Origin of the sequence: Mesorhizobium sp. M0166 (genome assembly GCF_040322255.1) — a bacterium.
In the GTDB taxonomy this organism is placed as follows: Bacteria; Pseudomonadota; Alphaproteobacteria; order Rhizobiales; family Rhizobiaceae; genus Mesorhizobium.
Map to the genome: position 1 here is coordinate 1 of NZ_JAMYTD010000023.1, position 57671 is coordinate 57671.

Genomic DNA, 57671 nt, shown 5'->3' on the forward strand with positions numbered 1-57671 from the left:
TAGACAGCGTCGCCCAGAACGTAAGCGCACGGGACGCCGGCATCGAGCGCCGCCTCGACCATGGCGCGCGCCATCTTGGGCTTGGCGCAAACTCGACCGTCTTCGGGATCGACGCCCTGGCACATCGCGCCCGATCCTTTGTCCAGCTCTCCGGCAGATAAAGGCGGCGATCGACCAGCGCTTGGCGGTAGCGGCTCGCGTAAGAGACGGGCGAGCGCCAAATCCTCGAACAGGCGCGGCACGCGCACATGGAGCACGGAAAGGTCGAGCCGTGCCGCTTGCCGGCCGAAGGCGCAGGCCGGCCACGACTTGCCGGTTCCGATCTGGCCGGTGACGATCAGGTTCTGATGCGCTTACAGCCATTCACCCTGGGCGAGCGCCATGTTGCCCCGCCGGTCGAACCCGCGCGGCTTTACATGTGGCGGCCGGCCGACAGGTTTTCCTACTGCTGGCAGCAACCAAACCTTACCAATGTCCCCCAGCTCGCCGATCGTCCCTTCGCCTGCGATGTTGGCATAGGTGGTGCCAAGGATAAGTTCGGCGGCGATGTTGTCCGTCAAGAAATGCAAGAATGTCGAGTTCCGGCGTCACTGTATCGGAATACGAAATACCGGAGCCGGCCACGTAATTGACGTAGCCAGGATCCTCGGTGATGACCCCCAACGTAAGCAGGCGGATCTGCGAGGGGATTAACGTTTTGTCAGTCACGACCGACTGTCTCCTGCTCGAATCTTTGGCCGCCGTTCCTTCCACGGCCTGGCTTCCTCAAGATCGCGTGCGACGCGAACTAAAGTAGACTCATCTCCAAAGCGGCCGACGATTTGAATGCCGATCGGCAACCCTTGGCTACTTTCGCCCAAGGGCAAGGATACCGCAGGTTGACCAGTGGTATTGAAAATGGGAAGGAAACCGCCCTTGTAGCTACGGCCCACCCACTCTTCCAAGGAGAGTGTTGTATCGGTAAGAGCCCAAGTGCCGCCATGCGGATGGGGCACGATCGAGTAAGTGGGAGTCAACAGAATGTCGAAGGCATCGATCGCCTTCCCCACCTGCAGCTTCATTTGCTTCCTGGCCTCTTCAAGCTCCCGGGACATCGACAGAACACGTTCACAATCGGCCAATAAACGCTTTCCACGTTCGTAATATTTCAGATTGATCGGCTCCAAGGTATCCGGGCCAATAGTGCGGCCCATGGCCCGCGCTTCAGCTTCGCGCGAACTCGCGCCTAGATCGTGGGCGAGGAGATCCATTCTGATGAACTCATCGAAGTCAAACGGTGGCTTGATCTCAGTCACTTGGTGACCCATCTCCTCCAGAAGTGAGGCGGTCGAATCCACCACTTCCAGGATCTCCGGCTCCACGGGGATCCAGCCCCACGTAGTCCTCGCGACCCCCACCCGAAGGGCGCCTGTGCGCTGCGAAAGCTCTTCAAGGTATGGGCGCGCTGGCTGGACAATAATGAACTCGTCGCCTGGCTGGGGACCGGAAAGCGCATCCAACGCCGCGGCCATATCTCGCACTGTTCGACAGTGTACGAAGTTTCGGGTGACCGAGGTGTCGCGATTATCGCCGGAAATGCGCCCCCGGGAGGGGAGGAGCCCTACATGACCGCCCCAAGCCGCCGGCCCGCGTATTGACCCGGCCCCGTCGGTGCCATGTGCAATTGGAGTGATACCGGCAGCGACTGCCGCGGCGGCCCCCCCGGATGAACCCCCTGCCGAGCGATCCAAATTCCATGGATTGCGGGTGATGCCATGGAGAAAGCTTACGGCCTCTCCGCCTGCGCCAAACTCCGGTACTGCCGTTCTTCCGACAGTCCGAAGGCCCGCATTGCGGGCGAGATCAAAAAAGACGCTCTGGGCTGGAGCGCGATAACCTTTGAAAAGGCGGCTGCCGCGTTCTTGGAGACGGCCGGCTTCGGTAGGCCCGAGATCTTTGCGAAGGAACGGCACGCCTTGAAAAAAACCTATATCCGCGCCTGGAACAGTTTCAGCGTCCTCGTAGAACTCGAGAACCGCGTTGACACGAGGGTTTACATCATCGTGAGCTTTGCGGGCTAAGCGTATCAGTTCACCTGAAGTCACTTGCCGGGTCTTCAAAAGGGACGCCAGCCCTGTAGCGTCATATTGTGCATATTCACTTAGGTTCATCCCGGCACCCTTCACCATTAGGACATGAGTAGCACATGGGTTTTAGGCCGAGACTTGCTGGCCCTTAAAGAGGGAAAAAATGATGGGGCGCTATAAGCTCAATTTATCTAAGTTGGTGCTCAGCGCCATTGTCCAGCTGCTCGGCGTGACCCGCATAGAATATAAAACAGGCTGCCGCATCGCTTATCATATTCAACGCGACATCGCGCGTGGCTACAGCCTGCGAACGTGGGAAATAGTTTCCGTGCAGCCGCAGTGAATCCTCCAACCTGCCGGGACTGACAAGATTGATGCGCCCGTCACGGCCAAGCTCGATCGCTGCTAGCGCGGACGAACCGCTCGAAGTCGCCATTGAGCAAAGCCAAGCATACGCCCTTGCGGGGATCCTCATTGACTTGTCCCATGAGCTTGCTGCGAACGGCGATATCGAATAGCTCTGTGGTGATCTGATCGAGCGCCGCAAAGTCCACCACTCCCGCCGTGCAGATGAGGGCGTCGAAATCACCGACTGGCTCGAAAAGCAGCACAGAGGCGGATTTGACCGATGAACTACGACCCGAGGATTGTCTGGTTGTTTTCCATGGTGCTCGGCGCAGCCGTCTCATCTGGGCGCGCTTCGTTATGCATCAGAATTTGCCCCATGCTGCGTTGCCACGTCGCCGCGTTCGAAGCGATTGGGGGTTACGCGCGAGATCTTTGCGATCTATGAAGACCGCGGTCATCGGCGAAGGCGAGACAGGGGTATTGCCTGTAACGCGCACTTGTTGATCTCGCGCGTCACTACAAGCTTTCGCCCAGGGCATGACGTACCCCTCGGGCCAAGACGAAGGGCAACGTCGAGAGACCGTTTCGCTATATTCGGGAAGACTTCTTCCTGGCACGCTCGTCCCGCAACCTCGATGACCTCAACGCTCAACTGCGGCACTGGTTGGACCGGATCGGCAATCCGCGCACGCATGCCACCACAGTGTTCTTCCCCGTGAATGCGAAAGCTCCGGTGTTGCCAGGCAAACGACAAGCTCAATCGTGCGTCGTTGGCAATGCCCCCATCATAGAGAGTGCGCATAACCTCTAGTCCGCCAAGCACCGTCGAAGCGACCGCCCGTTGCAACTGTGTCAAGATGGCTTTCCACCCGCAGGAAGACCGGGCCGTATTCCAAGGCGGCGAAAAAAAGATTGCCGACAAGATCGCCCCACAGAGCAGCCTATTTCCGTTGCCCACTTACCGACAACGTCCCGCGCCTCACTCAAGCGTCAACCCAAGCCGTTGGCACCCTCCGCCAGGCAGGCTCCTATCTTCGCCGTGGCCCTGATCGATTGGCACCGTCGGTCTCCGTTGATGCTCAGATTCCTTGTCGGGTGGTAGAAGCCATTGTCGGCGTGTCGTAGTCAATCATTCCTGCCATTTTACCTTCGAAAGCGTGGAGACACTTCTCTCGTTATTCAGTATGAATAGGGCACGACTCAGTCCTCTCAGGATCGTTGAGTCACGAGTTATTCCGCTTCCGTGTCTCTGACGACCGCATCTTCGACCTCGAGCTTCGTATCGAACCTGATTACCGGTTCCATAGCCACGAAGACCGTATCCGGGAGATGGCACCTGATTTCGTGGCCGCCGGGCAAGTTCTTTATTGGCGGCACCTCGCGTTCGCAGAGATTTCCTGGCACCAGATTCTTGTAGCAACAGCGCGTCTGGAATGGACAGCCGGTCGGTGGGTCCATCGCCGAGGGTATGTCGGTTTCAAGCACGATGTGCTTCCTCACTACCCTGGTGTCGGGGATCGGGATCGCAGAGAGCAGCGCCTCCGTATAGGGATGGTAAGGCGGCGCGAATATCTGGTCTGTCGTGCCCTGCTCGACGACATAGCCGAGATACATCACGACCACACGGTCGGCAATGTAGCGCACCACCGACAGGTCGTGGCTGATGAACAGCATCGTCGTCTTGTTCTTTCGCTGAATGTCCATCAGGAGTTCGATGACAGCCGCCTGCACCGACACGTCGAGCGCCGAGACCGGCTCGTCGGCCACCACGACCTTTGCTTTGCCGGCGAAAGCGCGCGCGACGCCAATGCGCTGCTTCTGTCCGCCCGAGAGTTGGCGCGGCATGCGTTTCTCGAAGGCGCGCGGCAGCTTCACTAGATCGAGCAGTTCCAGCATACGCTGGCGTCGATCGGCGGCGGTCTTGCCGACGTCGAACTTTTCCAGTGTGCGAATTATCTGAGAACCCACCGAGTAACTCGGATTAAGCGTGTCGAATGGGTTCTGGAACACCATCTGGATTGATGCGATGGTCTCGACATCACGCTTTTCGATCGGCGTATGGCAGATCTGTCGTGCGCCGAGCGTCGCGCCGCCTTTGGTCGCGGTCTCAAGGCCGAGCAAGATCTTGGCGAGCGTGGATTTTCCGCAGCCGGACTCGCCCACGATAGCCACCGTCTCTCCCTCGCGGGCCACGAATGAGATGGTCTCGTTGGCCTTGACGACACGGCGCTCCCTCGAGCCGAACACCTCGCTGCCGCCAACCTTGTAGTATTTCTTGAGATGTTGAATTTTCAGCACCGGCGCGCCGGGCTCGACCTTCTCGTTGACCTTCTTGGCGCCGGGTGGCAGCGCCTCCCAGTCGATCTGGTTGAAACGAACGCAGCGCGAGAAATGTCCCTCATGGCCGTCGACCGGGATCATCGGGATTTCCGCGGCGTTGCAGACGCCCTCGACGAAATGGTGGCAGCGCGGCCCGAAATTACAGCCCTTCGGCCGCTCATGCGGCAGCGGCAACTGGCCGGGGATGGAGATCAGCGGCCGCGAATTCTTATCTGCGCCGGGCAGCGGGATCGAGCGGAACAGCCCTTGCGTGTAAGGATGGCGCATCCGGTCGAAGACGTCCTTGATCTTGCCGATCTCCACCGCCTCGCCCGAATACATCACCGTGATGCGCTCGCAGGTCTCTAGGATCAGGCCGAGATTGTGAGACACAAAGATCATAGTCGTGCCGAACTCCTTTCGAAGTCCCTTGACCAAATCGACGATGCCGGCCTCGATCGTGACATCGAGCGCGGTGGTGGGCTCGTCCAGCAACAGGAGCGCGGGTTTCGACAGCAGAGCCATTGCGATCACGATGCGTTGCTGCTGCCCGCCCGAAAGTTGATGCGGATAGGAATTCATCATCCGCGGCGGATCCGGTAGGCGTACCGACTTCAGCATCGCCAGCGACCGCTCGTAAGCCTCCTTCTCCGATACCTTCTCATGGGTGATTGGCACTTCCATAAGCTGCTGGCCGATTTTCATAGCTGGATTAAGCGACGCCATCGGCTCCTGGTAGATCATCGCGATCTTGTTGCCGCGGATGGCGCGCAGTTCCTCGTCGGACAGTTCTCCCATGTCCTTGCCCTGGAACTTGATCTTTCCGCCGACGATCTTTCCGATGTTGGAGAGGTCGCGCATGATGCCGAGCGACACAGTCGACTTGCCACAACCGCTCTCGCCAACGATGCCCATCGCCTCCCCCCGCAACACTGTGCAGAAAAAGCCCATCACCGCAGGAATTTCGCCGCCCTTGGTGAAGAAGGAGATTGACAGGTTTTCGATGTCGAGGACGGGCTGGGCGTCTGCGACCTTGGTGGCATTTGCTATGTCGGTCATAGTCGGGCTCTCAATCCTTCAACGATTGTTCGCGAAGGGCGTCGGCTAGGAGATTGAGGCCTAGGACAAAGCTCATCAACGCAATGGTCGGCGGCAGCGCGGGGTGGATGAAGGAACGCAGCAGGCGCGACGCGTCCTTGATCGCGGTTCCCCAGTCGGGACTTTCGGGCGGAACCCCTAACCCGAAATAGCCCAGTGCTCCGAGCAGAATCGTGGTGTAGCCAATGCGTAGGCAACCGTCGACCGTCAGCGGGCCACGGGCGTTTGGCAGGATTTCCCAGATCATGATGTACCATGGGCTCTCACCGCGAGTCTGGGCGGCCGCTATGTAATCGCGCGTCTTGATATCCATCACGACCCCGCGCACGATGCGAAACACGCCGGGCGCGGAGCCGAGTACTACCGCCACGAAAATGTTGAGTTCGCCTGCATCGATATGAACGACGCCGAGCGGATCGGCGTCGAACACCAGGCCGGCGTAGATCCAGCCACCGATCAGTATCGTCAGTCCAATCAGCGCGTAGTACCGGTCGGTGCGGTGCTTGAAGCGCGTGTGGAACAGTGTCAGGAAAAAGATGATAGGCAATAGAAAGAAAAAGGCCGCAAGCGATCGCGGGATCGAGACTCCGAGTCCGGTCGCTTCGCTGAACCAGTTATCGAAGGACAGCTCGCGGATTCCTGGCGTTACCAACAGGTAGAACAATAGGATGACGGGGAAAGCTAACAACAGATTGGCGAGGAAGGACAGGACCGAATCTATTCTACCCCCGTAGTAGCCCGCCGGCAGGCCAAGTCCGATGCCCACGGCCAGGGCGAAGGCGGTGGCGAACGGCGCGATCACCATCACAACGCCGCTGCCGTAGACCATGCGGCTGAACACGTCCCGCGCGAGGAAGTCGCCTCCGAAGTAATATATACCGCTGCCCTCGGGCGCAACCGTACCCGGCAATGCGTGCTTCATGACCGCCAGCTGGCTCAGGGGATCGAACGGCGCGATAATGGGCGCGAAGGCGGCGGTGAACAGCCAGAACATACAGATGACGACGCCGGCGATTCCAGTGCCGGTCTTGAGCACATCCCCATAGAGCCCAAGCTTGTTGCGGAAACCGAAGCTGAGCGTGAGGTAGATCGCCATTGCGATCCAGACCGGCCAGAACCGGCCGACAACGCCCAGGACCATCTCGAACCACCCGATGGTCTCGAATTGCATCCTGGCCCCCTACTGCACGCGAATTCGCGGATTGAGATAGGCATAGCCGATATCCGAGATGAGCTGCGTAATCAGCACGACGACCACGGATATCAGCGAGCAGCCTAGCAGCAGGTCGATGTCGTTATTGCTCGCCGCCTGGTTCAACAAGAAACCGAAACCCTGGTAACGGAACATTGTCTCGACCACCACCACCCCGGTGAGCAGCCACGGGAACTGCAGCATAACTATCGTAAAGGGCACGATCAGAGCGTTGCGCAGCGCATGCCTGGTAACCACCCTATAGAAGGACAGACCCTTCAGTCGAGCAGTGCGGATGTATTGCTGCGTCATCACTTCAACCATTGAGGCGCGCGTCATGCGAGCGATGTAGCCGATATCGCCAATGGCCATCGTCATCACAGGCAGGGCGAAGTTGTGGAAGGTAAGGCCCTGCGCCGTCGCCGATGCTGCCGAGCCGTTCAACCATCCGAGCCCGGAGGCGAAAATGATGGTGAGGATGACCCCAGAAACGTATTCAGGCGTTGCTGTCGTCACGATCGAGACCACAGAAAGCGTCCTGTCCATCCGCGTCCCGTCACGCATACCGGCAAGGATGCCGATGAGGAGAGAGGTCGGCACCACGGTCAACAATACCCAGAACATTAGCTTACCGGTGGCTGCCAGCCCCGGGAGGATTTTTGTGGCAACTGTCGTCTTGAACATGCTCGAACAGCCGAGGTCGCCCTGCAGTACGCCGCCGTAGTATGGCTCGGCAGTTCCACCGCAATAACTGAAGCGCGGGATCGGCTCACCAGTCACGGCATCCACGCTGGGCTGCTTCCGCAAGACGCCCAGCCACTGGCCGTAGCGGACTAAGAAATTTTGGTGGTATCCGTTCCGCGTCAACCAGCTCTCGATATGTTCGTCTGACGAGCGCACGTCGAGCTCGCTGAGAGCCATCCTGCGTAGGTTTGGCTCCAGATTCACCATGTAAAAGACAATTATCGTCAAGCACAGCATGGTTAAAATCATGACACCGAGCCGACGAAACAGAAAACTCAGCATGGCATCCTGTCCAAAACGTGCATCACGCCATGATTTGCAGATTGCGTGGGAGTCGCGCGGTTCATGACGAGCTCAGTGGACGGGCGCGCTTGATATTCGCTGACGGCGAGCGGCCGTCGGCTGTTCGGCCAAGGCTTTGCATCTCGTGCAGGGGTTCTCTCGTACGACGCCCCAAAAAGAGCAGAAGGGTTTCGTCATCTCGATTAAAACCCTCTATATCCACTCACAGGTCGCGATGCTCAGCCAGCTCGGTCGAGCCAAACCTTACCGAGGTCTATATCGAACGTCGGGTGCATGGCGTAACCCCTGACGTGCTTTGCCGAATGGCTAAACAGGGTAAGCCAATAAGGCTGAATTATGATGCCGGAATCCTGCAGAAGCGTTTCGATGTCTTGCATGAGAGCCTTGCGCTTCTCTGTATCCGGCACCATCAACGCAGCGTCCAGTTTCTTATCGAATTCCGGGTTTGACCACGATGACTCGTTCCATGCAGCGCCACTTCGATAAGCGAGCGCCAGCACCTGGACGCCGAGCGGCCGCATGTTCCAGTTCGTGGCTGAAAGCGGGTATTTCATCCAATCGTTGTAAAAAGTGTTACCGGGCAGAACTGTCCGCTTCACTTTGAAGCCTGCCTCGCGCCACTGCGCGGCAATCGTATCGGCCGAATCCTTCAGCCAATCCACGTCGGGACCAATAATCTCGTGCTCGAAGTCCATCTGACCGGCTTCGGCCATCAGGCGCTTGGCAGCCTCAACATCTCGTTTCTTTTCGGCAACCGGGTAATACTCGGGATGTATTGGTGCCACGTGGTAGTTCGCAGCAACGGTTCCGTAGCCAGTGTAGGCGATCTGCAGCACAGCACTATTGTCGACTGCCAATTGTAATGCATTGCGCACCCGTTGGTCATCGTAGGGCTTGTTTGTGACCTTTGTGCGACACACGAGCGTTGTCGCTGTCTTCGCCTCGCTTTTCACCAACCCGAGTTCGTCATATGTAGCGATATCATTTGCGGACGTCGAAGTGTTCGCATCTATTTCGCCTGACTCGAAGGCGCTCAGAACAACGGACGCATCACTGCCATAGTCAATGAATTGGACTTCGTCCAAGTATGCTTCACCGCCCCACCAGCTTCCGTCTGTCCGACGCTTTACCACAGCCTTTTGGTTTACGTCCCATGACACCAGTTCAAATGGCCCCGTGCCAACGGGATGACCAACGATATTCGAGCCCTTCTTTTCGAAGTCCCGGTGAACGATCAACGCGGGATAATCGGCAAACCCAGCGATGATTGTGATATCGGATTTCGGCAGCGTAAGTTTAACCGTGTAGTCGTCAACTTTTGTGATGGCGCCGTCCAGCGCTTTGCCTGTCTTATCATCAATGAGCGTTGCCGTGCGCGCCGCCATCGAGTTTCCAGGCACGTCCCTTTCGCACCAGCGTAGCAGGTTGAACATCACGTCATCTGCCGTGAAGTTGTCGCCGTTGTTCCACCTGACACCCTTCCGCACGTGCAAGAGATACTGTGTGGCGTCGTCATTCGTGTCCCAACTTTCGAGAAGCCAGGGTTCGAAAGTATATTCACGGGTGTATTTGACCAAAGGATCCAGGAACTGACGGGATATATTACCTGTTGTTGGATCGTGCGCTAGTCGAGGATCACTCGGCGGGGTGACTGCCATGGAAATTCGCAACGCTCCGCCTTTTTTTCCTGCTTCTTCGGAATGTGCTGACGGCAAAACATCCAGCATCGAGTACGCTACGGCTGTGGACGCACCGAAGATCGATGCAAGCGCCAGGAACTCGCGCCGGTCCATCCCGCCCTTTTTTGTCTCTTTGGCGAGATTGTCGAATAGCTTAGGCATAGGCTTACCCTGCCTGTTGAAGAATCCCATCTGAACCTCCCAAAGACTATGGTTGATTTGCCGACCGAACCTAGCCCATCACCCTTCATGGCTCCCGTTGGCGACGATGCCATCCCTTGGTGGCAGCGAAAGGGCTAGGTGAAAACTATACTGGGGTTGCGGGGCATCGGAAGTGGGAAAAAAAATGGGACAGGTATAAGTGCAGCTTATGTCGATGATCTGGCTTCGCTGGAAACCTACCCGCTGCAGCGCAGCTTGCCAGCCTGCCTACCATAGGGGCGTTGAAAATTGAAAAAGTCGCTCGCCGGAAGCCCGTGAGCGTGATTCATTTGCATGGAAGAGATTCGAAGGCGAGGTGTGCGCGGCGGGACGATCGGAGTGGCGAGCGTGTTCAGCTGTGTTGATCTGGAGGCGCGGGTTCGACGCGATCATCCCCGCTTCGGTCGATCCGGACGATCGTGGACGAGGCGCTGGTGGCGCTGGAGCGTGGGCCGCAGTTCCCTCAATGGCTTGTGGGCCTGCGGCGAGGTTGCATGCACCGGATTGCACGGCGCCAACCGGCTCGCCAGCAACTCGCTCACGGAAGCGGTGGTAACAGCCGCCTGCGTAGCCGAAAGTGTCGGCGGCGCCAAAGCGAGACGCTGCGCGAGGCCGCGGCGGCGCTGCTGTCGATCGCCGCTGACAGCGAGGCTGCATCCGATCCGGCTGTGGTCGCACTGATGATCGCCATTTGCGCCCTGCGGCGCGAAGAGAGCCGTGGTTCACATTACCCGTCCGATTTCCCCAGGCGCAAGGAAAACGCCCGACCCTCACGGCTGACACTGCACACGGCCGTGCAGGCCGCGGTCGCGCTCGGCTGGCGAGCCCCGACAAGGGAGCAACTGATATGAAACCATTTCCCCTCGGTCGGCATCGAGCCGATCGTGCGGACTGCCCTCTCGAAGCCGGATGATGCCCGAGCGCGTGGGAGGCGATCGGGCAGCACGAGGGGTCTGGCCGCGGAGGCACGAATGTGGTGCCGGCCGCAGTCCGGCGATGCGGATTTGGGCAGAGGCGGCGACCTGACGAGCGATGCGGCCCTATTGCACGGCCACGTTGGTGCTCAGGGCGCGGCAGCCGGGCGTCGTCGCCGGGCTCGATCCGGTCGCGTTCGCCTCCCTGCTCGTGGACCCGGCAATCGACATGTACATCCGGCGCCCGGACGGCAGCGAAGTCGCGCCGGGCGAAACCATCGCGAAGGTGTGCGGTCCGCGCGCGACGCCGTGGGTGCCGCGGCGGCGCGCTCATCAAGGATAACCACATCCCGATCGCCGGCGAGTTCCGTATGGCGATCGAGCGGGCGCCCGCCGCCGCGGGCCACATGGTGAAGATCGGTCGATACCCTGGAGAAGCTTGAGATCGCGCTCGCGGTGGGGTCGACGCAGTCCTGCTGGACAACATGTCCGTCGAACAACTGAGCGAGGCGGTGGCCATGGTCGGCGGGCGCGCCATCACCGAGGCCTCCGGCCGCGTGACCCCGAAAATGCCTCCGGAAATTGCCGCGACCGGAGTCGACCCATCTCGGTCGGCTGGCTGACACACCGCGCGCCAATCCTCGACATCGGACATGTCGGCCGACGCCAACATCTGCACGAACTCGAACTGATGCAGAGGATAGGACGGGAACTAAACTTGTTCTGGAGGACAGGGATGCGGAGATCGTCGCCGGCAAGCTGCATGGCATCCACGTGACCAAGGCAAATCTGTACTATCACGGCTTGATCACGCTCGATCCCGAGCGTTGCGAGGGGCGAGCGGTCAGGCAACTTTCCAAGCTTCAGGTTCCTGATGCATCAGCTCTTCGGTCTCGAAGCACCTGCGCGTCCCACAACGTCAGCGCGTCAGCCGGTCCACGTGCTACAGCGCCAGCCGGTGATCATCGGCGTCGAGCAGCGGGCCGAAAGGGCCGTCGAGCGTGTAGGCATGAGTGGCGACTTCAGTGCATTCGACTGCCCTCGATGCGGCTCAGATGGCACGCGAGCGCGTTGGAGAAGAAAGGGCCGTGCCCGAGCCTGTCATAGCAGGGTTCACGTCGACTTTGTCGAAAGCAAAGGCGAGTGGGCACACACTGGAAATCAAGAAGCACGCGAGGCGCAGGACGAGAGCGCAATTCGATGGAAGGCAAAACGCCAGTGACCATTGGCGCTGTGGGGCTTTGTGGCAAACTCGCAAGGTTGACGAATTAGGTCATCGGATGCGGTATTCAGGCCGCAAGGATTTCGATGACCGCCCGGTATCCGAGATCGATGCGAAGCCTATAATCCAACCGAGCATCGCCACGCTTGACGCCGGCATTGTGTATCGAGAAAAATCTTTTGCTCGTTACCCCAGATGCGGTTTATCCCACAGGCGTAGAGGTGTCCCAATGCCTCCCTGCTTCGCGTTTGCATAGATCTCATAACCCCAGCTGATGTCGAAGACGGCCATGCCGCAGGCGATAAAGACGACCCGATCGGCAGGGCTCTGCCGTCCCGGCTTCTCCTTGTTCACGACATCGCCAAGACCGATTGAATCCTTCAGGGTTGGCAACTTGCCGGCATCGATCAACCGATAAAACGGCCCGCCAATAACGACGCTATAGTATCCATCCTTGTTGCGGGAAGCGATGGCGTCCTCGACATAGGCCTCGTGCAACGACGTGTGGTCATAAACGATTCGAGCGTTGGTCCAAAAGCTTTCATCGGAGTGTACCGGCCCGGATATCAGGATCGTGGAACCCTCTTTGATCCATTCATCCTTGAAATGAAGCGGTTTAAGGCGCGAGGCCGCGACGGTGATCACGTCAACGTCGCGGAAACCTGCTTCGGCATCGTCCACGCCCACCGCTTCGATCCCGTATTCCTTGCTGATCCAGGCGGCGAGGTCCTTAGCCTTGTCAAGGAAGAGGTCGAAACAGACAGCCCTCTCGATTGAGCGCAGCTGGGTCATGATGGCCGTAAAACAGGCCTTGTTGATCGGCCCACAGCCGATCACCGAAATGCTCTTGGCATCTTTGTTTGCCAAGTGCCTGGCGGCCACAGCCGGCACCGCGCCTGTTCTCGCCGCGCTTAGCAGATTGGCCGACATCAGCACGAGCGGCGCGCCCGTATCCTTGTCGTTCAGCATCATGGTCAGGATTGAACGTGGCAAACCTTTCTCGGCATTGGCGTGATTGGAGCCGTACCACTTGTTGCCACAGACGTCGAAACGGCCGCCCAGATAGCCGGGCATGGCGGCAAATCGGCGGTCAGGCCCGGCCACCGGCATGTTTGGGAATTTCGCTTCCTTGGGAAAAACGATGTTCATGCCGTGATTGTTGTGGTTAGCGCCCCCCATCAGGTAGTCTCCCTTGCCGAGGAGGCTGAAAGTCTCTTCACAGACGTCCACGCAGCGAGCGGCATCCAACACACCAGCCTCAATCGTGTCAGGCTCGGAGAGAAAGAGGAAGTCGATCTTAGGGTACATCGAAGAGGCTCCTTTCGAGCGATCAAAATTTGACCAGTTTCGAGATGTCATAGAGGCGGCAGCCTGGGCTCGCCGCATTGGCACGCATTAGAAAGTTCAGTTTTTCGATTCGCTCGCCGGACCGTGGCGCGCCGTTCTTCTGCAACGGCACCTGAAGTCCCACGGAGAAATCCATGACCACATCGTCAACCACGCCGCCGGAGCGTCCGGAGGGCACGGCTAGCATGTTATGGTCTGCGGCAAAGCGATACGCGTCGAGCGCCTCGGTGATGGTGCCGACCTGGTTCGGCTTCAAGATGAAGCCGTCGACTGCCTTGAGGTCGTAGGCGCGTTTGAGGAAGTCGATGTTCGTGACGGTCAGATCGTCGCCCAGAACAAGCGTCCGACCGAGCGCCCGGACCGCCTTCTGGTAACCTTCCCAATCGTTCTCGTCGAGCAGATCCTCGATGAAGACAAAATTGAATTTTTTGCTGAGGTTCTTGGCATACCCGATTAGCTCGCCCGCAGTGACCCGCTTGCCCTTCAACAAGTATGTTCCGGTCGTTTTGTCGAACATCTCGCTCGATGCGCAGTCGAGCGCGAAAGCGATCTTGCCGGTGTAGCCGCAAGCGTCGATTGCGCGCTGCATAAGAGCCAAAATTACCTCCGGGTCATCGGAAGGTGCGGCATAACCACAGGAAGATGCAACCTGCGGCTTGTGGCCGAGGTACTCGGTAAGGACATGCGCAAGCTTCTGAAAGACGGCAACCGCCATCTCGATCGCGAAATCGACGCTATCCGTGCCGTATGGCACGATCAGGAACTCATTGAACGATTGAGTCAGGTGCTCGTAGTGCCCGCCGTTGATGACGTTGAAGCAAGGGACCGGCACGGTACGGACATTTCCGCCCGCGATGTGCGTATAAAGCGGGATCTTCAGCGAAGCCGCTGCCGCGCGGAATGTCGCAATCGAAACCGAGTAGATCGTGTTGCCGCCAAGGATCTTCTTCTCAGGCGTGCCGTCGAGCGCGATCATTTTATTGTCGATCGCACGCTGGTCAAAAATGTTCATGCCCTTTAAGGCCGGGCCGATGACCTCGACAGCGGTGCCCACAGCCTTATGGACGCTCAAGCCGTTATAGGTGGTCGGATCGCCGTCGCGCAGTGCATACGCCTCGTGCATCCCGACGGAGGTGCCGGTTGGGGCGGCGCCTCGGCCAATTGCGCCGCTCTCCGTGCGGACTTCGACCTCGATGGCGGGCCGACATTTGCAGTCGATGATCTGCTGCGCCCGGACTGAGACGATCCTATCCTGCATCCCGGCACCTACCCGTCTATTCCGGGCACATAGACGATATTCAGGTCGCACAGGTTCGTGCCCGTATTACCGGTGAACACAACATCGCCGATGGCATCGAGCGCCTCGAAGCAGCTGTGCTCGCGCAGAGCGCGAAATAGGCTGATCCCCTTGTTTGAGGCGGACTGGAAGCTGCTGCTGTCGGTAATGCCGCCCGCCACCTTGGTGGTGCCGTCGGTGCCTTCAGTGTCGACGGAAAGCAGGCATGCGCCTGGCGCCTTGGCAGCGGCGATTGCGAAGCTTGCGGCCATCTCTTGGCCCGGACCACCATGGCCCCTGATCACGCTGTTGTCGGAGATCAAGGTGGTCACCTCCCCCGAACTCAGCAGCACGCAAGGCGGTTTGATCGGATTGCCGTAAGTCTGGATTTCACGCGCCATCGAAGCAAAGAAGGTCCCGGCATCGCGGCTTTCCCCTTCCAGGAAGGATGACACGATCAGAGCCGGTATGCCTATCTCATCACAGATCTGCTTGGCGTAGATGCAGCTGTCCGGCAGCGTGTTGAGCAGGAAATACGTATTGTGAGGAAAGGATTTTGGCGTTTCGCCCTCGGGGCCTGCGTTCATCAGATAGTCGACTATTGATCGCGGCAGACGCTCACCGAGGTCGCGATTGATGATCGTGGCGCGCGCATCGTCGAGCGTTGTTGGGTCCGGCCCGATCGGCGTGCTCTTGTATGCGGCGTATGGCGTGCCGATATTGCCAGTGGCGGGTGAGCCAACAGCGTCCGAGATGCCGAACCCGATCAGCTCGGCCCCGACATCCTGGATGCGTTTCGCGAGCATCCCGCCATTCATTGCCGAGATATGACGACGCACGGCATTGATCTCGTAGATGCCCGCGCCGGATTTCAGCAGTACATCCGTGGCATCGATCTCGTCCTGCAGAGAAATACCCTCAATCGGGCAAGACATGAGCGCGGAGCTGCCGCCGCTGATGACGACGATGAACAGGTCCTCCGGCCCTGACTTCTGGACAAGATCGATCATCATCTTCGAGGCCCGGTAGCCCTCCTCGTTCGGCAGAGGATGGCCGCCAACAAAGACCTTGGTCTTGCGGAACGCGTCGGTTTCCTCGGCGACCTTCACGATCGCCAAGCCCTCCGTCAGGTAGTCCCCAAGGATCTCATCCACCGCCATCGCCATGTGGTTGCAGGCCTTGCCGGCGCCGAAGAGATAGACGTTACGCTTCTTCAACAGATCCCAGCTTCTCGTCCCGATATGGAGGAGAGAGCCCTCCATGCGCCCGATGCTTTTGATCCTTCGATAGCTATCGAGCCGCGCCAATGTTAGATCCGCAATCTCAAGCACGAGCTTGCGCGATGCCGCATCACCATGTGAGAGGATTTGTTCCGGGTTTCTGATCTTGATCATTTTTGGACGCAACTCGGCTCTCCCGTCGTCGAAAGACAACGAGCAGTTTGGCTTGATCGTTGGTCTAGTTACTTGGCCAGATGATTGCCCTGGCTTGCGCTAGGCGGTGCAATTCAGCCCTCCATCCACGTAGATCTCTGAGCCCGTGATGTAGGCCGAGTCATCACTTGCAAGGAAAAGCGCGGCTTGCGCGATGTCCCATGCGGTGCCAGTCCGCTTCATCGGAATGCGAGCGGCACGCGTCTTGGCCACGGCGTCGAAATCAATCTCGGCCTCGGACTTTCCGCTAGTCTGGATGGTGGCATCGCGCGCCATTGGGGTGTCGATGATACCCGGAAGGATGGAGTTCGCCCGCACACCCTGAGCGGCGTAAGTCGCGGCCAGGTTTCGTGTGAACGACACCACGGAGCCCTTTGAGGTGTTGTAGGCGATGTATGGCGCGCCCAAATTGCGGAAGCCGGAGATCGACGAGATATTGATGATCGATCCCGCGCCCCGCTTCAGCATTTGCGGTAACGCATGCTTGCAGGGCAGGAAGAACGCCTTCGTATTGATGTTCAGGATGCGATCCCAATCCTCCACCGTGGTGTCGAGGGGGCTGCCTGCCTTGAGGATGCCGACGTTGTTGTGGAGCACGTCGATTCCGCCGAACGCGTCGACGCAGGCCGCAACCATACTTTTCACCGAGCCCTCGTCGGTCACGTTTCCGGCGAAAACTTCCACCCGACCGCCTTCACCACGAATTATTTCCGCGGTCTCCTCGGCGGCAGCCTTGTTCAAGTCGACCGCAAGAACCTTTGCACCCTCGCGAGCAAAAAGCACCGCCGCAGCCTTGCCATTTCCCCAGCCCGGCCCCATCGAGCCGGCGCCGGTAACCAATACGCTCTTGCCTTCAAGACGCCTTGACATAACGATTCTCCCTTAAACGCTGTGGAGGAAGTGGCTCATGCCGCCATCCACGAACAGCAGCTGGCCGTTGACGTAGGAGGACGCTCCCGACAGCAGGAACACGGTGGGTCCGCCCAGTTCAGACGGATCGCCCCAACGTGCTGCTGGCGTGCGGACCTTGATCTTATTCGCGAAGGCCTCGTCCTGGAGGCGCTCCTTGTTGATGTCGGTCACGAAGTATCCGGGTGCGATCGCGTTCACGCGAATGCCATGGGCTCCCAGTTCAGCCGAGGCGGCGCGAGTGAAGCCGACGATGGCTCCTTTCGCCGCAGTGTAGTTGCAAATGCCGGCGCGCGGGCTGGAGAACGCGATCGACGATATGTTGACGACCCTGCCGCGATCGGCGGCGTCCGATTTCTTCATTTCGGCGGCCGCCGCCTTGGTCAGCAGGAACGGGGCGATCATGTGGACCGACATGATCTGTTCATAGGTGTCGGCGGTCTCTTCCCAGATGGTGTTGTGCAACAGCATGCCGGCGTTGTTGACGAGGCCCCAGATGCTGCCATGACGTTCGATGATGGTCGGGACCGCAGCGGCAATTGCCTCGCGGTCAGCCATTTCGAAGGCGAGGTAGTCAGCCTTGAGGCCCCTTCCCTCCAACTCCTGTTTGCGCGCTTTTCCGGCGGCCTCGCTGCGCCCATGAAGCACCACGGTTGCGCCGGCCTCAGCGGCGGCTTGAGCGGCGGCCCAGCCGAGACCGCGCGTCGACCCGGTGATCAGAATGACCTTTCCGTCAAGGGAGAATGGGTTCTTCATCGAAGTTGTCCTGCTTTGCGATTGGTTTCTCAGATACGGTGCCGAGCTCGCGCCCGATCACGCTCGCATGCGCTCGGCTGCGGCGTCGTAGAAGGGTTTCAGGCTTGCCTTTGCAGGCTGGGCGCGGCCATTGACCTGGATCGCGAACTTGCCGCCGGCGAGAAATTCGGCCGTCACCGGCTCGTCGGCGCCGACGTATCCCATGCCGATCGCCGCCCCCAGATGATGGGCGTAATTTCCAGATGTCAGGTAACCCACCGGCTTGCCGTTCATGAAAATGGGCTCGTTGTGGAAGAGCAGCGGCTCCGAACTTTCCAGAAGGAAGGACACCATCCGCTTTTTGCCGATGCCCGCCGCCTTCTGTTCCAGGAATGCGTCTCGCCCGATGAACGGCACGTTCTTGTTGGGCTTCGCCGTGAATGCCAGGCCGGCGTCGATAAGGTTGTCCTCGTAGACGATGTCGTGGCCCCAGTGACGGAAGCTCTTTTCCAAGCGCAACGCATCCACCGCGTGCATGCCGACCGGGCGCAGTCCAAAGCCTCTGCCGGTTTCCAGGAGAGCGTCGAGGAACGTCAATGCGTCCGCCGCAGGAACATAGATCTCCCAGCCGAGCTCGCCGACATAGGAGATACGCTGCGCCCACAGCCGAACGCCTCCTGCGTTCATCCAACGCCCGGTGCCGAAGGCGAAATTTTCGTTCGAAAGATCTTCATCGGTGAGTGACTGCAAGACGGCCCTCGCATTCGGCCCCTGCAGCGCGATGACGCCGAATGCGTCCGTCACGTCTTCAATTTTGACGTCGCTACCGGCTTCGACATGGCTTAGCAGCCAAGACCAGTCCTTCACATGGCTGACGCACGCGGTCGTAATCATGAACTCGTCGTTATTGAGTTTTACGACTGTCAGATCGGCTTCAATGCCGCCGCGCTCGTTCAGCCACTGGGTGTAGACGAGCTTCCCGGCCGGCATGGCGACGTCGGCGCAGCATAGGCGCTGGAGCAGGTGTTCGGCATCGGAGCCCGTGACCTTGAACTTGGCCAGCGACGTCAGGTCGTAGAAGCCGACGTTCTCACGAACGTTCTTGTGCTCCTCGCCGGCATAGGAAAACCAGTTCTGGCGTCCGTAGCTATATTCATACTCGGGCTTCACGCCCTTCGGGGCGTACCAGTTCGGACGTTCCCAACCCGCAACCTCGCCGTGGACAGCGCCAATCTCGACGAGACGATCGTAGAAAGGCGATTTACGGATGCCGCGGCTGGAACGATACTGGTAGTAGGGCCAGTGCATGGCGTAGGAGCGCTCAAGCGCCTCGGCGACACGGTTCTCGAGATAAGTCTCGTCGCCCTGGAAGGGCATGGCGCGGCGGCAGTCGCTTTCCCAGACGTCCATCGGCGGATAGCCAAGGTCAATCCACTCGGCCATCACCTTGCCGATCCCGCCGGCGCCGCCGATGCCGCGGCTGTTGAAACCGCACGCGACAAAGAAGTTCCTCAAAAGGGGCGCCTCACCCATCAGGTGCTGATTGTCTGTGGTGAAGCTCTCCGGGCCGTTGAAGAAGGTCGAAATGCCGATCTTCTCCAACTCTGGATACCTGATCATGGCCCTTTCGAGATACTTCTCGAAATGGTCGATCTCGTAGGGCAATTCGCCGAAGCTGAAATCGGCGGGCACCTTGGACATCGGCAGCGGGTTAGCATTGTCCTCGAAGAAGCCGATCAGCAGCTTGCCGGCGTCTTCCTTGAAATAGAGGCCGTGGTCCAGATCCCGCATGATGGGCAGCTTGCTGGGCAAACCTGGAACCGGCTCGGTCACCACATAGTAGTGCTCGCAGGCGAACAGCGGCAGCACCACTCCAACCTGCTTGGCCAGGTCACGCGACCACATACCACCTGTCAGAACTACCTTCCTGGCGCGGATCGTGCCTTGGTTGGTCTCAACGCCCGTTACCCTGCCGCCGTCTGTCAGGATCCTGGTGACGGTTACGCCTTCGCGGACGGTAGCGCCATTCATGCGCGCACCCTTGGCCAGCGCCATGGTGACATCGATCGGATTGGTCTGGCCGTCCTTCGGCAAATGGAGGCCACCGATCAGATCGCTGGTGTCGATGCTGGGATAAAGTTCTCCAAGCGTTTTTGGCCCGACGACTTCGACTTCGACTCCAAAGACGCGCGCCATCTCGGCGGTACGGGTCAATTCCTCGAGGCGCGATGATGTCTGTGCGAGCGAGATCGAACCGTTGCGCTTGTATCCGGTAGCCTGACCGGTTTCCGCTTCGAGCTCCTGATAGAGGCGGTGCGAATAGGCGCCGAGCTGGGTCATGTTCTTCGTGGGCCAAAGCGTGCCTACCAGACCTGCCGCATGCCAGGTCGTGCCGCATGTCAGCCGGTCACGCTCCAACAGGAGAACATCGGATACGCCGCGCTTGGCCAAGTGGTACGCGATCGACGCGCCGCCGATGCCGCCGCCGATGATGACTACCTGTGCTTCTTCCGGAAGAGTGGACATCTTACTCTCGTTCAAGGTTTAAGCGCGACATGAACCAACCCGCCAGAATGCTGGACGCTGTGCTTCATCGCGGCTACGATTTGATCGGTATCGAAAGTTTCAGCGCGGAAAGCCGGCAGATCGATCGTGCCCGCAGCGATTAGTGCCAGTACGTCTGCGGCCAACTCGTGAGGGAACCAGAACGAGCCCACCACACTGTTGCTGTTGCGCATCAACAGGCTTGTGTTGAAGGCCGCACGGGCGGTCAGGGCGCCGACAAACGCGACAGTCCCGAAGCGACGCAGCCGTTCTGACAGGGCCACCGATGTCGAGGCGTTTTCGCCTCCGGCGCAGTCGAGGACTAAGTCCAGCGGGGATTGATCATCCGGATCTTCCACCACGATGCGGCTGTCCAGAGCAGCCACCTCCCGAAGAACCGAAGTCCTCCGTCCCACAAGCCGCACTTGGGCCGCTCCGATGGCCAAGGCCACGACAGCAGCGGAGGTGCCGAGCAGGCCCGCGGCACCGTTGATTGCGACGACTCTACCCGGTTGGAAGCCCCCTCGCCTGAAGCCAGCCAAAGCAGTTGCGAACCATCCCAGCCGACACAGAATTTCAGGCGGCGTGCGCACGCCATCGGGAATGGGTGAAAAGCAATGTTCCGGACCGACGAACTCCTCGGCAAAGGTGCCGTTCGGCCATTTGCCGAGATGCCGGCCTGCGGCCGGCGTCAAACCGAAGCAACCGATGAATCCGTGGTCGGCCTCGGATCCCGGACCTTCGATATACATGTCGCAATAAACCGATTGACCGCGACGCAAGGCACAGTCCGGATCGGCTGTTTCCTCGACGATCCCAATCGCGCACTGACCGGGAGTGAAGGGTCGTGGAGGCGTCTGCCAACTGCCTGAGGGCAAATGCTCGAAATAGGGCGGCAAAAACGCAGCCTGTATGCGGACACGAACTGTGCCCGCCGACAACTTTGGGCGTTCGATGTTCTGGGGGACGAACTGTGGGTTCCCCGCGACGACGCGGACCGATTTCATCGTCTTAACTCTCCGGTCCGGGCCGGCGCCGCCAAGTTCATCCAGACGGTCTTCACTTCCGTGTACTGCTCATGGGCCTCCAAGCCATTGTCGCGTCCTCCGAAGCCAGACTGTTTGAAGCCGCCGAACGGCGTCGTGATTTCGCCTTCGGAGTAGCAGTTCACAGAGACGGTGCCCGCGTTGATCCGCCGTGAAAGCTTGTGAGCCTTCCCCAGGTCCGTGGTGTAAAGCGACGCCGTTAACCCATATTCTGTATCGTTGGCCAGCTCGATCGCGTGATCTTCGTCCCGCGCTTCGGTGATGGTCAGCACGGGGCCAAAGATCTCTTCGCGGTAGATGGTCATGTCGGGCGTGACGCGGTCGAACACCGTCGCCTCGATGAAGTATCCGGGCCGATCCAACTGGTTACCGCCGCAGGCGAGTGTCGCACCCTCAGCGCGTCCCTTCTCAAGATACTTCTTGATGTTGTTGCAGTGGTTTGCGCCCACCACTGGGCCGAGCTGGGTGGACGGCTCCAGAGGATCACCTAGTTTCCAGTTCCCGCAAGCGGCGACGATCTTTTCGGCCAATTCGTCCTTGATCGCCCTGTGCACGATCAGACGGCTGTTCGAGGCGCAGTTCTGGCCCATATTGGTCAAAATTGAGAAGGCCTGCTGCTCGGCCACAAAGTCGAGGTTTGGCGCGTCGGCCAACACAACAGCGGGATTCTTTCCGCCCAGCTCCAGCACTATTCGCTTGAGGTTCGAGCGCCGGGAGTAATCAAGGAACATTCGCCCAACTTCGGTGGAACCAGTGAACGAAATGACCCGGACGTCCCGGTGAAGACCGAGCGCCTCTCCGACCTGACCCGATCCGGTCACGACGTTCAAGACACCCGCCGGGAGCCCTGCCTCGACCGCCAACTCCGCCATGCGCAGTGCGGTCAACGTCGTCATCTGGGATGGCTTCAGCACTACGGAGTTCCCGGTGGCCAAGGCCGGACCCAGCTTCCAGCCAGCCATGAGCATGGGGAAGTTCCAAGGCAGCACAAGGCCGACCACACCCAGCGGCTCGCGTACGATCATCCCGAGCGCATTGCTGTCGGTCGACGCGATTCTGGAGAACAGCTTGTCCTGGGCTTCAGCGTGCCAAGCGATCGTGCTGGCCGTGAACGGCACGTCGACCGTGAAACAGTCGGTGATAGGCTTGCCCGAATCCAGGCTTTCCAGTACCGCGAGCTCCTGCAGGTTCTTGTTGATCAGCTCCGCAAAACGAAGCAGCACGGCCTTGCGTTCGGATGGGTGTTTCTGCGACCACACGCCGGACTCGAACGTAGCTTTCGCGACCGCCACAGCGGCATCCACGTCGGATGGGCTGCAGCCCTCGATTTCCGCAAGAACTTCTCCGGTGGCCGGATTGACACTCTTAAATGATCTTCCGGCCGTGGGGTTGCGGTAATCGCCACCGATGAACGGGCGTGAAGGCATCCTTAGCGCAGCAGCGATCGAGAGGGCATCGTTACGAGTAAAACTTGTCATGACAATTCCAATTCTCAGGCAGCGACAGCCGGTTGCAGCCGATAACCCGGGTCTTCCTTGTCGAGTATCGAGACAAGAGCGCGAAAGTGCCCTTCGGAGAATCCCTGGTATTCTCGCCACTGCCGCGCCGTCTTAGCCGCTACTTCATGTGGCAGACGCTTGACTGGATTCCCGGTGGAATGGGCCAGCACGAGGTTCATGCAGGCGCGTTCGAGGTGATAGAGCGTATCGAAGGCATGCGCCACGCTAGGGCCCACAACCATCACGCCGTGCCCGCCAAGGAGCATGACATCCTTGTCATCGAGGAGCTTGGCGACGCGCGCCGGCTCCTCGGAATCCACGAACATTCCGCCGTAGTCTTTATCGTAGGCTACGTTGCCATAGAACCGCGCCGAATTCTGGCAGATCGGCAGAATCTCCGGATCTTCCAGGCAGCTCCAGGCCGTTGCGTAGGGCATGTGGGTGTGCAGAATGCACTGCGCCCCCGGGATGTTCCGATGAAGGTATGAATGCAATTCCCACGCGGTGCGGTCTGGCGAGTCAGGACCTCTCGGCGCCTCATTCGTGGCCGAACTGAGCAGGAGCAAATCCCGCGCCTTGATTTGCGAGAAATGCACCATGTTCGAATTCATGAGAAACCGACCGCCCTCCTCATCGATTACGACCGAGAAATGGTTCGCAGTCGCCTCGTGCAAACCGAGGCGCGCGGCCCAGCGAAACGCTGCCGCAAGGTCATTGCGCAAGCGAACTTCTTGGCTATTCATGATCGGGATTCCAAGTTGACAGTGCGGTGCTGGCTCGTTCGGCTAGGCTGCCCTCGCCAACTGCAAAGGCTTAAGAGCCGCTGTTATTTTTACCTCTTCGTCCGGACCCACCTCGCAAACGGGCGCCCGCACGGTGCCACCGTCAAAGCCCATCTGGCGCGATGCCGCCTTGACGGCCGGGATGTAGTCATTCTGCCAGCAGTAAGCGACGATCGGGAACATAGATTGCCACAGCTTCAGGCCCTCGGCGTGGTTGCCGCTATCGATAAGGTTGAAGAGCTGGACAGCCTCGCGCGGAAAAATATTGGCGCAGCCCCAAATCGTACCTGCCGTACCCAACATGAAGGAGAATGGTGCATTCGGGTCGGCGCCGTTCAGGATATTGCCCCCGCATGCTAACAGCGCCTGTTGCTTGCATAGATCGCCTGAGCTGTCCTTGATGAAGTTGAAATTGTCCAGCTCCAAAAGCCGGGTGTACAGCCTGGGGGTGAGCTCGATTCCGGTGGCGCCGGGAATGTTATAGCCGATCACGTCAATGGAGACTTCCCTGCAGACCGCCTCGTAGAAGGCGAAGATGCCGTCGTCATGCTTGGGGCCTTCGAAGAACGGCGGCAGGATCATCAGCGCATCGACGCCGAGATCCTGGGCGGCCTTGGAGCGACGGATCACTTCCTGCAGATTCAGCGCCGACGTCTGAGCGGTTACCGCAGCGCGGCCGTTGACGCGCTTCACACCGGTTTCGAACAGCTTGTTGCACTCGGCCTCGGTCAGATAGGCATGCTGCCCAGTCCCCGAGCTGAGCACGAATCCCTGCATGCCGGTTTCCAGATACTGGTCAAGCAGTTTATCCCAGCGGGCGAAATCGATAGACCCGTCCTTATGGAAGGGGGTCTGCATCGCAAGGTTGATTCCTCTTAGGTTGGCCATGTCCGTCACTCCTCGATCTATTTTGGCGGCGAGATATACTTTACGCTATGTTGAACTTAAACCTCGTCGCCTGCCTGCTTGAAACGCAACGCTGTTAGAAAGCGAACGCCCAATGCTGTGACAAGTTTTGGATAGGGTCTGCTCGGCACAGCCCTTTTCTGAAGAATGTCGATCACGGGCGAGCTTTGTCCGGCGGCCAACTCCGCGACCGCTTTCCCGAACGCCGCGCCCCTTGCGACGCCCGTTCCGTTGCAGAACGCTGCGCCAAAGACGTTGCTCGTCAACTCACCGAAAACCATCCCGCCGTTCTGAGCGAGAGTCAGCAGGCCGCCCCAACTGGCCTCGAAGCCAATGGAAGAAAGGGCGGGCCAGCGACGATCAAACGCAACCTGTTGCTGGATCCGAGCCCTCATCACGTCCTGCGTCGAAGTTTTGAAATTGGTCGCATAGGCGTACACGTTTCTGAGGAACAGGCGGTTGTCGGCGGTGCGTCGAACTGTCGTCCCAAAGCTGTTGGCTGGTATCAGGCCATATGTGTGCCGGTTGCCGACCTGAGCGAGTTCAGCTGGAGTGAGCTGCCTCGTCATGCTAGCGAACGTGTATAGTGGTATGGCTCGGTTCTCGAAAAACCCGAACCTGGTGAGATAGCCTGCCGTGCAGATAATGACCTTTCCGGCGGCAATCCTGCCGTTGGGCGTTTCGCAGATATGCCTGGAAGTGCCGAACTGTATCGCAGTAATCGGCGTGTTCTCATGAACCATCACGTTGGCGGGTAACTGACGCGTGGCGTTCTTTAGGTATTTGGCCGGCTGTAGGAGAATCGTGCCCGGATGATGGAGCGCTTTGATATAGTGCTTGCTGCCGGTCATTGCTTGCATCTCCGGCTTCTCAACCCAGCTGTAGTTCTGCCCTAACCTGTCGAGCGCGGACGCGAAATTCTGCAGGTCCTTGACCCCAAGATCCGTGGCTGCGGAATGAAATTTCCCTTGAGGGTCCCAGTCGCAATCGACTCCATACTCTTCGACCGCGCTTCGAATATACTCAATTCCCTCTCGGTTGACGAAGAGCTCTTCATTATTGCCTTTGATGTCTTCTAGGAAATCGCGTTTGCGTGGATTGTGCGCTAGGTCGATCACAAAGCCCATGCAGCGACCGGATGCGTTGTTCCCGATGCGTCCGGCATCGACCAGCACCACAGAGGATTGGGAGTTGAGTTCAGCATATCGGCGAGCAGCGTGCAGACCCATCCACCCCGCACCAATCACAAGGCAGTCGCACGAATTTTCGCCTTGCTGCTGCACCATCTCCAGCTCAGGACCCGAAGTAGCATACCAGCCGGAAGTAGTCGGGTCCGGATTCGGGCCCTCTACAACGATCCGTCTGTTCGTGAGATTCTTCGATGAAGTCACAGCGGTCCCGCCTTTCAAGGCGGGTCGTGCTGTGTCGCGCCGAGGTTCCGCCATAAGTTACTACGGGCGAATAGAGCACGCTGTGCAACGCGATCGGTAGACCGAAAAGAAAATGTCTGGTATAGGCATGACTTATGTCAAAGCTCCGTGCATTGGTCCCATCAACGCATTCCCTTTTCGTGTTCGAAGCTGCCGCTCGCAACCTCAGCTTCAAGCGCGCGGCCATGGAGTTGAATGTAACTCAGCCGAGTGTGTCGCTATCCATAAAGACCCTTGAAAAGCACTGCGGAGTTGTGCTTTTCGCGCGAGACAATCGCGGTGTAAGACTGACCGAAGCCGGGTCAGAGCTTTACGACGAAGTGCGGGCTGGCTTCCGCAGAATCGAGCAAGCTTTTGAGAAAATTTCCGATCGAGGAACGAAGTATCTAAGTTTTGCGGCGTCGATGTCGCTTGCCGCGCATTGGTTGGCACCGCAGCTTTATCACTTCCAGCAGGAGCATCCTGATATAAGGATTAAGGTTGTGGCGACGGATCGGGATGTGGAGCCCGACGATGAGATTGACGTAACGGTATGGGTGCGTCGGCGAGATTTCAATCGCAGCAACTCCTGGTTCATATCGAACGAAATTATCTTTCCCGTGTGCTCCCCGACGTACTTGGCTTCACATCCGCAATTGCGCTGCGTCGACGATCTCATTCATCATCAGCTAATCCACTGTTCTGACGCATATCGTAAACGCATGAGTTGGTCTGAATGGATCGATCTGGCGGGGGGAGACCCGAGTCGGGTCCGAACCGACATAGTTTTCAATGATTATCAGCTGGCATTTCAGGCGGCCCTGTCAGGTGAAGGCATAGCGCTCGGCTGGTCCTTCACCAACCAATATCACCTTAAGAACAGAAATCTTATCCGTCCGCTCCCGGATGAAATCAGAACGGATCGGGCTTTTTTCCTTGTCGCGAATGACAGGCTTGGCCAGAGCGAAAAAACGAAAAAGCTCGTTGACTGGGTTTTATCTCAGTCTGAGGAACTCCGACCATAGGTCGGAGCGCTATCTCGTGTGAACGGCCTGCAAATGGCTGGGCGCGAGTCCGTGAATTTCCCTGAAGCACTTGGAGCATGCGACGCTAGTCGGATGTGCGCCGGACGGGCAGTTCCTGGAGGTCGGCGCGCTCGATGTCGATGCGCTTGGAATTGCGGGCGTTCACCCAGCTGACGATCTCCTCGACGAAGATCTGCCGACTGTCTTGCGCTGCCATGCTGGGGCTTTCGAGGCGCTGGGCGGCGCTCCTCGCGAAGCGCTTTACGATCGTATGCAGACGGCTGTGATCGGCGAAGGCGATACCGGCGGCATCGTCTACAACCGTGCCCTCGTCGATCTTGCCCGCCACATGGTTTCCATCCCAAGGCGTGTCGGGCTTACCGCCCGCGCTGTGGTCGCTTCGGCGGGGCTCCCCGCGAGCATCCCAGCAACAGCCTGTCGGCGGCATTTCGCAACCTGAACAAGGAGGCGCGCCAGGAGCGGACGCGCCGTCCATTGCGGCGAACACCGTTGCCTATCGGGGTGGCGGCGCAGCATCTCCTCGAAGATCGCTATCGCTCGAATGCCGGGCGCAGCCCGCTTGCAGCATCGGTACGTATTTCGACACGGCGATATAGGCAAGCAGCCGCTCTGTCGGCAGGTCGATTTCGTTGATGTGCGCCGGCGCCAGTGCTGGACGACGCCGTTCCAGATCCTGGAAGGCATGTTTGGGACGTCACGTCAAGATAACCCGGAACTTCGGCCGCACGACGTCCAGCCGCTCAGCCGATGCTCGCCGATCAGAACCTTTTCCTGCGGCGCGACAATGAAGCTGCGAGCGTCGCGCGGCGTAACAGGCCAGATCGCCGAAATCGCTCGATTCGATCACCAGAGCTGCGTCCTCGGTCGCACGCTTGAGATCGCTGTGCGGGCCTTCGATGGAGCCGTTCTCATGCCAGCTCGAAGCCCAGATGAGATGCCCCATCCACTGCGGCATCAGCGATCGGCTGAGTTCGACGCCATCACGCAGATAGAGCGCCTTCTGCCGGTAAAGCGGGATGCATATGCTTGCTGATTACATCCTGGAGCGCAACAAGGAGGGCGAAAGGGTCTTTGCCGATGAGACTTCCTTGCCCACGCTTGCCCCCGGTTCGGGAATACCACGAAAGCCCGGCTTTGGACCTATCTATGGACGGCCTCCTTTCTGCAAGTGCTCTGTAGCGATCTGACAAGCTTTCGGTTGCTGCTATCTATTCGGTCTTTGGTGCAGCAAATGCTGCTGACCTCGATGAGATACGCGGATCGACACCCAATTACGTTGACGGGCACAGTCGCCCGATAGGCCCAACGGATTCGGTCGATTCCGGTCCCACCGGATTGCCATCACCCTTCAATCGCCCTCGCATTACCTATTTGGCGTAGCGTTTCTTCAAACAGCCACGCGATAGTTCTGACCCGTTGTCATAACCGCCCAGGCCATTCTGGCAGTCTTATTAGCCAGCGCGACCGTGGCGACGTTAAAATGTCGCCGCGCAAACAGACCGGCGACCCATGCCCCTTTCACCCGACCGCTTCGAATGTTGTGAACAGTTGCCCGGGCGCCGTGGATCAGCAGCTTTCGGACGTAGCTGTCGCCACGCTTGCTGATCCCGCCGAACTTCTCCTTTCCGGCTGTAGAGTGTTGCTTTGGCGTCAGATCTGGCCAGGCCGCAAAGTGTCGGCCAGAGGAAAAATAATCGGGATTACCGGCGGTGGCCGACCAACGCTGTGGCTACGAAGGGGCCGATCATAAGAACAGTCATCAGACGGCGGCAGACGTCATCAATTTTAGCCATCGCCACGATCCGATCATTGAACGCCGCGATCTTTTGCTCGGTATCGCGGATCTGATCAACAAGTCCATCGAGCGCTTCACGAGGTGGGTGGTGGAACGCGCTCGTCGGTAGAGACGAGGCTCATCAACTCTCGGGCGCTAGCTGTCCCCTTTGGCCGAACGATGCCAAATTCTGAAAGGTGACCGCGTAGGGCATTTACTGCTGCGGTCCTTTGCCGGATCAGCAAATCGCGAACGCGATGCACCATGAGCATGCTCTGCTGCTCGACTGTCTTTGTGGGAACAAATCGCATTCCCGGCCGCTGGACTGCTTCGCAACAGGCTTCTGCATCAGCAGCATCATGTTTATTTGTCTTCACATAAGGGCGAACGTAGCGGGCCGGCATCAGACGCGGCATGTATCCGAGTTTGGCTAACTCTTGTGCCCAGTAGTGCGCGCCACCACAGGCCTCAAGCCCGACCGTGCAAGGCGGAAGGTTGGCGAAAAAGTTCAAAACCTTGCGAGGCAGCTTGCGGCGGACAACAGCCTGCCCATCTTCAACACCATGCACCTGGAATCAGCTCTTCGAGGTGTCGAGACCAAATGTGATTATTGTCATGACAATTCCTCCTGTTTCTGTCGCACGTCATCGGACGGTCGGTGGAGGCCGCCCATCTCATTATGCGCGATATCAACCGTTCGGCGGCACCAGTCCGCCGATGGTTGCCTATCGCTTTCAAAACAACAGGGGTGCGGATTGCGTCGCGCGCCAGGCATATCAGTGGGATCTCGCTCGGCGCGACGGCTTCGGTCACAGCCATGATCAAACTGTGGAAGTTCGAGGATGAGGTACGCCTCCGGCGAGGGCTTCACCGGATGGGTACAGGATGAGGTCAGTGGCAAGGATGCAGATAGCCGCGCTGCGCTGCGTCACGAAAAGTCCGCGGCCGTCGTCGCGAGCCTCTTCGAGCAGTGGGAAAAGGAACTGGGCAAGGTCTCCTGAAAATCCAAAACTGCCGATGCGATCCGCTACGCGCTCACCCGGCGCGAAACGCTGGAACGCTGTCTCACGAGGTGTAATCTGGAAACCCCTCGCCTACGCCATCAAGGCACTGTCAAACGGACACTTGGTCAGATTTTCGATCCCTCTTTCCGTTATTAGAACCTGTTCTTCGAGCTTCACACCATCACGCCCCCCAACCGCGCCGACATACGCCTCCACGCATAAGGTCATGCCGGGCTCAAGGACGTAGTCGAACGCCCCCGGTACGAAGTCCTCGGGATATGCGATTGCAGGATATTCATCGCAAAGCCCAATGCCGTGAATCATCACGCCATACCGCTGCGCTACAAATTCAGCGGGCAGCCTGTGGCTGCGCTCTGTTAGTTCCGTAAACGACACGCCAGGCTTCAGCATGGCCATGTTTGTCATGATATGTTCGTAGGCAATCGCGTGGAGGCGCCGTTGTTCGTCGCTCGGGCGGCCATCCCCACAAAACCAGGTTCGAGAGATGTCGGCACACATGCCGTAAGGCCCGACCATGTCGGTATCGAACGCAAGCAGATCACCTGAAACGATCCGCCGTGGGCCGGCTTCCTGCATCCAGGGGTTGGTTCGAGGTCCTGACGTCAGGATTCGAGTCTCGATCCACTCGCCGCCGCGAGCAATGTTCTCCGCATGGAGAACCGACCACAGTTCTGTCTCGGCTATTCCGGGCTGCAGCTGGTCGCGCATCTTGGCGACTGCGATCTCGCAAGTAGCTAGCGAGCAGCGCATCGCGTTGATCTCGTCGATACCTTTAATCGCTCGAGCGTGCTCCATGAGCTGCATGCCATTGCAGACCTCGATGCCAACGGCATCCAGTGCGCGTAGCCCTGGAATTTCAATTCTGTCGACAGCTAATCGCCGGTTCCTACCGCCGAAGCGGCGCACAAGCTCGTCCACCTGGTCAGCAAATTGCTCGGCTGCCGCCTCCTCCTCATCGCCTGCCACAAAGTAGAAGAATCCTGCGCCGCCCTCTCGGGTCTCGTTGATCAATGGTAGATAGCTCGACAGGTGGCCGCAGCGGTGAAAATCCCAAAGCACGACATATCCGTCCGCGGAAATGAACGCCGCCCGGGAGGGGTTGTGCATAATCCAGATTTGCATGTTCGAGGAATCGGTTGCATACCGGATGTTGATCGGATCAAAGCACAACACTCCGGCGTAATCCCGCTGACGGAGTTGCTGCACAATCCTGTCGAGCCGGGTCTTTCGCATCCGTTCGAGGTTAGGCGCTGTGAGACCCTGATCGGCCCACTCGGCAAATGCGAGATCAGTTGGCCCGATCTCCACGCGATCATTATCATAGATGCTGCCATCCGGCTTAACAGCACCAGCTCCTTTCGAAGGATCGATTTTGCGCTTGACGAGGGAGAACGATGACATGGCGAAGGATCCGAACTTGTTGGTAGACATTGATTTACGGCAAGATCGGCGCGCAGTTGAAGAGGGAAAAAACACCCATCAGGTATAAGTACAGCTTACTTGATTGCCTTATATATCAGTCGGACTGCGGTTACCTGGACCTCTTCGCCGTCTGGCAGCATGCCCGGAGCACAGCATGTGCTCGGTTTTCAAGTTTCGCGGCATCCTCGCCCGATCAAGTGGCCTGAGACAGGCCACTTGATCGCTTTGTCAGCCGCTATTTCAGGCAGCGTCGGCGAGCCAGGCTTTCCCTAACTCGATGTCGAATGTCGGGTGCATTCCGAAGCCCTTAACGTTCTTCGTGGAATGGCGAAACACCGACAGCCAGTAAGGTTGGATGAGTATACCGGAATCTTGCAAAAGCGTTTCCAAGTCCTTCATGATTGCCTTGCGCTTAACCGGATCTGGCACAGCCAAGGCCGCGTCCAATTTCTCGTCGAACTGCGGGTTGGACCATGACGTCTCGTTCCATGCGGCACCGCTTCGATAAGCAAGTTCCAACACCTGAACTCCCAACGGTCGGTGGTTCCAGTTGGTTGCCGACATCGGGTACTTCGACCAATCGTTGTAGAAGGTGCTGGCGGGCAGAACGGTTCGCTTCACCTTGAAGCCCGCCTCACGGAGCTGTGCGGCAATCGCATCGCCCGTGTCCTTGATCCAGTCGGCATCGGGGCTGATGATGTCGTGCTCAAAATCCATCTGACCGGCTTCGGCCATCAGGCGCTTGGCAGCGCCAACATCACGTTTCTTTTCTGGCAGCGGATAGTACTCCGGATGCAGGGGCGCGACGTGATAGTTTGCCCCAAGAGTACCGAGCCCGTTGTATGCAAGCTGCAGCACCGAATTGTTATCGACCGCGAGTTGCAACGCATTACGCACTCGCTGATCATCGTAGGGTTTATTTGTAACCTTCGTGCGGCATATAACGGTCGTCGCCGTCTTGGCTTCAGACGTCACCAAACCCAACGACTCGTACTCTTTGATTTGCCCGGGATAGGTTTGATAGTTGGCATCGACCTCCCCTGAGTCGAAAGCGCTGGAAAGAGCCGAGGGGTCGGTGCCGTAGTCGATGAAGTGAACTTCGTCCAAGAAGACTTCACCGCCCCACCAACTTCCGTCGGTCCGACGCTTGAAGCTGGCTTGCTGGCCGACGTCCCACGATACCAATTCGAAGGGCCCCGTGCCGACGGAATGGGTCTGTATCTCAGACCCATTCTTCTCAAAATCGCGGTGAACGATCAAACCAGGATAGTCCACGAATCCGGGAATGATTGTTATGTCGGGCTTCGGGAGGGTGAGTTTAACTGTATAATTGTCGACCTTGCCGATCGAGCCTTCCCTCGCATTCCCGGTCTTTTCATCGATAAGCCGCGCCATTCGCCCGGCCATAGAATTTCCCGGCACGTCCTTTTCGCACCAGCGCTGCAGATTGAACACTACGTCATCAGCGGTAAAATCGTCACCGTTTTGCCATTTGACGCCCTTGCGGACATGCAGAACGTATTCCGTCGCGGCGTCATTGACGTCCCAACTCTCCAAGAGAGCCGGCTCGAAGGTGTATTCTTTCGTATATCTGACCAACGGCTCCAAGAACTGGCGAAGGACGTTGCCGAGCTCGGGAGTGTCACTGACGCGAGGATCCTTCGCTCCGTAGACAAGCATTGCTACTCTCAACTTCCCGCCCTTTTTCCCCGCCTCATCTGCGTGTGCCGGCGGCACGGCACAGAGCATCGAATACGCTACTGCTGTCGACGCGCCGAAGATTGAAGCGAGCGCCAGGAACTCACGCCGATCCATTTTCCCCTGTTTTGTCTCTTCAGCTAAACCTTCCAGCGACTTGGGCAGGGCTTTGCCCTTTCTATTGAAGAATTTCATCCGAACCTCCGAGTGACATGGTTGCTTGTTGAACGACCTTGGACCGTCATAGTCGGAACGCGGACTTTTCGGGTCTCAATGACATGGCTCTGCGAGTACAGCGCCGCCGCTACGCACGGACTCCTTAGCGAACCTTAAAGTTTGATGTCATGCTGCTGTAGGCGGAAAAGGATGCGGTCTGGTATAACGAGTCTTTATACCAGCACTTTCAGCCGCTTGGCGTCAGAGACGTCCATCCCGCCATGCTTAGTGGGATGGTCCGCCCCACCACCGCCGCGCTAATATGGCCGGCGCAGCAAAATGGAGGATAAGGGAGCTTCGATCGTAGGCGTGGGCACCAGCGCCTCATGGAAGACGACCTCATCGGCAATCGCTAGGGGCGGCCCCATGCATTGCCCTGAAGCACTTGGAGAAATGCGAAGGCGACTGGAAGCCACACGCAATTGCTACTTCCGTGAGGCTCAAATTCGTCCCGCCTATCAGTCGTCGAGCGTGTTCGAGCCTAATGCGTCTGTAGTGCCTCGATGGCGAAGTTCCAACCTGCTCCAGGAATAGACGTTCGAGTTGTCGCCTGGAAATCTTGCAAAGCATTGCCAGCTTCGTGAGATTGAGCGGGTGCTCAACGTTGTCCTCCATAAGGTGGAGCGCCGCAGCCAGTTTCCTGCTCCTCCCAGCAAACGCGAGACCGGCCGGGCTGGTCTGACGGTCGCAACCAGAGCGGCGGCTTACCGCCGTGGCATAACGGCACACCTCCCGACAGATGCTCGCATTGGTATGCCGGGCGACCAGATCCAGGGCAAGGTCAAATGCGGCGAGTTCACCGGCACATGTGGAAAATTGCCCGTCCGTCACGAACAAGGCATTGCAAACGTTCGATTCCTTGAAGGTTTCCGAGAACGCAGCCAACCGTGACCAGTGGATAGTGCATCGGGTGTCTGCCAGCAGTCCCGCCTTTGCGAGTAGCCAGGTTGCTGTACCCATAGCGGTTATTTTGACGTTCCTGCGAGCAATGTTGCGAAGAAAGTGGTTGACCTGCGGCAATTTACGGGGATCTAGAGAATGGCCTGCAACAATGACCACGTGGTCATATCTTTGACCATCGGTGACGAAATCAGCAGCGTCGGCCGCGGCTGCAACTTGGAGTCCTATCGAACTTGGGACTGACTTGCCATCGAGGCTTATCACTCTCCAGCAAAAGACCTCCCTCCCCGCCAGAGAATTTGCGACACGCAGCGGCTCAATATAAGCCCCGAGCGCCAGATGCGAGAAACCTGGCAGGATTAGAATAGCTAGACTGAGTGGCTCTTGCTGACCGACACTATCGGCGGCGAGAACGCCGGCGTCCACAATTGCAAGGTGGGAGTGCACATTCATTTGGTGTTCAATATTGGTTAGGAGTCAAAGCGTTTACTGCCCGCTGCGAACGTTGTGCTTGCGTTTCATGAAATCCTTGGCGGTCTCGACCGCCACCGCAGCGTCACGGCAATAGGCATCGGCGCCGACGGCCTTGCCGAATTCCTCGTTGAGCGGTGCACCGCCGACCAGCACGACATAGTCGTCGCGAATGCCCTTTTCCTTCATGGTGTCGATGACCACCTTCATGTAGGGCATAGTGGTGGTGAGTAGCGCCGACATGCCGATGATGTCGGGCTTATGTTCCTCAATCGCTGCCATATATTTCTCGACCGCATTGTTGATGCCGAGATCGATGACGTCGAAGCCGGCGCCTTCCATCATCATGCCCACGAGATTCTTGCCGATGTCATGGATGTCCCCTTTGACGGTGCCGATCACCATCTTGCCCTGCTTCGGCGCGCCGGTAGCGATAAGCAGCGGTCGCAAGATGAACATGCCGGCCTTCATGGCGTTGGCTGACAGAAGCACTTCGGGAACGAACAGGATGCCGTCGCGAAAATCCTCGCCGACGATGCGCATGCCTTCAACCAGCGCTTCGGTGAGCACGGCGTAGGGCTGCCAGCCGCGCTCCAGAAGGATGTTGGTGCCTTTCTCGATCTCTTCCTTCAACCCGTCATAAAGGTCGTCGTGCATCTGCTGCACGAGCTCTTCGTCGGAAAGCTCGGAAAGGATGATCTCGTCCTCGGACATTCTCTAGCCTCGCTAAGATAAGCTGTGTTTTATTACCCTGCCGGCACCCGTGCCGCGGGTGCCGGCAGGCATACGCCTGAAAGCTTGGGAGATGGAAATCAGGCGACGAGCCAGATTTTTTTCAGGCTATCTGGTTGATCTGATGCATGCCGTAGTTTTTCACCTTGCTGTTCGCCGCCAGAGGTAAGGCTGGGGAGCGTTTTGAGGCCTGATCGATAACTGGTTCAGCATTCCGGGCTCTTCGGCCAAAGCCTCTGTCGGCGCGGCAGTCCCGATCATGTCATAGGCGAAAAACGGTGAACGCACCGAAGACGCTTGCCAAAATTGCAAACTCGCATCGGTCCACCCGTCCCGCGCGCGCTTCCTCCGCCATCGCCTCGACACGCGATCGGTATTGCTTCTAGGCAGGTGATACCGCCTCGCAAAAGTTCTCATGTGCGTTCCTCAGGCAACCCCCTCCTCCGGACACCTCTCGCTTTCGCCCAGCTCAGGCTAGGCTGGGCGAAATCTCCTGCTGGCGCTTCGCAACGAACGCATCTAATTCTTCGCGGACTGCAGCATCCATCGGCGGCGGTTCATAGCCTTCGATGATCGCCTTTGCCTTTTCGCGGCAGCGCTGGGCCATGTCCCTTGATCCTTTTGCTTTCCACTGCTCGTAGCTCAAGTAATCGAGGAGCTCTGGCGCGATGAACGCGTCCTTGAAGTGCTTAAGAGTGAATGAATCGCCTAGATAGTGCCCCCCCGGCCCGACCCGACGGACCGCTTCCAAGGCCTCATCGAAATAGGCGAACGATATCCCTTGCGCGTATTTCGCAATCAGGAGATTTTGCTCGGCGTCCGCCACGAACTTGGCGAAGCAGCAAACCATACCGGCTTCATCCCACCCACCGGCATGAAGAAGGAGGTTCGACGTTGCCGTAGCACCCGACATGTACGCGATGGCGGATTCGTATCCTGACTGGGCATCGAACGTTTTCGACGAGGACTGCGAGGCGGTGGTTCTCCACGGGATGCCGTATCGCCTCGCTAGTTGGCCAATCACTACGTTCAGGAGTGTTACCTCGGGCATACCCGACATGGGAGCTCCACTCCGCATCGAAACGGACACTGAGTACTGTCCGTAGATCATCTTGGCGCCGGGGGCCGTGAGTTGCGTATAGGCGAGCCCCGCGAGCGCCTCGGCATTTACCTGGGCGGCAGTCGCAGCAACATCCGCCGGTGTGTTAGCGGCCCCCAGGACGAAGGGAGAGAGCAGGACAACTTGGTTGGCCTCAGCATAGACGCGTAACCCTTCGAGCATGGTCGCGTCCCAGACGAGGGGAGAGTTGCCTGATATCTGGCCGATTATGACGGCGTTGGACTTCATGAATTCAGCGCCGTGAGCGATGCGTGCCATGGCGATAGAGTCTTCAGAGCGCTCCTGCCCCGTGGTCAAACCGAAGTACGGCAGATTCGTCTCGACAAGGCTGGAACGGTTGATGTGAAGATGCCGCCATGGAACAGCGATGTCCGTTGGTTCGCACGTAAAGCCGCCGGCCACTTGGAAGCCCGGCAACATCTGCGTTAGCCGATTTACATCCTTGAGGTCTTCCATCGTTGAAGACCGTCTCACGCCGTTGATATCCCGTACGTTGGGTGCACCCTGCATTGTGCCGAACGTCAACGTGTCTGGTGAGATTGTAACTCGCCGGTCGATGTCACGGGATCGCAGCTCGAAGCTGCGAGGTGCCTTGGCAATGAGGCCCATTACCATTTCTGGCTCGAGGTGGACCCGCTGACCCTGGACATCAGCTCCCGCTTCCCGCCACTGGCGTAGCGCGGTTTCATCCCGGAAATCAATTCCAATTTCCCGAAGGATCGCGAGCGATGCCTGATGAACGCGCTCAAGCTGGTCGGGACTGAGTGCCTCAACCGGCTTAATCCCGTAGCGAATGGTCGACAGACGCGGCGTCTTTTCTTCCGCTCGGGAAGCCACGAGCGATGCACGCCCACCGCGGCGCGTTGCAGGGAACTTGATTTGCGACATGATGCAATCCTGCTTTGCCACAGACTCCCCTCGTCGTTCCGACGCAGGCTCAGACTGGGCCTTGATATTCCTTGATAATACTTAATCGAAATCATGGAGAAAATCCGCAAAAGACGCAGTCAGAGATAAGTGACACTTATATCAGGAGACGCTTCGCGCGAATGGGCGAGGCTTGCGGCTGCGGCGATAACCAAAGGGTGTTGCCTGCCTGTTTTGAAGCGGAAGCGCGGGCGTTAAGTCTCGGAAAATATTTTGATTTGCTCGGGCGGCATCTGCACATAGTCACTAAACAACGAGCTAATTAACGGCTGTTCTCCGGGCAAGGTGACGGCGGTGCGTAATGGCGTCAAGCACGGGCCTGCCCCGCAAGCGCAGGCCCATTCTTCTGGCGGGGAAGATGCCGCAGCATCGTTAAGCGCGTCGTGCCCTCGACCAGAGTGCCAATAGCCAAGCCGCCGGGGCCTAGAATGAGATCTCCCTCCCAGAGCCGAAACGGCAGCGCTCTCCTGAGGTCCCGACGCCGGGACGAGGGCTTGGCAAGGTCGTCTGTAGTGCTGTGAATGCTGCGGCAAACCACGCTTCCTAGATTGACCTGTCAGCTCTGGATCTGATGGCATGGTGTGGCGGCCTTCGCGCTGACCACGGACAGAAGCATGATCCTGGCGATGAGATGTCGTTCAGTCGTTCAGTGGGGACTTGACGATCGAAGGCCCATTACAGAAGCACTACTTTGGCAGGTTTTTAGCCGCGGGCGAGTTTTTGTTCCCGAAAGAGAGTGTCCGTATTTCATAGGAGGGTCGGCTTGTGGAGGGCCGACCAATGGATGTGGACTGGCAAGCCGATCTTGAGCACTGACTTCAACCGTTTTTGGCAGGTCTTTCACATCCAGCTTGGCGCCGGATGTGTCCGCTGTACATTGCTGGTCTGATCGGGCCGGGCGACCGTAAGAGCGTACACCGATGGCCGCGCGAGCGGGCGATGTCGGCGACGATGAGCTTCATCATTTTGTCGCGGCATGGGTTTTGGACAGCACTCCGGTTGAGGCCGCCCTGCTGAAGGAGGCAGATCGCCTGGTCGGCGACGAGGCGGGTTTTCTGGTCATCGACGACACAGCGTTATCGAAAAAGGGACAGCATTCCGTCGATGTCGCGCTCAATACGAGGTGGGTCTGTGAGCAGCCCATCAGCAATTGAGGGAGGAACTCGGCCTCGACAACTTCGAAGGCCGATCCTGGACTGGATTACATGGGAATGTCAGGAATCTTGTGCGTGAGGCCGGTTGTCGTCATTGGCTAACGAACCTTTCGCCGAAGACGACGGCGAATTGTGTCCTGGCCGCGAACCATTCGCGCGGGGCGCGTTTCCATTCCTCGGCGGCGTGGTTGAGAATCAGATATAGCAGCTTAATCGCGGCGTCGTCATTGGAAAAGTGACCGCGCGTTCGCACGGCCCGCCGCAGCTTTGTTCGGAGCTTTGCGACCACCGCTTCGGCCGTGACTGTCTCTATCGCTATTATACCGAGAGCCCGTTGCCCTGCACGGACCGCCTGTCATGGCGTCCAGAATGAAGGCTGCATGCCTCGTCCTGACTATGGTGCGAATCGGCTTGCCGCGGGTGGGCGCCGACTCGTGCTCAATCTGCAAAACCGCCCAAATCAATGGCAGGCTGGAACTAACGTCGCTTCAGCGGTTGCGCGATCAAAGCTTGGCTCCACGTCCCCGGCCTCCGAGTCGACGACGGCGGTCTCGATCAGGGTCATTCGACATCTTGTATCGCCTTTGTCGGTTTCCGGACCCAGGATTGTCGTACTAGAGCGGCGGACTTTCATGTGAGTCCATAGCCTGCGGCAGTGAAGTAGTTTCTGCATTCTGTTGGAGAGAAGAGATTGCAGATATCGCCAATGGCCTGCCACAGGGCGTCGATGGTTCTGATGGCCTTTGCGCGCAGATGCGCCTTGAGCTTGGCGAAGGCCATTTCGATCGGGTTGAGGTCTGGGCTGTAGGGCGGCAGGAAGAGCAGCAATAGCCTCTGGCCCGGATGGCTGCTTTGCGACTTTATGCGGTGGGACAAAGGTCTGGGTGCCGGCGGGCATGGCGACGGGTGCCGAACCAGATGATGTGGACACACCGGGCGTGATCATGAGGTGTCATTCCAGAAGGGGTTCGACGGCGCCTGTCCGCACCGCCAGGTGACGAGCGTGACCATCGCCCCTCCGCAGCATGGGCAGCGATGCGTCAACGCCAGGCGCTCGGCGGCGACAGCGGCGCTTTCGGCACTCGGTTCGAGATTGTTCTGCTGCTGGCTGATCAGCAGTCGGCGGCACAGGCCGAGCTTGGGGGCGCGATAACCATTGGCGAGGAAGCCGTAGTGGCGGATGCGGTGGAAGCCGTCGGGCCGCGTATGCAGGAGGAAGCGGCGGATGAACTCATGGGCATCGAGCGCCATGACCTTCGTCCTGGCGCCATGACCATAATCCCGCCAGCGGATCGCGACGCGATCGTCGGCCATGTTGATCAGCCGGGAGTTGGCGGTGGCGACGCGGTGGGTGTAGCGGCCGAGATAGCCAGCACCTGTTGCGGCCCACCTCTAGCCATTTTTTGCCTCGAGCTAACAGCTGACAGCGATGACATTTTTTGGCTCGATCAGCCAGATTGGCACGAGTTTTGATTGCGTTTGGGTGTGAGACGGCGAGAGCGTCCAATGGTGGAACGAAGGAAGGAACGCTACATGTCAGGTCGGCAAGAAAGCAACGGAAGATCCACTACATCGAAAATACGATTAACTTAGTCCGTCTATAATTTTATTCTCAAAGGGAACGAATGGCTATGTCGACTTACAGCGAAAACAATCGTCTATCTATTTTGACGGACGACCTCGCGTGTGCAAGGCAAATTAATGCCCGCAACGTTACAGTGCTCAACACCGGTGGCGATCGGGGGCGCGGCGTATTCGCCGCGCGAGATTTCCTGCCGGGGGAGATTGTTATCATTGGGCTAGTTGACGGAATGGAAAAGATACGCACAACGAACTCGTTTCAATTGGACTGGAATGTCCATGCTCTTTTTCAGAAGCCCGCTGTAATTGTGAACCATTCATGTGACCCAAATTTAGCGATTGTAGCTAATCGCTTCGGAGCCTATGACTTCGTGGCGATTGAGCAGATCTCTTCTGGTGTCGAAGTAACCTGGGACTACGCTACATCTGAATCCGAGTGCATCGGCATATCAGTATGTCTTTGTTCATCGGGAAAATGCCGAGGTTCAGCCGGGGGTTTCTCCGAGTTGCCCCGCGATCATCCGATGGTCATGTCAGGATATTACGCGCCATACCTCAACAAAACCCCGCGCAGCTCCCGATAAAGATATGGTCTCTTCCAAAGTTTGTCAGTTCTTAGAACCTGACTCGAAACTGTGTGAGGTGGAGTTGCGCGGCGGCGGAGCATGAGGCGGATAGAGGCGATGAAGACCCACGCTTCGGCGCTTGCGATAGTCGCCTCGAAATCCTTGGCGAGCCGGCGACAACACCCGAGCCAGGCGAAGGTTCGCTCGATGACCCATCGTCGCGGCAGCACCTCGAAGCCTTTGGCCGTGTCGGAGCGCTTGACGATTCGATGGTCCACGTGCCCAGGTCGGCGAGAGCCTGCGTCAGTTTTTTCTCCGCATTGCCGCCGTCGGCGAAGAGATGGCGCAACCACGGGTAAAGCTGTCGAATGGAGGCGATGACGCCGACTGCCCCATCCCTGTCCTGGATGTCGGCCGTATGCACCGTCAGCCTGACCAGGTGCCCCCTCGGGGTCGGTGATGATATGGCGCTTGCGGCCGACAATCTGTAGGCGGTTGCGTTCCAGGGCGGAAGCGCTCCGTTTCCCTCCCCGCTCATCAAACCGGACGTGCGGAGCTACCGCATCCGGTTTGCGACTGGCGTTGTAGGGCCCACGGGGCGGCGCTCGCTGCCCGCGACGAAGACGCAGCAGGCCAAGTTTCTCGGAGATGTTCTCTCAGGAGACCTGGCTCGTGCCACGTCCTTGCAGCTTGTGCCGTTTGCGCAGGAGGTCGCTGACGGGGTCATAGACATGTCGGTCAACGGCTTCGTAGCCGGCGCTCGGGTGCCGTGGCAGAAGTACGTCGACCGACCGAGCAGAACCCGGTTTAGCTGAGCTCGCACTCCGGCCACGCACCTTTGTTTCCCGGCCTTAGGAGTTCGCTGACTTTTGTCTTGACCCGTTGCACGCTCTTCTTGGACGGGCTTGCGCCTAGATACCACCGGCCACCGCCGGGGAGGTAGTGTGGTCCCAACGAGTAGCCAGGGAGCGCTCCTGTCGGGCATCCTTCACCAAGGTCTTGGCCTCGTTGAGTGTCAGCCCGAGTTTCGTCATCACCGTCCGTGTCCACGCCAGCGCCTCGGCTGCATGACCGCGGCTGAGGATGACGAAGTCATCGGCATAGGAGATGACGTGAGCACGGAACGCTTCGCCGAGTCCGAATGTTTCAGGAAGCAGTTAAATGACCGAGAGCAGCGGGCTTGCGACCCCGCCCTGCGGCGTGCCGCACTTGGCTCGCCTGCCCCCCGCTCATGTGTTGTTTCCCGTCACCGTCACGCTCTTCGACCGGCGCCTTCAGCCACAGCTTGATCAGCCGCAGCACGTGCCGGTCGACAATGCGTCGGCCACCGATTTGAGGAGGTCCGAATGCGGGATCGTGTCGAAGTATTTCGACAAATCGGCGTCTCCCACGTCGGTATGGCTCCGGCAGATCAGCCGGTGCATTTCCTTGACCGCGTCGCGTGCGCTGCGACGTGGTCGGTAGCGATAAGCGCTGTCCTCGAAGTCCGCCTCGAATATCGGTTCCGGCACCAGCTTGGCGGCACTCTGAACCACCCAATCCCGAATGGTCGGGGTGCCAAGCGGGCGTTGGCCGCCGCCTGGCTTCGGGAGCATCACCCGCCGCAAAGGCTGTGGCCGGTAGGTCTTCGAGACAAGTTCCTCGCGCAGGCCTGCCAGCCACTTCCCCACGCCTTCCGCTTCGATCTGTGCGCACGCCAGACCGTTCACGCCCGGCGAGCCCGCATTGGCGCGGGCCAGCGCATGGGCATGGCACAGTATGTCATTGCGGCAGATCTTTTCGTAGAGCACATAGAAGCGGAAAGCGGACTCCGCCTTCGCCTACAATGGAGCTTTCTCTGCTGATCTTATCGGGTGTTTCGAGGCTCATCGCCAATCACCCCCTCCTCACCGACTTCGAAGCACACCAGAAGGCAGGGTCCTCCCCTCCGCCGGAATTAACCGGCCTCAACCGTCGTATGACCCTGTCCGACTCCCGCCCGGTCCACCGCCAGAAGCGATGGCGAAGCCGCGACCTCCGACCGGACGCGGGTCTCCCCCGATTACCCCGTATCTCCAACGTGCCGTGCGCAATACCCGGCAGACCGGATAGGTTCCCGTCGCGCCTGCGGGCTTATGCGATAGTGCGGTGTCTGATCGATCTCGGTCTGCGATCCAGCGAAGTCGTCAAGCTGCAGCTTGATGACAACAATTGTGCCGATTGACGACATCAACTGGGCCGACGGTACGATCAAGCTTGTCTGCACCAAGAGCCGACGCGCGGATGCTCTGCCGCTACCGTCCGAGACGGGAGCGGCGATTGCAGCCTTAGGAGCGGCCCGCGACGTCAAACTGGGCCATATTTGTTCGCCATGTTGCCCCTACAACGAGCCGATCACGACGAAGAGCGTCAGTGCTGGCCGGCTACCGCCGATGTGGATGGACGCGGACCGGTGTCCACATTCTCCGCCACAGCATGGCGAGCCGACTTTTGCGCGCCGGCGCGCCGATGAAGGAGATTGCGGACATCCTGCGGCATCGAAGCCTCGACACGTCCGCCTTTACGCAAAGGTCGATCTGACCAATCTTGCAGCTGTGGCCCTACCCTAGCCGGGGAGCGCGCAATGACCGGCGCGCACCATGCTCTCGCTGGCAAAGGACTATTTGTCCGAACGCCGCACCCTTGGTTTCGCCCTCAGGATGCAGGGCCGTCAAATCACCGCCTTCGCCTTGTTTGCCGACGAGCGCGGTCACAGTGGCCCCCTCACCAACGATATCGTCCTGAACTGGGTGCAAGGCCAGGCCAAACGGGCCAGTCCTTTCTCATAGGCCCGGCGCCTCGAGGCCCTTCGCCCGTTCGCGAGGTATCTTGCCCGGCTCGATCCCGGCACCGAGTTCCCACAGACAGCGACCTTGTGTCGTGCACATCGCCGCCTTGCACCGCACGTCTATTCGGAGCAGGAGATCTGCGACCTTGTGACGCTTCGTGCCTCGCTCCTGGGGGCGGGTTGCGGCCGGCAACCTACGCAACGATCTTTCGGCTGATCGCCGCTACGGGTCTGCGCCGGTCAGAAGCACTTCACCTGCGCTGCAGCGCTGTCAATCTCGATGGAGTATTCCTTACGGTTCGGAACACGAAGTTACGCAAATCTAGGCATGTGCCCATACCCGCCAACGTCGTAGCCAAGCTACGGCGCTATCTGGCGGTTCGCGCGCGGCCTGGTGCACTCACCGATGACTCACCCTGTTGTCGCGAAGCGGAGGATCAATATAGTTTTCCAGAAGCTTCGCACCAACCTTGCTTGGCGCGCGGGGCGGCCATGGCAAGGTGCGTATTCACGACCTGCGCCACACCTTCATTTGCCGCCGTATCCAGCTCTGGTACGGACATGGCGCCGACATCGACAACGCCATGGCGGCGCTCTCGATCTACGTCGGCCACGCCAACTCTCCGATGCTTATTGGTATTTGACCGGCGTCCCTGGAACTCATGGCGGTCACTGGCAAACGGTTCGAGCTGTTCGCTCTACGGTTGGAGGGGGTTATCATGACTGACCCCAAGCTGGCATCGTTCTTCCCCATCCTGCTGCAACGGTTTTTCGTCGAGCATCTGGGCAATGAGCGCATGGTGAGTACAACGTGCCCCCGGTCCAGCATCACGGATCGCCCAAGCACGGCGACGCTCTGCTCTCCGGCCTTTTCCGCTGCCGGCGCTGGGGACGCAAGCTGACGGTCCGCTACACGGGAACCAGATATAACATTCCGCGCTATTGATGTTGGCGGGGTTTGCTCGACAATGGCGAGCCGCGCTGCATACGACGACGCCATCGAGGAAGCTCTTCTGCGGATTGTCGAGCCGGGAGCGATTACCGCGGCCGTCGAGGCCGAAGCACAAGCGGCCAGTCTCCTCGATCAGGTTCGTGGTGCGCTGGTGCGCGATCACGCGAGGCGGTACGCTACAGCGCCGATCGGGCATTCCGGCAGTATGACGCCATCGATCCGCAGAACCGGCTGGTCGCGGCGGAACTGGAGTTGGGTGGAACCGGGCGCTCGCGCGTGTCGGCGAGATAGAGAGCAGGATTGCAGCGCATGATGGCTCGACATTGCAACGGCACTTCTATTGCCAACACACGTCGCCGCGCTCGCCGCCGACCTCAAGGCTGGCTGGTCGGCGCCGACGACCGACGCAAGAAGCGCATATTGCGCACCGTCGTCCATGAGGTGGTCGCCGATATCGATGAAGAAGCCTCAGAGATCGTTCTCTTGATCAGTTGGATTGGCGGCGTCCACACCGAACTGCGCCTGCCGAAGCGGCGGCGAGGACGTAGGGCTGTTCCGGCGGCACCTTTCGCGCGCTACGAGGCGGGCGAGACGGTTTGTGCTGTGGCACGCCGGTATGAACTTTCCCCGCGGTAATTGTTCACCTGGCGTCGGCTGCTCGCCGGCCGAGGGGGGAGGCAGCGATATCGGAATCCAGACTGGGCAAACGTGTTGGTTTCATGTTGAAAACCAGCGATAGCTACGCGGGGGCGGCCCGATTTAGAGCTGGCGCAGGTTGTCGACGTTGAATAAACCATCTCTTGACCTTTGAACTTCAGTTGCTGTCTTCCGAACGAGCGTCTCTCGAGGGACGTCATGATCCCCAAATTGTTGTGTTTCAGGTCGTGTCGAGCAAGCCCCATTCGGGATTAAGCGAGCGCAAGCCTTATTCGGCATGTCGCGTGCCCCGGCGAACAGTATTTCCTCCCGACCAGCCGGCTGCTGATCGATGCGTTGGTCTAACGAACGCGGATACCCCAACCTGAGGCGGAGCAACCCTTGTGCTATTCAATCGGTCCATGACGGCACCGGTTTCCTGCCGATCCTAAATCAGGCGGCCTTCTTCACCCGCTTGCCCAATGTCTCGATAGCTAGCTGAATCGTCGATATGACGAAGTCACGTTCTTCGCCGACGAGCGGCAAACGCGGTGCCCGGGTCCATTCAGGGGCCCCGTAGACCAGGTTCTCGGCGAGCTTGATGTACTGAACCAGCTTGACATGGGTGTCGAGATGAAAGGACGGCGTAAGGATGTGGTAAAGCGCGCGTGCCTCCTCGTACTTGTTTTGGGCGCAGAGATGGAAGAGCTCGACGCATTCTGACGGCCAAACGTTGGCCATGCCCGAAACCCAACCGGTGACGCCAAGCGCGCTGCTTTCGACGATCAGATCGTCAACGCCGCAGAAGACGCCGAAGCGGTCGCCGAGTGCGACATACATATCGGTGACGCGACGAATGTCACCGGTTTCCTCCTTAACGCAGACGATTTCCGGAGTGTCGACGAGTTGCTTGAGAACGTTGACCGTGCAGTCGACGCCGTACGCGATAGGGTTGTTATAGATCATGATCGGCAGCGACGACGCGCTGGCGACACCCTTGTACCACTCGACCGTTTCGCGATCGTCGGTCTTGTAGCCGAGGCTTGGGAACACCATTAAGCCCTGGGCGCCGAAGGATTCGTAGAGCTTGGCGTTGGCCTTCGCATTCTCGAGTGTGATTTCGGCGAGGCCGGAGAGAACCGGAATACGTCCGGCTACCACTTCAACAGCTCCGCGGATAATGTCTCCACGATCCTTCAGCGACATCGAAGCGTTTTCGCCGAGCATCGGGAGCACAATGACACCGGAAACGCCTGCCGTAACGAGGCGGTCAAGGCTGTCGTTCGTCGCCCGCAGATCAACCTCGCCATCCCTTGTGAGCTTTGTCGTCACTGCGGGGAATACACCAGCCCATTTTACCATGGTTCTCCATCCATCTTCGATCTAACTGGATCCAATCTACATGGTGACAAATGACATGTCTACCCTTTGAGGTCGCTCTTTTTTGGGGTACCTTCGTACCAGGCCACCATTCGCACCAGCGAAAAGCCAGCTTTTCAAATTTGGGTTTTGGTATCCAAAATGGACAAGATGTTAGAACAGAAGAAGCAGCGCTCGAAATACCGTCTTCAGAGGCAGAGCCTACCAGAGGCGCTGTCGGAGTCTTTGCGGGAGCGCATTCTCAGTGGCGAGTTCAAAGAGGGCGACCCCCTCATACAAGAGGCGATCGCAGCTGAATACGAGTGCAGCCGAATGCCTGTGCGCGAGGCATTTCGCCAATTGGAAGCAGCCGGGTTGATTGTTTCCAAGATTCACAAGGGTGCGATTGTTTCGACACTGCCATCCGAACAGATCATGGAATTGTTCGAACTTCGGGCAACGCTGGAGTGCGATATTCTGGGCCGCTCTCTAGAGCATCTCTCGGACGAAGAATTGGCTCACTCCACGCAAATTCTGAAGCGACTCGAAGAGGCATATCACAAGCGGGACATTGCCAAGGTAGGCGCTTTGAACTGGGAGTTTCACCGCAGTCTCTATCGGCCCGCGGGACGCATTCAGACACTCGCCATTCTCCAAGGCATCAATGTCCAGATTGATAGATATATCAGGATTCAGCTACTTTTGACTTCGGGCTTCGAAGAAGCAGAGTGCGAACATCGCCAAATTCTGAGCATGTGCACAGAACGCGACCGCAACGTCGTGGAGTTTATGCGAGGGCACATAATCCGGGCTGGTCATAACCTTCTGGAAGCGCTCAACAAGCGCCGAGTGAGCGACACTGCGGTGTAGTCGCACTTCACGGAGGCAAAGAAGCGCCTGCCCCAGGCGCTTTGCTTATTCACATGTGCGATTGCACCGGAGCACGATTTGGCCTCTTCCCGAGACGCTCAGTCAGGCAAACGTGAATCGCGGATCGAGCATGTCGCGCAGGCCGTCACCTATCAAATTGATAGCGAGTACGACGGCCGCGATCACTAGGCTTGGATACAATATCAGATACGGTGCGATCAGGGCAAAGGATCGCCCTTCGGCAACGATATTTCCCCAGCTAGGGTGTTCGGGGGGTACCCCAACGCCGACAAAACTAAGGTAGGCTTCGTATAATATGGCCAACCCACAGATATAGGTGGCCTGCACTGCGATCGGGGCCATCGCGTTCGGCAGAATATACTTGAACAGCACGCGAAGCGGACTAGCGCCGCACGACCGCGCCGCCTCAACAAAAACTTGTTCTTTGAGCGTAAGGGTCAAGCTTCTGACCAGCCTCGCTACGACGGGCACTTCTGGTATTGCCAAGGCGATCACTACCGTCAACATCCCACCACCAAAGATGGTTGCCAAGGCGATGGCGAGCAGGATCCCGGGTATCGCCATCAGACCGTCCATGAACCTCATTAAAATCTTGTCTGATACTTGCCCTGCGCCGGCAATGAGCCCAAAGATCGTTCCGATCGTTGTCGCGAAGAACGCCGTAGCCACGCCAATGGCGAGCGAGACCTGCCCGCCATGAATGACGCGCGCCAAGATGTCGCGCCCAAACATATCGGTCCCCAAAATATGACCGTAGGTAGGCGGCTTCAGTCTCAAGTTCGAGCTCATCTCCAAAGGGTCAACGCTGGTTATTTGAGGAGCCAAATAGGACATTAGCGCGACCAGAAACACGAACAGCGCCGCCACGAGCAATGGCCCAGGAAGTCGTGAGACCTGACGCAAAGAGGAAGAAATCATCATACCTTCCCCACTTTACGTGTATCGAATTCGTGGGTCGATAAGTGGGTAGGATAAGTCCACAACAAGGTTTACCAAGACATAGACACAGGCACTTACCAGTAACACCCCTTGAATAACCGGGACGTCCTCGTGCTGGATGGCCTCAGTAAGCAGTTGCCCCACCCCAGGTATCGCAAACACCGTCTCGGTTATTACCACTCCACCAAGCATTCCTGCGAACGAGGCTCCGACGATGGTGATTACGGGAACCCCAATTAGTTTAAGGCAATGTCGAACGACAATAGTGATTTCGTCGAGGCCTTTCGCGCGCGCAACACGAATAAAATCCTGATCAAGAACCTCGATCGCGCTGGCCCTTGTGATCCGGGAGATAAGCGCTGTCTGCGCGAATCCCAGCATGGTCGCCGGAAGGACGACATGTCTTAGAAGCTCCCAATACCCGCTCTCGAGTCGCGCGAAACCCGCCACCGGCATTGAACCAAAGTAAACACCAAAGGTGAAAATTAGAAGATACCCGATCAGAAACGCAGGTATCGCTGTTCCCACGACACCAACGAGCGAGACCACTCGGTCAGCAATGCCGCCGCGATTTCGTGCTGCCAAGAGGCCAAGAGGCACCGCGATTATTAGAGAGATACAAGTCGCTGCGATCGCAAGGATGATCGTCGGTTCTACTCGCGACATAATCAAAGTCGAGACAGGTTGGCTCGAAAAGATCGAGTCTCCAAGATCGCCTCGAAGCACGTTCTGAAGCCAATGAAAATATTGGACGATCATTGGATCATCCAGGCGAAGTTTTTCACGAATCGCCGCAATCTGGGCGGGCGACGCGTAGTCGCCCGCCAGCACAACCGCCGCATCCCCCGGGCTGAGGTAGGTCAGTCCGAACACCACAATTGTCACAACGCCGACGACCGGGATGGTAGAGAAAATTCGCGTGACGAGGTATCTGATCATCCGAGCTGACCCACCGAAGAAACGAGTTCTAGTTACTCTTTCGCTTTATGTTCCAGAAGAATGGCTCAGGAGCCTCGGAGTCAAAGCCCTCGATATCGGCGCCGAACACTACGGCCTCGTTAGTCTCCCCGGTCAGGATAAACGGCACGTATTCCGATGCTCGCGCCTGGAGCTCACTCGCGATCTTCTTTTTCTGGTTTTCATCGACTGCGCCGATAAACGACGTCCGAAGTTCCTCAATCCTCTCGTCGCACGGCCAACCAAACCATGCCTTGTCGCAGTTTGACGCGAGCATCAGGTGCGTCAGCGGAGAAGATGCCGGCTGGCCCTCCATAATGTTGGGGAATAGGGTCCATCCGCCCTCCGAAACAGGGGCTTTGGAGGTACGGCGCGAGGTCAGGGTCGCCCAGTCCATCGACTGAACGTCGACCTTGGCCCCGATTTTTCTCAATTGCTGCGCTATATACAGGGCTCTTGCGTGGGCTGAAGGCCAGTCAGTCGGATCAAGAATGACAAACGGCGTTCCGTCGTACCCAGCTTCCTCGAATAGCTTCTTTGCTGCATCAAGGTCGGCGGGACCCCGGTGTCCGGTATATACCGTCTCGTCTCCATACCTTCCCTCGCAGGTGAGATAAGCATAGCAGACCCGCCAGAATTGCGCGTCGCCTGCGGAAGCGGCGTTGATTTCTTCCTGGTCGGCGAGGGAGGTGAGCGCTTTACGCAGTTTGACGTTGTTTAACGGGGGAACCACGTGGTTCAGGACGAGCAGGCCTTGGGAGGAAAATCCCTTCGCCACCACTAGTTTCAGGTTGTCCCGGAGAGACAGAGCGTTGTCTAGGGGTGCACCGATCCAAATATCTTGGCTGCCGGTCAGCATCGCAGCCATCGCAGTGTTTGCATCCGGAATATAGGAGAACTCGATATTGTCGAAGGTGGCTTCCTTCTTACCTGAATAGAAGCTCGCAGGATCGTTTCTCGGCTCATAATCCGGGTTTCTTGTGTAGATGCGTTTTTCGCCTGGCTTCCAGGATGAATAGTCGAATTCATATGGACCGGAACCAGTCGTGTCGGTGAGTTGCTCGGTGGGGGGGAGAGAGGCAACTCGCTTTGGCATTATGAAAGCAGGGTTGCCGGTTATGTGAGCAAGAGCCTCAGGGACATCGAACGGCTCACTCAGCTCGATACGAAAGGTCAGGTCGTCCACCGCAACGAAATCCTTGAGACGGGCTGCCAATAGCTTACCGGTCTGATCCTGAGAGACCCAGCGTCTGAGCGACTGAATCACGTCATCGGTCGTCATCGGACTACCGTCTGAGAACTTCAGCCCGTCGCGAAGCGTGATCGAGTAGCTTTTCTTATCGTCGCTTAGATCAACTTTGTCGGCCAGAGCAGGGCGCGGCGCCCCGGTTTCATCGAGCTCGAATAGTTTGTCGTAGATCAAATAGGCATGCACCAACGTGTCTCCCGACGTCGTGACTATCGGATCTACGATTTTTAGGTTGCCGGCTATTACGCGGAGCGTGTCCGCCTGTGCTTCGGCTGTGGAGAAGGCGCCAACAAAGACTGCGGCCAGCAGTGCTTGTTTCGTCGGTCTTTTCGACCTATTTGCATTCAACTTCATCTTCGTTCCCTCTATTGGTTTCAATGCCGAAAGGCTGAGATGCCCAACGGTTGCTCCTTTTCCCATTCCTCGTCCCAGACCATCACTGCGTGACCGGGAGAGACCTCGCGGTACTGGCGCACAGGTGGCACGTAATCTGCAGACCGAACCGGACTCTTGATTTCATCATTAGAGACCTGGCGTCTCTGCAGGCGCCGCGCCGGATCGGCGATCGGCACTGCCGCAAGCAGCCGTTTTGTGTAGGGATGCTGCGGATTTTGGAAAATAGCTTCTCGTGGACCGGTCTCGACGATCTCTCCGAGATACATCACAGCCACACGATGGCTCACCCGCTCGACCACAGCCATGTCGTGCGAGATGAAAAGATATGCGAGCCCCATGCGGGCCTGTAGGTCCAACATCAAATTGATGACCTGCGCCTTAACCGAGACGTCGAGCGCCGAGACAGCTTCGTCTGCAACGATTAGCCTCGGCTCGACCCCGAGCGCACGCGCGATACAGATGCGCTGGCGCTGGCCGCCCGAGAACTCATGCGGAAAGCGCTTGGCCATGTCGGGCGAGAGACCCACGCGCTGCATGAGATCAGCGACCTTGTCTCGCGCTTGGGAGCGGCTCGCCAAATTGTTGATCAGCAGAGGCTCGGCGATCGCGGTGCCGACATTCATACGAGGATTGAGCGATGCGAACGGATCCTGGAAAATCATTTGCATGCGATTGCGCTGCTTGCGCAATTCGTTCTGGCTCAGGCTCAGCAAATCCACTCCGTCAAGCAGCACCGAGCCTGAGAGTGGCTCGGTCAAGCGCATCACAGCGCGGCCCGTCGTTGACTTTCCGCAGCCGGATTCACCGACAAGCGCCAAAGTCTCGCCGCTCGTGACACTGAAGGAGACATTCTCGACCGCAAAAACGCGCCCGCTGACGGAGGAAAACATGCTGGAGCGCATCTCGAAGCGCTTCGTTAAACCGGCGACCTCGAGAACTGGGCGCTCGGCCTGCTTGACAGTGTCCGGCACCTCAGTCGGCACATCGGATACGCCAGTCGTTCGGTCAACAACTGGGAAACGCATTGGGCGCTTATGGCCCCTCATTGAGCCGAGTCTTGGGACGGCAGACAGCAGCGACCGGGTATAGGGGTGATCGGGGTGGTTGAAGATGTCCTCGGTGGGTCCGGTTTCGACCGCCTGGCCGTCATACATGACGACCGTGCGATCGGCTATCTCAGCGAGCACACCCATGTCGTGAGTAATAAAGAGGACGGACATGCCCTCCTCCTGCTGTAACTCCTTGATGAGTTCCAGGATTTGCGCCTGAATCGTCACGTCGAGCGCCGTTGTCGGCTCGTCCGCAATCAGGAGCTTCGGCTTGCAGGCTAAAGCCATCGCGATCATCACGCGTTGGCGCATTCCGCCCGAGAAGCGGTGCGGATATTCGTGGAAGCGTGATTTCGCAGCTGGGATGCGCACCCTTTCCAACAGTCTAACCGCCTCCGCCTCAGCCTCCGGACGTGACATGCCACGATGCAGGATCAGCGCTTCTGCGGTCTGAAAGCCGATAGTCAGAACCGGGTTCAACGACGTCATCGGTTCCTGGAAGATCATCGCGATTTCATTGCCTCGAATGCCGCGCATCTCAGCATCCGAAAGGGTGAGCAGTTCCTTGCCCTTAAGTTTGATCGACCCGTCGACCTTGCTGGAACCGGGTCGGTTGAGCCGCATGATCGAGAGCGCAGTCACGCTCTTGCCGGATCCGGATTCGCCTACGACGGCGACAGTCTCTCTCGCGCCGATCTCGAACGACACGCCATTCACAACGGGATTCCAGCGACCTCCCGCCCGGAAGGAGGTGACCAAATGAGAAACTGAAAGGACGGGAGGAGTCCTCTGCTGTCTAGGCACCGCAACAAGTTTAGGTCCAGGCGTGCGAAGGTCTTCCATCACTCTCCCCAGACTTCTCGGAAGACACGCAGCCAGTTCAATCCCAGTATCTTGCGTACGTCGCCTTCCTCGTACCCGCGGCGAATAAGCCCCTCCGTCATTCCGAGGAACATTTCGGGCGTTTCAATTTCCGGCGGGTTGTAATGGGGTGGGCGTGGGTAGGCGTCCGGGTTCCAAGCCCCCCCCCTGACAGCCTGCTCCCACTGGCTGATCACTGTGTCGAGGTCGGAGAACGGAAGAGTTCCCCACCAGTAATCGAGTCCCAGGCCGACATGGTCGATGCCGATGAGCGCTACGAAATGATCGATATGCGCTATCAGGTCGTCAAGCGACGGGCGCGCCGCGGCGCCGTTGGCCGGCACAACGAACTGCGGGACAGAGGTGATGCCGACAAGCCCCCCTGTGGCCGCTGCTGCCTTCGCTTGGTCGTCCTGGATGTTTCTCTTGCTGGGAAACACGGCGGCAGAGTTGGAATGAGAGAAGACCGCAGGTCTCGTAGTCAGCGACAAGGCATCCATTGTCGTCTTATAGCCGGTATGGGTACAGTCGACGATAACTCTGTTCTCGTTCAGCCTCCGAACAAGAGCCTTACCAAACCTGCTAAGTCCGCCGTCGATCTCTTCTTCGCATCCGTCCCCAACATAGTCTTTCCTGTTGTAGGTCAGTTGCACCATCCGCAAGCCCAGCGCTTGAAAGGCCTCGACCAGATTAAGCTCTGTCTCGAACGGTCCTGTGCCCTGAAAATGGAATAAGATACCCATCTGACCATCGCGCTTCGCAGCCTCAATATCAGATGCCTTTTCCACCAGCCTTAGGTCTTTTCTGGAGCGTATAGAGTGCAGCCAACTGCCGATCTCTTTTAACGCCGCGGCAGGAGAACCTTCGCCTGCGTTGACAGTCGGGGCCGCGCAAGTAACGCCGCCAGCTTTGTAGGACTCCACATATTTCTTCTGCTCAAGAAGCGGAGCCACAGCATCGATTATGACCGCATCGCGGTGAATTCTTTCGGCGTCCAAGCCATTCCTCCCAGAAAGTTCGCCAGCCGGGCCAACGAGGCATACGGTTCCATGCCACTTGGATCCAGAATTGTCAAGGCGTTGTAGATTGGATACAGTTGCCAGTTTCACATCTGGTATCCAGAAGAGAGAAAGTTTGATGGCTGGGATGAGTGTCATTGTCGTCGGCGCCGGCATTGTCGGACTGAGTGTTGCCTACGAGGCGCTACTGAGCGGAGCGGCTGTCACAATCATCGACCGAGACCCTGAGGGCGACAAAGCGTCATTCGGCAACGCCGGCGGCATCGCCGTAACCGAATTGATACCCCTGTCTGTCCCGGGATTGTGGAAGAAAGTGCCCTTCTGGGCTCTGGATCCGCTTGGCCCACTAGCGGTCCGGGTCAGACATACGCCTCATTTATTCCCGTGGCTTTGGCGGTTCGCAAAAGTGGGCTCAGCATCCGAAGTGCGACGGATTTCTGGCGTGCTCGCGGAGATCAACAGCCGCGTCTATGACGATCTCGTGCCGCTCTTCAACACGGTCGGCCTTGCGAACGATCTGTGTTGTAAGGGGGCGCTGACGGTCTACGAGAGCGAAAGCGGTCTGAGACGCGACAGGGCGGAGTGGGATGCAAAGCGTGCGCTGGGCGTAGTGACCCAAGAGTTGTCGGCGTCGCAGGTCAGGCATATGGAACCGGCGCTCGGTCCGATAGTGAAAAATGGGGTGTTCACGCCTCAGTGGTCGCATGTTTCGGATCCGAAGAGGATCGTGGACGTTTTGCGCTGCTGGCTTGCCGATAACGGCGCGGAGATCTTGCGAGGCCAGGTTGACCGTGTAGAGCCTAGAACCGACGGTGCGGCGCTTACGCTAAACGGCGGCAAGACACTGAGGGCAGCAAAGATCGTCATCGCAGCGGGCGCGTGGTCGGCACAACTCGCTATGCAATTGGGGGATCGCGTGCTTCTCGAGAGCGAGCGCGGATACAACACCACGATCGCCTCGCCGGGGGTTGCCCTGGAACGGGAAGTGATATTCGCAGACCGAAAATTTGTGGCGACGCCGCTTTCGATCGGGTTGCGGATCGGCGGGGCGGCCGAGTTCGGCGGATTGAAGGCTGCGCCGAACTTCGATCGCTCCAAAGCTCTCGTTAAGCTCGCCAAGCTCTATCTTCCGGGCATGAAGGAAGAGGGAGGCGTGGAGTGGATGGGTCACCGGCCTGCCACGCCAGATAGCCTGCCAGTCATTGGCCGCTCTGGTCCAAGCCCACACGTAATTTATGCGTTCGGTCACGGTCATCTTGGCCTGACGCAGGGCCCAACAACTGGCAAAATCGTCGGAGACCTCCTGTTCGGACGACAGCCATGCCTTAAAATGGAGTCTTTTTCTGTGGCCCGCTTCTCTCTCAAGAGGAAGCGTCTATAAGATGCTGGACTTTTGCGGCCCGCAAAAGTTCGGCAGGCGATCCTGCTGGGGCGCGACGTTCCGCGTCGATCAGCGACTGTTCCGGCCACAGTGGCAATCCCTGCCCTACAAGCCAGCGGCCGAGCCGGGAAGAGCGAGCCCGAAGAGCGTAGGCTAAGGGCTCTGCGGCGCAGCGCCACCAGGCGGCGCCCACCGCCCCAAAGGTCCCTCGCCTCGCGACATCCAATCAGAAAACGACGAAAGCCTTGCCAGCGACAATCAGCATGATAATTTGCCCGTGACCGCGCTCTGAGAGTCTCATCCAGATTGTCGCGCAGGTCTCTTCCAGATCGCCGCGCTATAGCACACCCTTCGCCACAGCTTCGCCACCCACCTTTTGGAAGCCGGCACGGACATAAGGATCGTTCAGGTGCTGCTGGGCCATCGCAGCCTGGCGACGACGACACTATACGCCCAGGTCTCAACGGCTGTGATCGGCCGGAGCGCCAGTCCTTTTGACCAACTCCGCATGGAGATCACGCCGCCCGGCTGAGCCGCGCGCCATGCGCCCGGATCTGGTGGGGATGTATTCCACCTTCACGAACTGATTATCGCCGCGACCATGCCGGCCAGATCGAATGGGCCGTCTACGCCAAGCCCCCGTTCGGCGGTCCCGAACAGGTCCTCGCCAATCTGGGCCGCTACACCCATCGCGTCGCCATCGCCAACAGCCGCCTCGTGAGCCTGGAGCAGGGAAAGGTCAGCTTCCGCTGGAAGGACTATCGCCACCACGACAAGTCCAAGCACAAGCTCATGACCGTAAGCGCCGACGAGTCCATCCGGCGCTTCCTGCTGCACGCTCTTCCAGACGGATTCCATCGCATCCGCCATTACGGCCTCCTCGCCACGGCCACCGCGTCGCCAAGCTCGGCCAGTGCCGTCTTCTTCTGGCGGCCCAGGCCGCTGACGCCGGAACCCGTCGGCCGACTATCGCCAGTGTTACCGCTGTCTCACAGGGCGCTCCCTGGACATCTGTCCGGGCTGCGGCGGCGCAATGGCCTCGCTCGGCCCGATCCCGCGCAAGGCCCCGACCTGGCCAGACACCTCATGACACGCTGCGCACCGACACGCTCGCACCGCCCATCCCGGCGTCTGCTACGGTCGCCGAAGGCCTTTGCGCGCCGCTAGTCAAAGTCGCAGCCTGGCTGTCGCCAGCAACGCTGCACCTCAGCGTCAACGACCCAATGGCGCCGTCTCTCGCGTCGCAGATGGTCCTGCATCGCAACGACGGGCGACCGCCCAAGAGCGATCGGCGAGACCGCTCCGGCGCCTCGGACACACCGTCGAGCCCTAAATCCCGATAGCCCCGCCCGCCATCCCGCGGTTCAGTTCAATCAGGCTTCAATGTAGTCGCGACCCATGCGTGCCCGCCCAATCGCCACCGCGACTACACAGAACCCTCCAGATTCACTTCCTCATGGAGGTGATTTGCCATGCCCAGGCCCTATTCGCTCGATCTGCGTGAACGCGTTGTGCAGTTTGTCGAGGCTGGCCATTCGCGGCGTGCGGCGCCGGCACATTTTGGGGTGTCGGTTTCGTTCGTCGTGATCCTGATGAGGAACTAACGAAAGACCGAGAGCCTGGCGCCCAAAGCTAGCGGAGGCCGCCGCCATTCCAAGCTCGACCCGCATCATGCGTTTCTGCTTGGTTGTGTGGCCGAGAAGGACGACATCACCATGCCGGAGCTTGCCGCCGAGCTGGCCGCTGCTGCAGGCGTCCAGGTGGCTCCCGCCTCGATCTCACGTTGGCTCATCAGGAACGGCTGCCGCTTCAAAAAAAACGCTGCTGGCCAGCGAGCAAGATCGACCCGACATCAGCAAGGCGCGCCTGCAGTGGCGGGCCAAACGCCAGCCGCGGATGCGGCTTGAGCCACGCCGGCTGGTGTTATCGACGAGACCGGAACCACTACGAAGATGACGCGCCTGCGCGGTCGCTGCCTGAAGGGTCGACGGTTGCGCTCAAAGGCACCGTTCGGACATTGGAAGACGCAGACCTTCATCGCCGGGCTGCACTGCCATGGGCTCACCGCCCTTTCGTCGTCGACACGCCGATGAACCGGCGCATCTTCGACACCTACGTCGAAACGCAGCTCGCTCCGACAGTGGCAAAGGGCGATATCGTCATCCTCGACAATCTCGCTGCCCACAAGAGCCCGGCCGCCGAGGCAGCCATCCGGGCCAGAGGCGCATGCTGCTCTTCCTGCCGCCCTACAGCCCCGATCTCAACCCAATCGAAATGGCTTTCGCCAAGCTCAAGGCGCATCTGCGCGCAAAGGCCATCAGAACCATCGACGCGCCCTGTGGCTGTCGATGCCGGCTCAATACTCCCCAGAAGTGCCGTTTGAATCTTCCCCAGTTTAGCGCTGTCGCCGGTCTTCCGGAGCGCGCTCCGGGAGACCGGCGGCGCGTGATCGTTGATGCTTCTCCTGATGGTCGGGAGAGGGATTTCGGTGATCAAGATCGGGGAGATGATGATGATACTGGATTTGCATCGGCAGGGCCTGTCGGTGTCGGCGATTGCCAGGGAGAGCGGG

40 protein-coding genes and 20 pseudogenes (1 of these 60 running past the window's edge) are annotated in these 57671 nt (G+C 58.7%); 20 read left to right on the plus strand and 40 right to left on the minus strand.

Annotation, left to right across the window (positions count from 1 at the left end):
* From NKJ46_RS34790 to NKJ46_RS22575, 4 genes and pseudogenes are all read right to left on the minus strand, one after another.
* Nucleotides 1-208, minus strand: a pseudogene (locus NKJ46_RS34790) (transposase); the annotation flags it as partial.
* Between the two features lie 13 nt (nucleotides 209-221).
* Nucleotides 222-341: pseudogene (locus NKJ46_RS34795) on the minus strand (ATP-binding protein); the annotation flags it as partial.
* Nucleotides 342-449: 108 nt separating this feature from the next.
* Nucleotides 450-753: pseudogene (locus tag NKJ46_RS22570) on the minus strand (OmpW family outer membrane protein); the annotation flags it as partial.
* Nucleotides 705-2168, minus strand: a complete 1464-nt coding sequence (locus tag NKJ46_RS22575; RefSeq protein WP_352667747.1) for an amidase — start codon at nucleotides 2166-2168, stop codon at nucleotides 705-707. The pseudogene NKJ46_RS22570 and the gene NKJ46_RS22575, both read right to left, overlap by 49 nt.
* A gap of 61 nt (nucleotides 2169-2229) precedes the next feature.
* Between NKJ46_RS22575 and NKJ46_RS22580 the strand changes: the two genes are divergently transcribed.
* Complete coding sequence (locus NKJ46_RS22580) at nucleotides 2230-2409, plus strand: hypothetical protein (protein WP_352667748.1); 180 nt, start codon at nucleotides 2230-2232, stop codon at nucleotides 2407-2409.
* A 40-nt stretch (nucleotides 2410-2449) separates the two neighbouring features.
* On the opposite strand, the gene NKJ46_RS22585 is transcribed toward NKJ46_RS22580, so the two are convergent.
* Entirely contained in the window at nucleotides 2450-2677 is a 228-nt protein-coding gene (locus NKJ46_RS22585; protein ID WP_352667749.1) for a Rossmann-fold NAD(P)-binding domain-containing protein, read from the minus strand.
* Between the two features lie 32 nt (nucleotides 2678-2709).
* Here NKJ46_RS22585 and NKJ46_RS22590 point away from each other — a divergent pair.
* Nucleotides 2710-3117 (plus strand): annotated as a pseudogene (locus tag NKJ46_RS22590) (IS21 family transposase); the annotation flags it as partial.
* 527 nt (nucleotides 3118-3644) lie between these two features.
* On the opposite strand, the gene NKJ46_RS22595 reads toward NKJ46_RS22590, so the two are convergent.
* From NKJ46_RS22595 to NKJ46_RS22610, 4 genes are all read right to left on the minus strand, one after another.
* On the minus strand, nucleotides 3645-5792 hold the full coding sequence (locus tag NKJ46_RS22595) for a dipeptide ABC transporter ATP-binding protein (protein ID WP_352667751.1): 2148 nt from the start codon (nucleotides 5790-5792) through the stop codon (nucleotides 3645-3647).
* A 10-nt stretch (nucleotides 5793-5802) separates the two neighbouring features.
* Nucleotides 5803-7002, minus strand: coding sequence for an ABC transporter permease (locus NKJ46_RS22600; protein ID WP_352667754.1), 1200 nt, complete (start codon nucleotides 7000-7002; stop codon nucleotides 5803-5805).
* A gap of 9 nt (nucleotides 7003-7011) precedes the next feature.
* Nucleotides 7012-8049 (minus strand): ABC transporter permease, encoded by a 1038-nt coding sequence (locus NKJ46_RS22605; protein ID WP_352667756.1) that lies wholly within the window; start codon nucleotides 8047-8049, stop codon nucleotides 7012-7014.
* Between the two features lie 239 nt (nucleotides 8050-8288).
* Nucleotides 8289-9941, minus strand: a complete 1653-nt coding sequence (locus NKJ46_RS22610) for an ABC transporter substrate-binding protein (protein ID WP_352667758.1) — start codon at nucleotides 9939-9941, stop codon at nucleotides 8289-8291.
* A gap of 459 nt (nucleotides 9942-10400) precedes the next feature.
* Between NKJ46_RS22610 and NKJ46_RS22615 the strand changes: the two are divergent.
* Both NKJ46_RS22615 and NKJ46_RS34800 read left to right on the plus strand, forming a co-directional pair.
* Nucleotides 10401-10801 (plus strand): annotated as a pseudogene (locus tag NKJ46_RS22615) (FAD-binding protein); the annotation flags it as partial.
* 120 nt (nucleotides 10802-10921) lie between these two features.
* Nucleotides 10922-11516 (plus strand): annotated as a pseudogene (locus NKJ46_RS34800) (beta/alpha barrel domain-containing protein); the annotation flags it as partial.
* Nucleotides 11517-12272: 756 nt separating this feature from the next.
* On the opposite strand, the gene NKJ46_RS22635 reads toward NKJ46_RS34800, so the two are convergent.
* From NKJ46_RS22635 to NKJ46_RS22685, 11 genes are all read right to left on the minus strand, one after another.
* A complete protein-coding gene (locus NKJ46_RS22635; protein WP_352667762.1) occupies nucleotides 12273-13394 on the minus strand; it encodes a tyramine oxidase subunit B in 1122 nt (373 codons plus the stop codon).
* A gap of 22 nt (nucleotides 13395-13416) precedes the next feature.
* Nucleotides 13417-14691, minus strand: coding sequence for a phosphopyruvate hydratase (gene eno / locus NKJ46_RS22640; protein WP_352667763.1), 1275 nt, complete (start codon nucleotides 14689-14691; stop codon nucleotides 13417-13419).
* 8 nt (nucleotides 14692-14699) lie between these two features.
* Nucleotides 14700-16103, minus strand: coding sequence for a glycerate kinase type-2 family protein (locus tag NKJ46_RS22645; protein ID WP_352667764.1), 1404 nt, complete (start codon nucleotides 16101-16103; stop codon nucleotides 14700-14702).
* Nucleotides 16104-16202: 99 nt separating this feature from the next.
* Nucleotides 16203-17012: an SDR family NAD(P)-dependent oxidoreductase gene (locus NKJ46_RS22650; protein WP_352667766.1), complete on the minus strand. Its 810-nt coding sequence runs from the start codon at nucleotides 17010-17012 to the stop codon at nucleotides 16203-16205.
* Nucleotides 17013-17024: 12 nt separating this feature from the next.
* A complete protein-coding gene (locus NKJ46_RS22655; protein WP_352667768.1) occupies nucleotides 17025-17807 on the minus strand; it encodes an SDR family NAD(P)-dependent oxidoreductase in 783 nt (260 codons plus the stop codon).
* A gap of 57 nt (nucleotides 17808-17864) precedes the next feature.
* Nucleotides 17865-20312: a GcvT family protein gene (locus NKJ46_RS22660; RefSeq protein WP_352667769.1), complete on the minus strand. Its 2448-nt coding sequence runs from the start codon at nucleotides 20310-20312 to the stop codon at nucleotides 17865-17867.
* An 11-nt stretch (nucleotides 20313-20323) separates the two neighbouring features.
* Nucleotides 20324-21337, minus strand: coding sequence for an alcohol dehydrogenase catalytic domain-containing protein (locus NKJ46_RS22665; protein WP_352667770.1), 1014 nt, complete (start codon nucleotides 21335-21337; stop codon nucleotides 20324-20326).
* Nucleotides 21334-22854 carry an aldehyde dehydrogenase gene (locus NKJ46_RS22670; RefSeq protein WP_352667773.1) on the minus strand — a complete coding sequence of 507 codons (1521 nt, stop codon included), beginning with the start codon at nucleotides 22852-22854 and terminating at the stop codon, nucleotides 21334-21336. Before NKJ46_RS22670 ends, NKJ46_RS22665 begins: the two co-directional genes overlap by 4 nt.
* A gap of 14 nt (nucleotides 22855-22868) precedes the next feature.
* Entirely contained in the window at nucleotides 22869-23618 is a 750-nt protein-coding gene (locus tag NKJ46_RS22675; RefSeq protein WP_352667774.1) for a class II aldolase/adducin family protein, read from the minus strand.
* Nucleotides 23619-23660: 42 nt separating this feature from the next.
* Nucleotides 23661-24545, minus strand: a complete 885-nt coding sequence (locus tag NKJ46_RS22680) for a dihydrodipicolinate synthase family protein (protein ID WP_352667776.1) — start codon at nucleotides 24543-24545, stop codon at nucleotides 23661-23663.
* A 56-nt stretch (nucleotides 24546-24601) separates the two neighbouring features.
* Entirely contained in the window at nucleotides 24602-25849 is a 1248-nt protein-coding gene (locus NKJ46_RS22685) for an NAD(P)/FAD-dependent oxidoreductase (protein ID WP_352667778.1), read from the minus strand.
* Between the two features lie 239 nt (nucleotides 25850-26088).
* On the opposite strand from NKJ46_RS22685, the gene NKJ46_RS22690 reads away from it, so the two are divergent.
* Nucleotides 26089-26997 carry a LysR substrate-binding domain-containing protein gene (locus tag NKJ46_RS22690; RefSeq protein ID WP_352667780.1) on the plus strand — a complete coding sequence of 303 codons (909 nt, stop codon included), beginning with the start codon at nucleotides 26089-26091 and terminating at the stop codon, nucleotides 26995-26997.
* Between the two features lie 187 nt (nucleotides 26998-27184).
* Nucleotides 27185-27385 (plus strand): annotated as a pseudogene (locus NKJ46_RS22695) (IS21 family transposase); the annotation flags it as partial.
* 207 nt (nucleotides 27386-27592) lie between these two features.
* Here NKJ46_RS22695 and NKJ46_RS22700 read toward each other — a convergent pair.
* From NKJ46_RS22700 to NKJ46_RS22710, 3 pseudogenes are all read right to left on the minus strand, one after another.
* Nucleotides 27593-27792, minus strand: a pseudogene (locus tag NKJ46_RS22700) (IS66 family transposase); the annotation flags it as partial.
* A gap of 157 nt (nucleotides 27793-27949) precedes the next feature.
* Nucleotides 27950-28036: pseudogene (locus tag NKJ46_RS22705) on the minus strand (IS66 family transposase); the annotation flags it as partial.
* A gap of 369 nt (nucleotides 28037-28405) precedes the next feature.
* Nucleotides 28406-29361: pseudogene (locus NKJ46_RS22710) on the minus strand (IS110 family RNA-guided transposase).
* 49 nt (nucleotides 29362-29410) lie between these two features.
* Here NKJ46_RS22710 and NKJ46_RS22715 point away from each other — a divergent pair.
* A pseudogene (locus NKJ46_RS22715) lies at nucleotides 29411-29877 on the plus strand (IS66 family transposase); the annotation flags it as partial.
* A 9-nt stretch (nucleotides 29878-29886) separates the two neighbouring features.
* Here NKJ46_RS22715 and dddP read toward each other — a convergent pair.
* The 5 genes from dddP to NKJ46_RS22740 all read right to left on the minus strand — a co-directional run bounded on the left by dddP (nucleotide 29887) and on the right by NKJ46_RS22740 (nucleotide 37264).
* Nucleotides 29887-31218 (minus strand): dimethylsulfonioproprionate lyase DddP, encoded by a 1332-nt coding sequence (gene dddP / locus NKJ46_RS22720; protein WP_352667782.1) that lies wholly within the window; start codon nucleotides 31216-31218, stop codon nucleotides 29887-29889.
* A gap of 261 nt (nucleotides 31219-31479) precedes the next feature.
* On the minus strand, nucleotides 31480-33132 hold the full coding sequence (locus NKJ46_RS22725) for an ABC transporter substrate-binding protein (protein ID WP_352667784.1): 1653 nt from the start codon (nucleotides 33130-33132) through the stop codon (nucleotides 31480-31482).
* 360 nt (nucleotides 33133-33492) lie between these two features.
* Nucleotides 33493-34506 carry a GlxA family transcriptional regulator gene (locus NKJ46_RS22730; protein WP_352667787.1) on the minus strand — a complete coding sequence of 338 codons (1014 nt, stop codon included), beginning with the start codon at nucleotides 34504-34506 and terminating at the stop codon, nucleotides 33493-33495.
* Nucleotides 34507-34539: 33 nt separating this feature from the next.
* The gene (locus tag NKJ46_RS22735) at nucleotides 34540-35238 is read right to left on the minus strand and encodes a cobalamin B12-binding domain-containing protein (RefSeq protein ID WP_352536025.1); all 699 of its coding nucleotides are present in this window, start codon (nucleotides 35236-35238) and stop codon (nucleotides 34540-34542) included.
* Nucleotides 35239-35725: 487 nt separating this feature from the next.
* Entirely contained in the window at nucleotides 35726-37264 is a 1539-nt protein-coding gene (locus NKJ46_RS22740; protein WP_352667789.1) for a trimethylamine methyltransferase family protein, read from the minus strand.
* An 867-nt stretch (nucleotides 37265-38131) separates the two neighbouring features.
* On the opposite strand from NKJ46_RS22740, the pseudogene NKJ46_RS22745 reads away from it, so the two are divergent.
* A pseudogene (locus NKJ46_RS22745) lies at nucleotides 38132-38415 on the plus strand (transposase); the annotation flags it as partial.
* A gap of 133 nt (nucleotides 38416-38548) precedes the next feature.
* Here the strand turns inward: NKJ46_RS22745 and NKJ46_RS22750 are convergent.
* The 3 pseudogenes from NKJ46_RS22750 to NKJ46_RS22760 form a co-directional block, all read right to left on the minus strand.
* Nucleotides 38549-38734: pseudogene (locus tag NKJ46_RS22750) on the minus strand (transposase); the annotation flags it as partial.
* 353 nt (nucleotides 38735-39087) lie between these two features.
* Nucleotides 39088-39282: pseudogene (locus tag NKJ46_RS34805) on the minus strand (transposase); the annotation flags it as partial.
* 117 nt (nucleotides 39283-39399) lie between these two features.
* Nucleotides 39400-39848 (minus strand): annotated as a pseudogene (locus NKJ46_RS22760) (transposase); the annotation flags it as partial.
* 240 nt (nucleotides 39849-40088) lie between these two features.
* On the opposite strand from NKJ46_RS22760, the gene NKJ46_RS22765 reads away from it, so the two are divergent.
* Complete coding sequence (locus NKJ46_RS22765) at nucleotides 40089-40622, plus strand: SET domain-containing protein-lysine N-methyltransferase (RefSeq protein WP_352667793.1); 534 nt, start codon at nucleotides 40089-40091, stop codon at nucleotides 40620-40622.
* Here the strand turns inward: NKJ46_RS22765 and NKJ46_RS22770 are convergent.
* Together NKJ46_RS22770 and NKJ46_RS22775 are read right to left on the minus strand one after the other, a co-directional pair.
* A complete protein-coding gene (locus NKJ46_RS22770) occupies nucleotides 40580-40957 on the minus strand; it encodes a transposase (RefSeq protein WP_352667796.1) in 378 nt (125 codons plus the stop codon). The genes NKJ46_RS22765 and NKJ46_RS22770 overlap by 43 nt on opposite strands.
* Nucleotides 40958-41893: 936 nt before the next feature.
* Complete coding sequence (locus NKJ46_RS22775) at nucleotides 41894-42394, minus strand: reverse transcriptase domain-containing protein (RefSeq protein ID WP_352667797.1); 501 nt, start codon at nucleotides 42392-42394, stop codon at nucleotides 41894-41896.
* A gap of 547 nt (nucleotides 42395-42941) precedes the next feature.
* On the opposite strand from NKJ46_RS22775, the gene NKJ46_RS22780 reads away from it, so the two are divergent.
* The 3 genes and pseudogenes from NKJ46_RS22780 to NKJ46_RS22790 all read left to right on the plus strand — a co-directional run.
* Nucleotides 42942-43163: a tyrosine-type recombinase/integrase gene (locus NKJ46_RS22780; RefSeq protein WP_502902123.1), complete on the plus strand. Its 222-nt coding sequence runs from the start codon at nucleotides 42942-42944 to the stop codon at nucleotides 43161-43163.
* 59 nt (nucleotides 43164-43222) lie between these two features.
* Nucleotides 43223-43411: a hypothetical protein gene (locus NKJ46_RS22785; RefSeq protein ID WP_352667799.1), complete on the plus strand. Its 189-nt coding sequence runs from the start codon at nucleotides 43223-43225 to the stop codon at nucleotides 43409-43411.
* Between the two features lie 86 nt (nucleotides 43412-43497).
* Nucleotides 43498-43782, plus strand: a pseudogene (locus tag NKJ46_RS22790) (tyrosine-type recombinase/integrase); the annotation flags it as partial.
* A gap of 65 nt (nucleotides 43783-43847) precedes the next feature.
* On the opposite strand, the gene NKJ46_RS22795 reads toward NKJ46_RS22790, so the two are convergent.
* Nucleotides 43848-44024 carry a hypothetical protein gene (locus tag NKJ46_RS22795; protein WP_352667865.1) on the minus strand — a complete coding sequence of 59 codons (177 nt, stop codon included), beginning with the start codon at nucleotides 44022-44024 and terminating at the stop codon, nucleotides 43848-43850.
* Between the two features lie 105 nt (nucleotides 44025-44129).
* Here NKJ46_RS22795 and NKJ46_RS22800 point away from each other — a divergent pair, with 105 nt between their 5' ends.
* Both NKJ46_RS22800 and NKJ46_RS22805 read left to right on the plus strand, forming a co-directional pair.
* The gene (locus NKJ46_RS22800; protein ID WP_352536014.1) at nucleotides 44130-44312 is read left to right on the plus strand and encodes a hypothetical protein; all 183 of its coding nucleotides are present in this window, start codon (nucleotides 44130-44132) and stop codon (nucleotides 44310-44312) included.
* A gap of 350 nt (nucleotides 44313-44662) precedes the next feature.
* Entirely contained in the window at nucleotides 44663-44998 is a 336-nt protein-coding gene (locus NKJ46_RS22805; protein WP_352667803.1) for a hypothetical protein, read from the plus strand.
* Between the two features lie 453 nt (nucleotides 44999-45451).
* On the opposite strand, the gene NKJ46_RS22810 is transcribed toward NKJ46_RS22805, so the two are convergent.
* The gene (locus tag NKJ46_RS22810; protein ID WP_352667804.1) at nucleotides 45452-46360 is read right to left on the minus strand and encodes a dihydrodipicolinate synthase family protein; all 909 of its coding nucleotides are present in this window, start codon (nucleotides 46358-46360) and stop codon (nucleotides 45452-45454) included.
* Nucleotides 46361-46519: 159 nt separating this feature from the next.
* Between NKJ46_RS22810 and NKJ46_RS22815 the strand changes: the two genes are divergently transcribed.
* Nucleotides 46520-47227: a GntR family transcriptional regulator gene (locus tag NKJ46_RS22815; RefSeq protein ID WP_352667806.1), complete on the plus strand. Its 708-nt coding sequence runs from the start codon at nucleotides 46520-46522 to the stop codon at nucleotides 47225-47227.
* 102 nt (nucleotides 47228-47329) lie between these two features.
* On the opposite strand, the gene NKJ46_RS22820 is transcribed toward NKJ46_RS22815, so the two are convergent.
* From NKJ46_RS22820 to NKJ46_RS22840, 5 genes are read right to left on the minus strand one after another with little or no spacing between them, the layout of a single operon-like run.
* The gene (locus tag NKJ46_RS22820) at nucleotides 47330-48169 is read right to left on the minus strand and encodes an ABC transporter permease (protein WP_352667809.1); all 840 of its coding nucleotides are present in this window, start codon (nucleotides 48167-48169) and stop codon (nucleotides 47330-47332) included.
* A gap of 12 nt (nucleotides 48170-48181) precedes the next feature.
* Nucleotides 48182-49126 carry an ABC transporter permease gene (locus NKJ46_RS22825; RefSeq protein WP_352667810.1) on the minus strand — a complete coding sequence of 315 codons (945 nt, stop codon included), beginning with the start codon at nucleotides 49124-49126 and terminating at the stop codon, nucleotides 48182-48184.
* Between the two features lie 28 nt (nucleotides 49127-49154).
* Nucleotides 49155-50747 (minus strand): ABC transporter substrate-binding protein, encoded by a 1593-nt coding sequence (locus NKJ46_RS22830; protein WP_352667812.1) that lies wholly within the window; start codon nucleotides 50745-50747, stop codon nucleotides 49155-49157.
* A 20-nt stretch (nucleotides 50748-50767) separates the two neighbouring features.
* Nucleotides 50768-52681 carry an ABC transporter ATP-binding protein gene (locus tag NKJ46_RS22835; protein WP_352667814.1) on the minus strand — a complete coding sequence of 638 codons (1914 nt, stop codon included), beginning with the start codon at nucleotides 52679-52681 and terminating at the stop codon, nucleotides 50768-50770.
* Nucleotides 52681-53697 carry a dipeptidase gene (locus NKJ46_RS22840; protein WP_352667815.1) on the minus strand — a complete coding sequence of 339 codons (1017 nt, stop codon included), beginning with the start codon at nucleotides 53695-53697 and terminating at the stop codon, nucleotides 52681-52683. Before NKJ46_RS22840 ends, NKJ46_RS22835 begins: the two co-directional genes overlap by 1 nt.
* Nucleotides 53698-53785: 88 nt before the next feature.
* On the opposite strand from NKJ46_RS22840, the gene NKJ46_RS22845 reads away from it, so the two are divergent.
* The 5 genes and pseudogenes from NKJ46_RS22845 to NKJ46_RS22870 all read left to right on the plus strand — a co-directional run.
* A complete protein-coding gene (locus tag NKJ46_RS22845) occupies nucleotides 53786-55099 on the plus strand; it encodes an NAD(P)/FAD-dependent oxidoreductase (RefSeq protein WP_352667816.1) in 1314 nt (437 codons plus the stop codon).
* Nucleotides 55100-55442: 343 nt separating this feature from the next.
* Nucleotides 55443-55631, plus strand: a pseudogene (locus NKJ46_RS22850) (tyrosine-type recombinase/integrase); the annotation flags it as partial.
* 71 nt (nucleotides 55632-55702) lie between these two features.
* Nucleotides 55703-56189, plus strand: a pseudogene (locus tag NKJ46_RS34810) (IS91 family transposase); the annotation flags it as partial.
* Nucleotides 56190-56571: 382 nt separating this feature from the next.
* A pseudogene (locus NKJ46_RS34815) lies at nucleotides 56572-57475 on the plus strand (IS630 family transposase); the annotation flags it as partial.
* A gap of 91 nt (nucleotides 57476-57566) precedes the next feature.
* Nucleotides 57567-57671 (plus strand): annotated as a pseudogene (locus tag NKJ46_RS22870) (IS21 family transposase); its annotated part runs 57 nt beyond the window's last position; the annotation flags it as partial.

What these genes read in the sequence shown, in the direction of transcription:
- NKJ46_RS22650 (WP_352667766.1), bottom strand. Translation starts at nt 17,012, where the DNA reads ATGTCAAGGCGTCTTGAAGGCAAGAGCGTATTGGTTACCGGCGCCGGC.
- NKJ46_RS22645 (WP_352667764.1), bottom strand. Translation starts at nt 16,103, where the DNA reads ATGATCAAGATCAGAAACCCGGAACAAATCCTCTCACATGGTGATGCG.
- NKJ46_RS22785 (WP_352667799.1), top strand. Translation starts at nt 43,223, where the DNA reads ATGCTCTCGCTGGCAAAGGACTATTTGTCCGAACGCCGCACCCTTGGT.
- NKJ46_RS22580 (WP_352667748.1), top strand. Translation starts at nt 2,230, where the DNA reads ATGATGGGGCGCTATAAGCTCAATTTATCTAAGTTGGTGCTCAGCGCC.
- NKJ46_RS22810 (WP_352667804.1), bottom strand. Translation starts at nt 46,360, where the DNA reads ATGGTAAAATGGGCTGGTGTATTCCCCGCAGTGACGACAAAGCTCACA.
- NKJ46_RS22600 (WP_352667754.1), bottom strand. Translation starts at nt 7,002, where the DNA reads ATGCAATTCGAGACCATCGGGTGGTTCGAGATGGTCCTGGGCGTTGTC.
- NKJ46_RS22800 (WP_352536014.1), top strand. Translation starts at nt 44,130, where the DNA reads ATGACTGACCCCAAGCTGGCATCGTTCTTCCCCATCCTGCTGCAACGG.
- NKJ46_RS22675 (WP_352667774.1), bottom strand. Translation starts at nt 23,618, where the DNA reads ATGAATAGCCAAGAAGTTCGCTTGCGCAATGACCTTGCGGCAGCGTTT.
- NKJ46_RS22815 (WP_352667806.1), top strand. Translation starts at nt 46,520, where the DNA reads ATGGACAAGATGTTAGAACAGAAGAAGCAGCGCTCGAAATACCGTCTT.
- NKJ46_RS22655 (WP_352667768.1), bottom strand. Translation starts at nt 17,807, where the DNA reads ATGAAGAACCCATTCTCCCTTGACGGAAAGGTCATTCTGATCACCGGG.
- NKJ46_RS22690 (WP_352667780.1), top strand. Translation starts at nt 26,089, where the DNA reads ATGTCAAAGCTCCGTGCATTGGTCCCATCAACGCATTCCCTTTTCGTG.
- NKJ46_RS22660 (WP_352667769.1), bottom strand. Translation starts at nt 20,312, where the DNA reads ATGTCCACTCTTCCGGAAGAAGCACAGGTAGTCATCATCGGCGGCGGC.
- NKJ46_RS22605 (WP_352667756.1), bottom strand. Translation starts at nt 8,049, where the DNA reads ATGCTGAGTTTTCTGTTTCGTCGGCTCGGTGTCATGATTTTAACCATG.
- NKJ46_RS22830 (WP_352667812.1), bottom strand. Translation starts at nt 50,747, where the DNA reads ATGAAGTTGAATGCAAATAGGTCGAAAAGACCGACGAAACAAGCACTG.
- NKJ46_RS22680 (WP_352667776.1), bottom strand. Translation starts at nt 24,545, where the DNA reads ATGGCCAACCTAAGAGGAATCAACCTTGCGATGCAGACCCCCTTCCAT.
- NKJ46_RS22725 (WP_352667784.1), bottom strand. Translation starts at nt 33,132, where the DNA reads ATGAAATTCTTCAATAGAAAGGGCAAAGCCCTGCCCAAGTCGCTGGAA.
- NKJ46_RS22670 (WP_352667773.1), bottom strand. Translation starts at nt 22,854, where the DNA reads ATGACAAGTTTTACTCGTAACGATGCCCTCTCGATCGCTGCTGCGCTA.
- NKJ46_RS22825 (WP_352667810.1), bottom strand. Translation starts at nt 49,126, where the DNA reads ATGATCAGATACCTCGTCACGCGAATTTTCTCTACCATCCCGGTCGTC.
- NKJ46_RS22765 (WP_352667793.1), top strand. Translation starts at nt 40,089, where the DNA reads ATGTCGACTTACAGCGAAAACAATCGTCTATCTATTTTGACGGACGAC.
- NKJ46_RS22820 (WP_352667809.1), bottom strand. Translation starts at nt 48,169, where the DNA reads ATGATGATTTCTTCCTCTTTGCGTCAGGTCTCACGACTTCCTGGGCCA.
- NKJ46_RS22740 (WP_352667789.1), bottom strand. Translation starts at nt 37,264, where the DNA reads ATGTCGCAAATCAAGTTCCCTGCAACGCGCCGCGGTGGGCGTGCATCG.
- NKJ46_RS22665 (WP_352667770.1), bottom strand. Translation starts at nt 21,337, where the DNA reads ATGAAATCGGTCCGCGTCGTCGCGGGGAACCCACAGTTCGTCCCCCAG.
- dddP (WP_352667782.1), bottom strand. Translation starts at nt 31,218, where the DNA reads ATGTCATCGTTCTCCCTCGTCAAGCGCAAAATCGATCCTTCGAAAGGA.
- NKJ46_RS22595 (WP_352667751.1), bottom strand. Translation starts at nt 5,792, where the DNA reads ATGACCGACATAGCAAATGCCACCAAGGTCGCAGACGCCCAGCCCGTC.
- NKJ46_RS22835 (WP_352667814.1), bottom strand. Translation starts at nt 52,681, where the DNA reads ATGGAAGACCTTCGCACGCCTGGACCTAAACTTGTTGCGGTGCCTAGA.
- eno (WP_352667763.1), bottom strand. Translation starts at nt 14,691, where the DNA reads ATGCAGGATAGGATCGTCTCAGTCCGGGCGCAGCAGATCATCGACTGC.
- NKJ46_RS22735 (WP_352536025.1), bottom strand. Translation starts at nt 35,238, where the DNA reads ATGTCCGAGGACGAGATCATCCTTTCCGAGCTTTCCGACGAAGAGCTC.
- NKJ46_RS22635 (WP_352667762.1), bottom strand. Translation starts at nt 13,394, where the DNA reads ATGTACCCTAAGATCGACTTCCTCTTTCTCTCCGAGCCTGACACGATT.
- NKJ46_RS22685 (WP_352667778.1), bottom strand. Translation starts at nt 25,849, where the DNA reads ATGGTGCAGCAGCAAGGCGAAAATTCGTGCGACTGCCTTGTGATTGGT.
- NKJ46_RS22610 (WP_352667758.1), bottom strand. Translation starts at nt 9,941, where the DNA reads ATGGGATTCTTCAACAGGCAGGGTAAGCCTATGCCTAAGCTATTCGAC.
- NKJ46_RS22730 (WP_352667787.1), bottom strand. Translation starts at nt 34,506, where the DNA reads ATGAATGTGCACTCCCACCTTGCAATTGTGGACGCCGGCGTTCTCGCC.
- NKJ46_RS22575 (WP_352667747.1), bottom strand. Translation starts at nt 2,168, where the DNA reads ATGGTGAAGGGTGCCGGGATGAACCTAAGTGAATATGCACAATATGAC.